The following is a 57,671-nucleotide window of genomic DNA, read 5'->3' as shown; positions in this document are numbered from 1 at the left end:
CCGGATGTTAAGTCCGGACGGACAATGCAGGACCTTCGATATCGACGCAAACGGGTATGTTCCGGGAGACGGCGTAGGGGTTCTGCTGCTGCAGCGGGGGGAGGGGGCTGTCGAGGACGGCAATGCCATCTATGGGATGATTAAAGGGAGTGCCGTGAACCATGTGGGCCGAAGTTTGTCTATCACAGCTCCCCGGATGGAAGCGCAAAGAGATGTCATTATAAGCGCCTACCGGGATGCGGGAATTCATCCCGAATCCGTAACGTATGTAGAGGCGCATGGTACGGGGACTTCCCTGGGAGATCCGATAGAGTTGGAAGCATTGACCCGTGCATTCCGGGAGTATACGCAGCGCAGACAATATTGCAGGATCGGCTCCGTCAAGACGAACATCGGCCATTTGGAAGGTGCGGCAGGGATAGCCGGTATAATCAAAATTTTAATGATGATGAAGCATAAAAAAATTCCCGCATCGCTGAACGTGAAGACGCTCAACCCCATCATTCCTTTTGAAGAAACGCCCTTTGTCGTCTCGACGGGGTGCGAGGCATGGAAGCGCGGAGAAGAGGAGCAACCCCTAAGAGCGGGGGTCAGTTCATTCGGATTCGGCGGCGTCAATGCGCACGTCTTGCTTGAAGAATATCCGCAGCTAAGCTCGGAGGAAGAGCCGGAAGAAGAACGGATCCCGGAAGAGCCCGAGCCCTTCATTCTATCCGCCAAGCATCCGGAGAGCCTGCAGAGGATGATGAGGGATTGGGAAGCCCTGCTCTGCAGCGATGCGATCCATCCTTTCCGTCTTCATGATGTATGTCTCACGCTGCTTCACGGCAGAGAGTCTTTTCCCTACCGATACGGCAGGCTGGTCAAGAACAAGGAAGAACTTATCGAGGCAGTGCGATCGGCACAAGCCCATCCTCCGGCCAAAGTGAACAAGCGGGCCTTTGGATTACATATTGGGGAACTCCCCTGGCACGGTTATACGGATATTGAGCCTCTGGTGACGGGGTGCTCCCTGTTCAAACAGAAAGTCGAACTGGCGATGAAAGCGCTTAAAGGGATACGGGTACACCGTTCGGTGTGGAGCGGCTTTTATGAGGAGGCCTGGAACGGACCCCACCGTTCCCTTTATTTATTCATATGCGGATATGCTTATGCCGCTTCTCTCTTGGAGCTTGGGTTCAAGCCGGAGCTGGTCTCGGCGGAGAAATCGGGGACCTGGGTCGCTCTGGCGATCACCGGGATGCTCAGCCTGAATGACATCCTGGCGGCAGTAAGCGGCAAATCAAGGCTGAGGGAGGAGCCCCTCGCGCGGCCTGCCGTCCCTTTCTACGACAGCATGAACCGGGAGACGTATATGCCCTTTCGGTTTCACGAAGGATATGTTCTCGAACTCCTGGACAGTTTGGGCGGCCGTACCTTGGATTATCTTCGGGAGTATGTCCTGAAGGCAAGGCTGCTGTATGAAAGCCAGCATACCTTCAAAAAGTATTTGAATGATTGGATGGACTTGATCCAAGACGCCAGCCATCTCAGCATGCGGACTTGGCTGCACGATCAACGCCTCTTGTCGGCGGGAGCGGAAGAGTTCAGAACGGAAAAAACGCTTCTGCTCGTATCGATTGTTCATTCGCTCCAGAAGCTGAACCGAAAGTGGGATCTGCAGGAGCAAAGGCACATTCCCGATCTTCGGTTCTATGAACTGATCGACCTGCTCGTGGACGAGGTCATGCCCAAAGAGGTGATTGCCGCTTGGGTCACGGGCGGCATCCCGGATCTCGTTCAGGCGGCCGCAAAGCTTCAGCACAATCAGAGTAAAATAAATGAAAACCGCCCTTATTCCCTCCTGCGAAAGCATAATGAGCACTTGCGGGAAATTGCCGATGTCCGGGAGTGGATCGAAGCAGCGGAAGGAGCCGAAGCGGCCATTCCCCATTCCGGGAACCGGACGGATGTTATTGCAGGAAAGACGGCTGCAGCACGACGCAGTGAAGAGATCCGGCTGGGGCTGGAGGGCGACATCATGACCTGTTTCAAGGAAAACTTGCTCTGCTTGTGGTCGGGCGGAGTGGAAGTCCGCTGGGAAGCCTTCTACCGCAGCGTGCCCTTTCGGAAGGTTCACTTGCCGGCTTATCGCTTCCAGCGTGAAACGTTCCGGCTATCCGGCTCCAAGGAAAGCGGTGCCGCCTCCGATTTCCCAGCAGCCGCCCCGGTGATGCAGGATGTGAGTGATGAACAGCTCAAACAGCTTCTAATCAAGCTGGCAGCGGGGGAGATGGAAGTCCGGGAAATCAAGATGAGGATGGGGGATGCCTGATGGCTTGGAAACAATGGAGCATAGATCGTGTGCTGCATAGGATCAAAGAAGGGGAGATCACTGCGGATGAGGGATTTGAGCTGATCAAAACCATCCGGCAGGAAGGTCAGCCGGCCAGGATGGATTCTCCGGATCAGCGTGCGGCGTATTACCAACCCGTATGGGAAGAGCGGAATCTCCCTGCTGCGGCACGTAAGCCGGAGCGGGTGCTGTTGTTCGATACGACTCCGGAGCTTGGTCACCGGCTGGGGTCTCTCGGTGTCCAGACGGTGCTGATTCAGCCCGGAGAGGATTACGCCCGGCTCGATTCGCAGCGGTATACCCTCCATCCAAGCCGGCAGGAAGACTACCAGCGGCTGATCGCTTCGCTGAAGCAGGAGCAAGCGCTGCCTGAATGCATTCTTCATTATTGGTCACGCGAAGCGTTCAGGGCCGAACCCCTGCAGCTCCAGCATCAGCTTGAGCATGGGGTTTATTCGCTGTTTTATTTGAGCAGGGCGCTTATGGAGCACCAAGCGAGGGAAGAGATCAAGCTGCTGTATATCTATGATGCGCAGGGCCGCAATCAACCCCAGTATAGCGGCGTGAATGGATTGACCAAATCGGTCCGCAAAGAAAACCCGCTGTGGGTCTATAAGACCGTGGAACTAGACGGCATGACGCAGGGGACAGCAGCCTCTCTGCTCCGGGAGTTCGCAGCAAAGGATGAAGAGGATGACCTTTTGTACCGGGGGAATCAACGGCTGGTCAAGACCATGCAGCCGGTCAACGGGAAGGGCATCCCATTCTCGTTAAGGAAAAAGGGGAACTATCTCATCACCGGGGGACTCGGGGGGGTAGGGTATACGTTTGCCTCTTATCTTGCGGAACGGACCCAAGGAAAACTGATCATTACCGGACGGTCGGAACCGGACTCCGAACAGAAGCACCGGCTCAGGGAGCTCGAACAATGGGGAGCCGAAGCATTATATATCCGGGCGGACGTGTCCAGTCGCCAAGAAGTGGATTCCCTGGCAGCAGAGGCGAGGCTTCAATGCGCTGAACTCCATGGCGTCATTCATGCGGCGGGCATCGTGAAGGATGCCTTTCTCTTCAATAAATCGGCAGCACAAATGGGGGAGGTGCTGGGTCCTAAGCTGTACGGAACCGTCTGGCTCGATGAGGCGACCCGTCACGAGCCCCTGGATTTCTTCGTCATGTTCTCCTCGCTCATGTCGATCCTCGGCAATGCGGGGCAATGCGACTATACGTACGCCAATGCGTTCATGGACGGGTATGCCTTCCTGCGGGACGGGCTGAGGGAGCAGGGGCAGCGGCGCGGAAAGACGGTTTCGATCAACTGGCCGCTCTGGATGGAAGGCGGGATGAAGGTCGACGAACCTACGCTCACCTTCATGGAGAATACGATGGGAATACTCCCTATATCCGACGAGCAGGGCATTCTGGCCTTCGAGGAGGCTCTCGCGCAGCAGGTCAGCCAGTTGGTGGTGTTGAAAGAGAGCGGCAAAAGGAAACTCGGGCTGTTCCACCCCGAATCCGGGCCTTCCGTCGATCCGGGCCTTCTTGCAGTTCCCCCCGTCGATGCAGAGCAACTGCTGCGGCACGTTAGCCAGGATGTTAAGAAAATCGCCTCGGAGATTCTGTATGTCGATGCCGGTAAGATCGACATGGACGCAGACAAGAGCGAATATGGTTTCGATTCCATCTCCACAACGGACTTTATGAACCGTATCAATAAACAGTTTCATTTGGAACTGACGCCACCGGTATTCTATGAATATCCGGATCTGAGATCGTTTGCCGAATTTCTTCATGCCAAATACAAGGGGACGCTCCTCACCCTGTATGCCCAGCGTATGCAGCCGGCGGAGCCGCAGAACGCGGGGAGCGCAGGCAGAAGGGGGACGCCGGCGGCCGGGCCGGAGGCGAACCCCGCTGCGGCGCAGGCCGTTTCGGCTGCCAGGGCGGTGTCACCGCAAGACCCACTCTCCCGCCCGAAGAACGAGCCGGTCGCCATTATCGGTGTATCGGCCGTCATGCCGGGAGCGGATAACCTGGAGGAACTCTGGGAGAGTCTGCTCACCGGGAAGGATGCGATCGGCGAAATCCCGGCGGACCGCTGGGATTGGAGATCGTATTACGGAGACCCGGTCAAGGAGACGAATAAAACCCAGGTGAAGTGGGGCGGATTCATGAAGGATATCGATAAGTTCGATGCGTTATTCTTCGGCATATCGCCCCGCGAAGCGGAGCTGATGGACCCCCGCCAGCGAATATACCTGGAGACCGTATGGAAGGTGCTCGAAGACGCCGGCTGTAAACCCTCCTCCCTATCGGGGACAAATACGGGGTTGTTTGTGGGTGTCGGCAGTTCGGATTACTACGATCTCTTGAATGAAAGCGGAGTGGAGCTCCAAGCCCATATACCCACTGGGGTATTTAATTCGATTCTGACCAACCGCATATCGTATTTGCTGAATCTGCATGGACCGAGCGAGCCGATCGATACCGCTTGTTCGAGCTCGCTGGTAGCGATTCACCGTGCGGTTGAAAGCCTAAGAAGCGGCGAATGCCGTCTGGCCATTGCAGGGGGCATCAATGTTCTCACGAGCCCGAATCTGTATATCTCCTTGAGTAAAGCCGGTATGCTGTCGGAAGACGGCCGATGCAAGACATTCGATAAGAAAGCGAACGGATACGTAAGGGGGGAGGGCAGCGCGGCATTGCTCCTCAAGCCCCTATCCGATGCGGAGAGAGACGGGGACCCGATCTATGCGGTCATTCGGGGCTCTTCGGTCAATCATGGCGGGCATGCGAATTCGCTGACTGCCCCGAATCCGAATGCGCAGGCGGATCTCATCGCCGATGCCTGGACCAAGGCCGGAGTGGATCCTTCGAAGGCCGGCTACATCGAGGTGCACGGATCGGGCACCCCGCTCGGAGATCCCATCGAGATCAATGGGCTGAAGAAAGCGTTCGGGCAGTTGTATGCGGAGCGGAACCAGGCTTTCACGGATGAAGAGCGCTGCGGGCTTGGTACGATCAAGACCCAGATAGGGCATCTGGAATCGGCGGCGGGGATTGCTGGATTCATCAAGGTGCTGCTCTGCATGAAGCATGGCAAGTTGGTGAAGAACCTCCATTTCGAGGAGCTGAATCCGTATATCGATTTGAAGGACAGCCCCTTCTATGTGGTGAAGGAGACGATGGATTGGAAGCGGGCGGAAGAAGGGACGGCAAGACTGGCGGGAGTCAGCTCCTTTGGTTTTGGCGGCGTGAATGCCCATGTGGTCGTGGAAGAATACTTGGGTTCGTCAGGCCGGTCCGGCAGTGCGGATGATCCGCAGCTGATTCTGCTCTCGGCCAAGAATGAGAACCGGTTGACCCAGTATGTTCGCCATCTGGCCGACTTTCTCGCGAACAATGAGGTCCGTCTGAGCGATCTGGCCTACACCTTGCAGACAGGCAGAGAAAGCATGGAGGAGCGGATCGCGATAGCGGCCCGAAGCGTCGAAGAGGTGAAGGGGACATTGGCGCTTGTTCTTCAAGGAGAAAGGGACGTGGAGGAGGTATACCGGGGGAATGCCAAAAAAAGCGGCTCTCTGATCGGTTCATTGATGGAAGGGGAAGAGGGACGGACGTTCATCCACAGCCTGCTGGAGGGAAGGAAGCTGGGCCCATTAGCCAAGCTCTGGTTGTCCGGGACCGACATCCCCTGGGAACGGCTGTACGATCAGCATGTGTATCAACCCCGCCGAATCTCCCTGCCAACCTACCCTTTCGCCAGAGAACGCTACTGGATTCCGCAAGGCGGGGACAAGAGGAAGACGCCTGCGCTGCAGTTCGAGCCGATCCATCCGCTGGTTCACCAGAATACATCGGATTTGAACGAGCTGAGGTTCAGCTCCAAGTTTACCGGCAGGGAGCGCTTCCTTGCAGATCTTCAAGGAACGGGGCGCAGGACGCTGCTTGGGGCTGCACATCTTGAGATGGCCCGGAGCGCCGTAGGCCAAGCGGCCGGCATCACGGAAGAGGAGCGGCCGAGCCTCCGGCTGAGCGACGTGTTCTGGGGCATGCCCCTGGAAGTGGACGGACGGCCTGCCGACATTCATCTTGGGGTGTACCGGGAGGAAGACGGCTGGATCGGGTACGAAATTTACGGCGGGCAGGACGGAAGCGGCGAAAGCATCGTGTACAGCCGTGGACGTGCCGCTTTTGTCCAGGGCGAACCTGGTCAGCGGAGGGATCTTTCGGCTCTGCAGGCGGAGTGCAGTGAACGCACGGTGATGTCCGCCGCCTATTATGAGGCATTGGAACGCAGGGGCCTCTTCTACGAAGAAGGCCACCGCGGGATCGAGCAAATCCATGTGGGCCAGGAGCAGGCGCTGGCCCAACTATCGCTGCCGGCAGTCTGGGCGGCCGATCAGCCGGCCTATGTCCTGCATCCCTGTATAGTGGAAGCGGCTCTGAGCGTAGCCCATCTCTGGACGATGGGGCAGGAGAAGGGAACAGCGGCAAGCCGGCCGTTCGGGCCTCATGCGCTGGAAGAGATGGAGGTCTACCGTCCCTGCACAAGCTCCATGTGGGCCCAGGTCCGCCCCAGCGGAGGGAACAGGGAAGACGGGAGACAGCGGATGGATATCGAGATGTACGATGATCAGGGAACTGTTTGCATCCGGATGAGAGGGTTCACCCTATAACGTACAGAAGGAGGTTGAGTCATGATAAGGACGATGATGCTCGAACCGAGCTGGACGGAACAAAGCATAGAACGGACGGCGCCGGAGATGCTCTATGCCGGCCATATCGTCATGCTCTGCGAACCCGGGGAGGCGCTGTACCGGAGCCTGTCCGGTGCGGGGAGCGGGGTCCGGTACGTCCGCCTGCATTCGGACGGGACCGGCGTGGCCGAACGCTACAAGGCTTATGTTCTGCAGGCGCTCGAAGAAGTGCAGTCCCTGCTGCGGAGCCGGCCGGAGGGCCGTGTGCTGGTACAGATCGTGACGGGGACCCAAGGGGAGAGGCAGCTGTACTCCGGACTGGAGGGGCTGCTGCGGACAGCGTGCCTGGAGAATCCGAAGCTGACCGGACAGCTGGTCGAAGTCGAGGCCTGGGAAGAGGCGGAGGCGCTGGAGAGGCTGCTCGCGGACAATGGACGGTACGGTGCGGCGGACGGCTGCATCCGTTATGCCGGAGGGAAGCGGTGGAATTCAGGCTGGACCGAGACCCGGGAGGCCGGGGAGGCCCAGATGCCGTGGAGAGAAGGCGGCGTCTATCTGCTGACCGGAGGGGCGGGCGGACTGGGACTGATCCTGGCGGAGGAGATCGCGGAACGCACGGCGGACGTGACCTTGATCCTGGCGGGAAGGTCGGCTGCCGGCGCAGCCCTGGAGGAGAAGCTGGCGAAGCTGCGGACGGCGGGAGCCCGGGCGGTCTACGAGCAGGCGGACATCACGCAGCGCGGTGCCGTGGAGAGCTTGATGACACGGGTCCGGGAGAAGTACGGCAGCCTGAACGGGGTGATCCATGGCGCGGGCGTCATCCGGGACAGCTTTATTCTGAAGAAGCGGCTGGAGGAAGCGGAGGAAGTGCTGGCGCCCAAAGTGGACGGGCTGATCTGCCTGGACGAGGCGACCGCGGGCATGAAGCTGGATTTCTTCATCCTGTATTCGTCGATGGCGGGGGCGACAGGCAATCCGGGACAGGCGGACTATGCGGCAGCGAACGCGTTCATGGACCGCTATGCCGCTTACCGCAACGAGCTCGTGCGTACGGGCCGCCGGCAGGGGCAGGGACACACCTTGTCCATCAACTGGACGCTCTGGAAGGAGGGCGGCATGCAGGTGGATCCGGAGACCGAGAAGCGGATGTCGGAGCATCTGGGCATCGAGGCGATGAGCAGGGAAACCGGCTTATCAGCGTTCTATGCAGCGCTGTCCTCCCGCAGGAGCCGGCTGTTCGTGCTGCATGGTGATCCAGCCAAATTGGATAAGCATGTTGTGAACGGGACCGGGTTCTTAGCAGACCGCGGGCCCCGTGCCCGGTCCGCTTCCGAAGTGAATCCGGAACTGTTAAGGAGCCGAACCTTAGCCAAGCTGAAGGCACTGTTCGGGGAAGCGGTCAAGCTTGGCGTGGATGATATCGATGCCTTGGAGCCCCTCGAGAGTTACGGGATGGATTCGATCCTCATTATGCATTTGAACCAAAAGCTCGAGCAAGTATTCGGCGCATGTTCCAAGACGATATGGTATGAATACCTGACGCTGGATGAGTTAACCGGCTACTTTGTTGCGCATTACCCTGATACGTGCATGGAATGGACTAAGCTGTACGCTGCCCCGCAGTTCTATGCGGAGCGGCAGGCCGAACCTTCGGGACCCCCGGAAACAGCCGCAGGTCCGACTCCACTAAGAAGAAGGCAGCCATCCCGCAGTATGGAAGCCCCGGCTTCGGACCGGAGAGTATCCGAGCCGATTGCCATTATCGGTATGAGCGGACGCTATCCTCAGGCGAGCAACCTTCGTGAATACTGGGCGAATCTGAAGTCGGGAAAAGACTGCATTGCGGACATTCCGGAAGAGCGGTGGCCGCTGGAAGGCTTTTACGATCCCGATCGCAAAAAGGCTTTTACGAGAGGGAAAAGCTACGGAAAATGGGGAGGCTTCGTGGAAGGGTTCGCGGAGTTCGATCCGTTATTTTTCGCAATTTCCCCCAAGGAAGCCGCCAATATGGATCCGCAGGAGCGGTTGTTCACCCAATGCTGCTGGGAAGCGCTGGAGGATGCGGGGTATACCCGGGAGCGGCTGGCAGGCCATCATAAGGGGCGGGTAGGCGTATATGCGGGCATTACCAAGACGGGGTTCGGATTATATGGTCCCGGCGTATGGGGCAGGGGCGAGGGGCTGTATCCCCATACTTCCTTCAGCTCCGTGGCGAACAGGGTGTCCTACCTGCTGAATCTGAAGGGCCCCAGTATGCCCGTGGACACGATGTGCTCCTCTTCCTTAACGGCAGTGCATATCGCCTGCGAGCACCTCCGGCACGGCGAATGTGAAGCGGCGATTGTAGGCGGAGTGAATTTATATCTTCATCCAACGAATTATGTGGAGTTAAGCGGGGCGCAGATGTTATCGGCCGACGGCAAATGCAAAAGCTTCGGGAAAGGGGCCAATGGATTCGTGCCCGGCGAAGGCGTAGGCGTATTCATCCTGAAACCGTTGTCCAAAGCTATTGCCGATCAGGATCAGATCTATGCCCAGATCCGGGGCACGCATATTAATCACGGGGGCAAAACTAACGGGTATACGGTGCCTAGCCCGGCGGCCCAAGGCGAACTGGTGCGGCAGGCGATTCGGAAGTCGGGGATTCCTGCCAGGGCGATCAGCTACATAGAAGCTCACGGAACGGGAACGGAGCTTGGCGATCCGATTGAAATTGCGGGGCTGACCCAAGCCTTCAGGGAAGATACGCAGGATACGGGCTTCTGTGCCATAGGATCGGTAAAAAGCAATATGGGCCACTTGGAAGCGGCGGCGGGGATTGCCGGGCTGACCAAGATTGTGCTTCAAATGAAGCATCAAACCTTGGTTCCGAGCCTGCATGCCCGGGAGCTGAACCCGAATATCCCGTTCCCCGAGACCCCCTTTGCGGTGCAGCAGGAACTTGCGGATTGGCGAAGGCCCCTTCTGGAATGGAATGGGGGGAAGCAAGAGTATCCGAGAATCGCCGGCATCTCTTCCTTCGGAGCCGGCGGGTCGAATGCCCATGTGGTGATAGAGGAGTACATCCCGCGTGAGCCTGCGAGGCCGGCCGCTCCGGTGACGGCGGAGCATCCTGCCGTGATCGTGCTGTCGGCCAAGACGGAGGAACGCCTGACCGAGCTGGTCCGCCAATGGGTGAGCGCGCTCGAAGAGCAGCGGTATGCGGATGAGCAGCTGGCGCAGATCGCCTGCACGCTGCAGACGGGCAGGGAAGCGATGGACGAGCGGCTGGGTCTGATCGTCACGTCAGTCGGGGAGCTGCAGGGGAAGCTGTCGGAATGGCTGCGCGATCCGGCGGGGACGGCGGATGTGTACAGAGGCCAGGCCCGGCGCAGCAAGGAGACGCTGGCGGCGTTCGTCACCGATGAGGATATGCAGGAAGCGGTAGAGAAGTGGATCGGCAAGCGGAAGTACGCCAAGCTGCTGGAGCTGTGGGTCAAGGGTGGAAGCGTCAACTGGAGCAGGCTGTACGGGGAGCATCCCCCGCACCGCATCAGCCTTCCGACGTATCCGTTCGCGAAGGAACGGTATTGGGTGCCGCAGCAGGCCAAAGCGCAGCCCGCGGGCAGCCGGGCAGCGGGTGCTGTGGAGGCGGCGCGCCTGCATCCGCTGCTGGGCGAGAATACATCGGATTTCACGCAGCAGCGGTACAGCACCGTATGGACCGGAGAGGAGTTCTTCCTGTCGGATCACCGGGTCAACGGGCGCAAGGTGCTGCCTGGGGCGGCTTACCTCGAGATGGCGAGGGCTGCGGTGGAGAAAGCGGCGGGCGCATCCGCCGTCCGGCTCAAGCATGTGGTGTGGGCGAGCCCGGTGGTCGCGGGAGACGGGCCGGTGCGCGTGCATATCGGGCTGTATCCGGAGGAGAACGGGGAGATCGGATTCGAGGTCTACCGTGAAGGGGAAGACGGAGAGACGGTGGTACACAGCCAGGGAAGAGCGGTGCCCTTCGAAGCTTCCGGCGCACCGGTCATCGACCTGCCCGCCGTCCAGGCGCAGTGCGGGGAGCGGCTGATCGCGGGCTCCGCATGCTACGAAGCGTTCGAGGCGATGGGGCTGTCCTATGGCGAGGCGCACCGGGGCATCGAGCGGATTCACGCGGGAGCGGGCCAAGTCTTGGCGAGGCTGACGCTGCCGGAAGGGATCCGGTCTACGCGGGAGCAGTACGTGATGCATCCTTCGCTGCTCGATGCGTCTTTGCAGTCCTGCATCGGTCTGGTGATGGGCACCGGGGCGGGAGACCGGCCGCTGCTGCCGTTTGCGCTGGAGGAGCTGGAGGTGTTCGGCCCGTGCACCGAAACGATGTGGGCCCGGGTTCGCGGCAGTGCCGGCCGGCAGGAGAGCAGCCGGGTCCAAAAGCTGGACATTGATGTGTGCGATGAGGAAGGCAGCGTCCGCGTTCACATGAAAGGGTTTACATACAGAGTACTCGATGGGGGGGCCGGCCTGGATGCTGCGGCTGCGCAGCAGACGCTTATCCTCGAACCGAGCTGGACGGAACAAAGCATAGAACGGACGGCGCCGGAGATGCTCTATGCCGGCCATATCGTCATGCTCTGCGAACCCGGGGAGGCGCTGTACCGGAGCCTGTCGGGTGCAGGGAGCGGGGTCCGGTACGTCCGCCTGCATTCGGACGGGACCGGCGTGGCCGAACGCTACAAGGCTTATGTTCTGCAGGCGCTCGAAGAAGTGCAGTCCCTGCTGCGGAGCCGGCCGGAGGGCCGTGTGCTGGTACAGATCGTGACGGGGACCCAAGGGGAGAGGCAGCTGTACTCCGGACTGGAGGGGCTGCTGCGGACAGCGTGCCTGGAGAATCCGAAGCTGACCGGACAGCTGGTCGAAGTCGAGGCCTGGGAAGAGGCGGAGGCGCTGGAGAGGCTGCTCGCGGACAATGGACGGCACGGTGCGGCGGACGGCTGCATCCGTTATGCCGGAGGGAAGCGGTGGAAGGCAGGCTGGACCGAGACCCGGGAGGCCGGGGAGGCCCAGATGCCGTGGAGAGAAGGCGGCGTCTATCTGCTGACCGGAGGAGCGGGCGGACTGGGACTGATTCTGGCGGAGGAGATCGCGGAACGTACGGCGGACGTGACCTTGATCCTGGCGGGAAGGTCGGCTGCCGGCGTAGCCCTGGAGGAGAAGCTGGCGAAGCTGCGGACGGCGGGAGCCCGGGCGGTCTACGAGCAGGCGGACATCACGCAGCGCGGTGCCGTGGAGAGCTTGGTGACACGGGTCCGGGAGAAGTACGGCAGCCTGAACGGGGTGATCCATGGCGCGGGCGTCATCCGGGACAGCTTTATTCTGAAGAAGCGGCTGGAGGAAGCGGAGGAAGTGCTGGCGCCCAAAGTGGACGGGCTGATCTGCCTGGACGAGGCGACCGCGGAGATGAAGCTGGATTTCTTTATCCTGTATTCGTCGATAGCGGGGGCGACAGGCAATCCGGGACAGGCGGACTATGCGGCAGCGAACGCGTTCATGGACCGCTATGCCGCTTACCGCAACGAGCTCGTGCGTACGGGCCGCCGGCAGGGACACACCTTGTCCATCAACTGGCCCCTCTGGAAGGAGGGCGGCATGCACATGGATGCAGAATCCGAGAAGATGCTGCTGCGCCAATCCGGCATGGTGCCGATGAGCACCGGTACCGGGCTGCGTCTGCTGTATGCGGCGATGGCGTCAGGCAGGCAGCAGGTGATGGTCGCGCAGGGACAAGGGGCGGCTATGAGGGATAAGCTGGTCGGGAAGAAGAAGCCGGCTGCGCCGCCGGTCCCGTCGGCAGCCGTCAGAGGGGACCAGAGTGATCTCCTTGTGGAGAAAGTACAGGGAATGCTGGTGCAGATGGTGTCCGGTATGCTGAAGGTAAAAGCCCAGGATGTGGTGATGGATATGGAGCTCAGCGAATACGGCTTCGATTCCATCACCCTGACCGAATTTGCCAATAAGCTTAATCTGGCATTCCGCTTGGAATTGACACCTACCGTCTTCTTCGAATTCTCCACCCTGCAGGATCTGGTGGCCTATCTCATCAGGGAGCACCGGGAACCGCTGGGCCAGACCCTGCACGCGGGCTCCCGGACGGAGGAACCGGTTTTGCCTGAGCCGGGACTTTCCGCAGAAGCGCTGCCCGAGGCTCCCGTCTTCCGGATTATAAGGCCCCGGTTTGCTCCCGCTCCGGCAGCGGCCGAACGGACAAGGCAGCAGATGCCGCTCAACGAGCCGATAGCGATTGTAGGCATGAGCGGGAAGTTCCCGATGGCGGAACAGGTGGAGGACCTGTGGAAGAACCTGGTGGAAGGGAAGGACTGCATCACCGAGATCCCGGGCAGCCGCTGGGACTGGAGAGATTACTATGGGGATCCTTCCCTAGGGGACAATAAAACGAATATCAAGTGGGGCGGTTTCATCGAGGGAGTCGATGAATTCGATCCGATGTTCTTCGGCATTTCGCCGCGGGAAGCCGAGCTGATGGATCCGCAGCAGCGGCTGCTGATGCTTTATGCCTGGAAGGCCATAGAGGATGCGGGGTATGCTGCGCAAAGTTTGTCCGGCACGAAGGTCGGCATGTTCATAGGGACCGGAAGCAGCGGGTACAGCGAACTCATCGCCGGGGCCCAAGTCGTCACAGAGGGCTTCTCCTCTACGGGAAAAGTCCCGTCCGTCGGACCGAACCGGATGAGTTACTTTCTGAACATTCATGGCCCGAGCGAGCCTGTCGAGACGGCATGTTCCAGTTCCCTCGTCGCCGTGCACCGGGCAGTCAACGCCATTCGAAGCGGAGAATGCGTGGCGGCTGTCGTGGGCGGGGTGAACACGATTGTAACGCCGGAGGAATATATCAGCTTCAGTAAAGCCGGCATGCTGAGCGATGACGGCAAGTGCAAGACGTTCTCTGCGAAGGCCAACGGTTATGTCAGAGGCGAAGGCGTTGGGATGATCTACTTGAAGACGCTGAGCGAAGCGGAACGGGCGGGAGACCATATCTACGGGGTCATCCTGGGAACTGACCAGAATCACGGCGGGCGGTCGAACTCGCTGACCGCTCCGAATCCCAAGGCGCAGGCCGAGCTGGTGAAATCCGCCTGGACGAAAGCCGGGGTCGATGTCCGGACCGCGAGTTATATCGAGGCCCACGGGACGGGGACGCCGCTCGGGGACCCCATCGAGATCAATGGACTGAAGATGGCCTTCAAGGAATTGACGGCATCGCCCGAAGACTTGGGAGCGGGGAGTACGCAGGCCTACTGCGGATTGGGTTCCATTAAAACCCATATCGGGCATCTCGAATTGGCTGCGGGGATCGCGGGTCTAATCAAGATCCTCCTCCAGATGAAGCACAAGACCCTGGTCAAGAATCTTCATCTGAACGAAATCAATCCCTACATTGATCTGACGGACAGTCCATTCTATCTCGTGGAAGAAACACGGGAGTGGAAGCCGCTGCAGGACCGCCTGGGCCGGGACCTGCCGCGAAGGGCAGGAGTCAGCTCCTTCGGATTCGGCGGTGCCAACGCCCATGTGGTGATAGAGGAATACATCCCGCGTGAGCCTGCGAGGCCGGCCGCTCCGGTGACGGCGGAGCATCCTGCCGTGATCGTGCTGTCGGCCAAGACGGAGGAACGCCTGACCGAGCTGGTCCGCCAATGGGTGAGCGCGCTCGAAGAGCAGCGGTATGCGGATGAGCAGCTGGCGCAGATCGCCTGCACGCTGCAGACGGGCAGGGAAGCGATGGACGAGCGGCTGGGTCTGATCATCACGTCAGTCGGGGAGCTGCAGGGGAAGCTGTCGGAATGGCTGCGCGATCCGGCGGGGACGGCGGATGTGTACAGAGGCCAGGCCCGGCGCAGCAAGGAGACGCTGGCGGCGTTCGTCACCGATGAGGATATGCAGGAAGCGGTAGAGAAGTGGATCGGCAAGCGGAAGTACGCCAAGCTGCTGGAGCTGTGGGTCAAGGGCGGAAGCGTCAACTGGAGCAGGCTGTACGGGGAGCATCCCCCGCGCCGCATCAGCCTTCCGACGTATCCGTTCGCGAAGGAACGGTATTGGGTGCCGCAGCAGGCCAAAGCGCAGCCCGCGGGCAGCCGGGCAGCGGGTGCTGTGGAGGCAGCGCGCCTGCATCCGCTGCTGGGCGAGAATACATCGGATTTCACGCAGCAGCGGTACAGCACCGTATGGACCGGAGAGGAGTTCTTCCTGTCGGATCACCGGGTCAACGGGCGCAAGGTGCTGCCTGGGGCGGCTTACCTCGAGATGGCGAGGGCTGCGGTGGAGAAAGCGGCGGGCGCATCCGCCGTCCGGCTCAAGCATGTGGTGTGGGCGAGCCCGGTGGTCGCGGGAGACGGGCCGGTGCGCGTGCATATCGGGCTGTATCCGGAGGAGAACGGGGAGATCGGATTCGAGGTCTACCGTGAAGGGGAAGACGGAGAGACGGTGGTGCACAGCCAGGGAAGAGCGGTGCCCTTCGAAGCTTCCGGCGCACCGGTCATCGACCTGCCCGCCGTCCAGGCGCAGTGCGGGGAGCGGCTGATCGCGGGCTCCGCATGCTACGAAGCGTTCGAGGCGATGGGGCTGTCCTATGGCGAGGCGCACCGGGGCATCGAGCGGATTCACGCGGGAGTGGGTCAAGTCTTGGCGAGGCTGACGCTGCCGGAAGGGATCCGGTCAACGCGGGAGCAGTATGTGATGCATCCTTCGCTGCTCGATGCGTCTTTGCAGTCCTGCATCGGTCTGGTGATGGGCACCGGGACGGGAGACCGGCCGCTGCTGCCGTTTGCGCTGGAGGAGCTGGAGGTGTTCGGCCCGTGCACCGAAACGATGTGGGCCCGGGTTCGCGGCAGCGCCGGCCGGCTGGATGACGGTGCGTACCGGGAGTTCGATCTGGAGTTGTGCGATGACCGGGGGACCGTCTGCGTGCGGATGAGTGGTTTCGCAGCCAGGGGACTGGAAGGGGAGCCGGCTTCCCGCAGTCCGCTTCCCGTCTTCCCATCCCCGGAGGGCGGGAATACGGGAGAGGCGTCCCCCGCCCAAAGTGTGCTCCTGGCCCCCGTATGGGAGCCGTTTGTATTCGAGGGCGACGCGGAGTTTCCGTTCTCCCCCCACCGGTTCGTCATGATCGGCGGCAGCGGGAAGTGCCGGGAGCAGGTGCTGGAGCGGTATCCGGAGGCGAAGATGCTCCGTATCGGAACAAGTTCAACGGTCGAGGAGATCATGCTCCAGCTTGAGGCCTGCGGACCGATAGAACATATTCTGTGGGCTGCGCCCGAAATATCGGGGAATCCCCTCTGGGATGAACCGCTTGTCGAGGGCCAGCAGCAGGGCGTTCTTCAAGTATTCCGGTTGGTGAAAAGCCTGCTTCAGTTGAACTATGGAGATCAGGCTCTGCAGTGGACGGTCGTCACGGAACAGGCACAGCCGGTCCATAAGTACGATAAGGCGGATCCCACCCATGCGAGTCTACACGGATTCATAGGGTCCATGGCCAAGGAATTCCCCCACTGGAAGATCCGTGTGATGGACGTGGACGGCGGGGAAGGGTGGCCGCTCTCCGCCATACTCGCCATGCCTGCAGACCCGCAGGGGAATCTGGCGGTCTACCGGGACGGCGAATGGTACCGGCAGGAGTTCATTCCCGTAACGGCAGCTCCGCCGGACGACTCAGCCTATAGGACCGGCGGCGTTTACGTCGTCATAGGCGGAGCAGGGGGGATCGGCGAAGCGTGGACTGAATATATGATCCGCACATACCAGGCCCGGATCCTATGGATTGGAAGACGGGCGCTCGATGCGGGTATCCAGAGCAAGTTGGACCGCTTGTCGGTGCTGGGGGCGGCACCCGAGTATATCCAGGCGGACGCTTCCGACCCTGAGGATTTAGCCCGCGCTTATCAAGAGATCAAGCGCAGGCATACGGCGATCCACGGGGTCATCCATTCTGCGATCGTGCTCTCGGACAAAAGTCTGGCCCATATGGATGAACCGCAGTTCGCGGCTGCCTTGGCGGCCAAGGTCGATGTCAGTGTCTGCCTGGCGGGAGTCTTCCGGCATGAACCGCTGGACTTTGTGGTATTCTTCTCTTCCTTCAATGCATTCACCAAGTCGCCGGGGCAGAGCAATTATGTCGCGGGATGTACGTTCAAGGATGCGTTCGCGCACCGGCTCTCCCAGGAATGGCCCTGCTCCGTGAAGATTATGAACTGGGGCTACTGGGGAAGCGTAGGGATCGTCTCCACGGATGCGTACCAGAAGCAGATGGACCGGCTCGGCATACGTTCCATCGAACCGGCCGAGGCCATGGCCTCCCTGGAACTGCTTCTCTCGGGACCTATGGATCAGATGGCCTTAATGAATACGTCGAATCCGATGGAGATCCAGGGAGTCAATTGGGCAGAGGTGATTACTTTTTAACAATAGAAGTGCCTTCCGGCTGCTGCGTCCTTGAAGAGGACATGGGCAGAAAAAAAAGTAAACGAGGAGATGCGAATGAATCCCATGGAACAATTGGGCTCAATGAGTAAGCCGATGGAATCGATGAATAGTCTACTTCTCCACTTGTTGGAAGGCCAGCTGCGGGACATGGGATGGCTGCAAGCGCTGCAAGACCCCGGTAAAGGCGGTGCGGACCTTCCCGCACGCCTTGGCATCAAGGGAATGTACGACAAGTGGCTGGCCGCAACTTCGGCCCTGCTCGCAGAGCATTCGGCCGCTGCCCCCGGGTCCACTGCTGCGGGGATGGAGGCCCTCTGGCAGGAGTGGGACCGCCAGAAGGCGGATTGGCTGGAGAACCCCAACGTGCGTACGCAGGCGGCCTTGGCGGATGCGATGATCCGGGCTCTTCCCGATATCCTTACCGGGAACAAGCTGGCCACGGACATCATGTTCCCGGACGGCGGAATGGAGAAGGTCGAGGGGATTTATAAAAATAACCTGGTTGCCGACCATTTCAATGCCGTCTTAGCGGAAGCCGCACGGCTATGGGTGAGCGAACGCATCGGGCAGGATTCCCGCGTTTCCCTGCGCATCCTCGAGATCGGGGCGGGTACCGGAGGAACCAGTGCGGCTGTGCTGCCTGTGCTGCGGCCGTATGCGCACGCCATCGGTGAATACTGTTACACCGACATCTCCAAGGCGTTTCTTCTCCATGCGGAGAAAGAGTACGGACCGCATTATCCCTTCTTAACCTACAGAGGGCTGAACATCGAAGAGCCGTTGGCCGCCCAAGGCATCCGGGAGAACGCGTACGATGCCGTCATTGCGACCAATGTGCTCCACGCGACCAGGAACATGAGGCATACGGTGCGTAACGCCAAAGCCCTTTTGAAGAAGGACGGTCTTCTCCTGATCAATGAGATTACGGAAAAATCGGTGTTCACGCACGTGACGTTCGGCTTACTGGCAGGATGGTGGGCATATGAAGACGCCTCATTGCGGATCCCGGGCTGTCCGGGATTATACCCGGATACTTGGCGGAAGGTGCTCCAATACGAAGGCTTCCGCTCGGTTTCCTTTCCGGCCGTGGAGGAGCACTCTTTGGGGCAGCAGGTTATTACGGCCGTCAGCGACGGAGTGATCCGGCAGAAGCGGTCTGTGAATGAGAGCGAATCCTCATCTAAGAGGGCGGCGGCAGCCTCGGTGACGGCGCCGAAGCCGGCGGCGGTGCGGGAACGCCAGCCCGTGAGGACGACAGCGGGGCTGGACGATGAGGAAAGGCTGCGCCGAAAAGGCGAAAGCTTCTTCAAGGAAGTGCTGGGCCGGATCCTGAAGGTACCTTCCGGCCAGATCGACGTCCACCGCCCGCTGGCGGACTACGGTCTGGATTCCATTCTGGTGATTCAAGCAACCAATGCATTGCGTAAAACCTGGAGCGATCTCGGGAGTACCTTGTTCTTCCAATATTCTACGGTCCATGCGCTGACGCAGCATTTTATGACAACCCGTAAGGAGTCGTTGGCTGAAGCAGTGGGGTTAGAGCCTGCAGCGGAGAAGCAGACGGAGGAGCACATGGAGCAGCGGGAGGGCATCCGCGGGCCTCTTCCTTCCGGCGAGGCTCCCCATCTATCCCGCTGGAGCCGCATAAGCCCGGTCATGTCCAAGGAATCGCCGGGACCCGTGCACGCCCATAGCCCGGATGTGGCGGTCATCGGTCTTGCCGGACGCTATGCCCAGGCACAGAACATCGGTGAATTCTGGCGTAATCTGAAGTCGGGGAAACATTGCATTACGGAAATTCCCGAGGACCGCTGGCGCTGGCAGGATTACGAACAACGCGCCCAAGGGGCGATTTATACCAAGTGGGGCGGATTCATTAAGGATATAGACAAGTTCGATCCCTTGTTCTTCCGGATCTCGCCGAGGGAAGCCGAGAAGATGGATCCGCAGGAGCGTCTGTTTCTTGAGACGGCTTATGCCTGTATCGAAGACGCGGGCTACACCCCGGATACCCTCGGCGGCAGCGGCAATGTCGGCGTATTCGTCGGCGTCATGAATGGCAACTACCCGACCGGGGCTGCGTATTGGTCCGTGGCGAACCGGGTCTCCTATGTGTTTAATTTTCGCGGGCCGAGCATGGCCGTCGACACGGCTTGCTCCTCTTCGCTGACTGCCCTTCATTTGGCAGTGGAAAGCCTGCACAGCGGAACAAGCGAATGCGTCATGGTAGGCGGGGTCAACTTGATTGTGGATCCGCAGCATTACCTGAGATTGGCCGAGCTCAACATGCTCTCTCCGGGGAGCCGGTGCAAGGCATTTGGAGATCAGGCGGATGGGTTTGTCGACGGGGAGGGCGTGGGGGCCGTTATTCTCAAGCCTCTGCATAAGGCGATAGCCGACCATGATCATATCTATGGTGTGATCAAAGGAACCATGCTGAACGGAGGGGGCAAAACCAACGGGTACACCGTACCCAACCCGGAGGCGCAGTTCCGGCTGGTCTCCGAAGCCATGCGGCGGGCGGGCATTCATGCGCGGAGCATCTCTTACGTGGAAGCTCACGGTACGGGGACGGCTCTCGGGGATCCCATCGAGATTGAAGGCTTGAAGATGGCCTTTGCGCGGGATACGGCGGATACGCAGTTCTGCTCGATCGGCTCGGTCAAGTCGAATATCGGGCATTGCGAGAGCGCGGCAGGCATGGCGGGGCTGTCCAAGGTGCTGCTTCAACTGAAATACCGCCAATTGGTGCCTTCTCTGCATTCGGGACAGCTGAATCCCCATATCGATTTCAGGCATACGCCGTTCCAGGTACAGCAGGATCTCGCCGAGTGGAGACGGCCGGTTGTTACGGCGGACGGCACCCGCAAGGAGTACCCGAGAAGAGCCGGCATCTCTTCCTTTGGCGCGGGCGGCGCCAACGCCCACGTGTTGATTGAGGAATATAGCGGGCAGGATGCCGCAGCGGGCATGGCAAGCCCGGAATCCTCTCCACGGAGGCCGGTGATGGTGGTATTGTCGGCCAAGAATGAGGAGCGCCTGGCCGAACGGGTGAGGCAGCTGCTTGCTGCTCTTGAGGAACAGCCGTATACAGACCGTGAGCTGGAAGATATCGCGTATACGCTACAGGTCGGAAGAGAGGCGATGGAAGAGAGGCTGGGCCTGCTTGCCGCCTCCGTGAATGAACTGGAACGGAAGTTGAGGGGGTATCTAGACAAGGGAACCGGTTCGGAAGACGTCTATAGAGGCCAGGTCAAGCGGCATAAGGAGACCTTGGTTCCGCTGGACCTGGATGAGGACATGGCCGAGGTGATCGAGAAGTGGATCGGGAAGGGCAAGTACGCTAAGCTGCTTCAATTATGGGTGAAGGGACTCCACCTGGATTGGAGCAAAGCCTATGCGCAGCACCGGCCCCGCCGGATCAGCCTGCCGGCCTATCCGTTTGCCGGCGACTCATATTGGACAGCCAAGCCTGAGGCGGCCAGGCCCTGGGAACGGCAGGGCGCTGGCGCGGCGGTTGTGCCGCTCCTCCATCCTTTGCTCCACCGTAATTCGTCCGTTCTGTGGGAGCAGCGGTTTACCTCCGTCTTTACGGGGGATGAATTTTTTCTGGCGGACCACAAGGTACTCGGCCGAAGGGTTTTGCCGGGTGTGGCCTACCTGGAGATGGCGCGCAAGGCCGCCCAGGTATCGGTCGAGCGAAGTGATGAAGAACCGGCATTGAAGCTGAAGCATGTGACCTGGACCCGTCCCGTGACGGTAGACCAAGAGCCGGTGCAAGTGCATATCAGGCTCCTTCCCGAGGAGAACGACGAAATACGTTATGAGATCTACGGTCCGGTTCCGGGCCCGGGGGAGGAGACGGTGACCTACTCCCAAGGCACGGCGAGCGTGGGTCTGCGGCCCGAGCCCTTCCATATCGATCTCTCCGCTCTACGCGGCAGCTGCGATCAGGGGATCGTAACGGCAGCCGAATGCTATGCGGCGTTCGAGGCGCTGGGACTCGGTTATGGCCCTGCGCTTCAGGGGATCGAGACGCTCTATAGAGGGCGGGACCAAGTATTGGCCCGATTGTCGCTGCCCCCTCTGCCGGCGGATAAGCGGAGCCCATATGTGCTTCATCCGAGCGTCATGGATTCGGCTCTGCAGGCCTCGATCGTCCTGATGACCGAAGCCCGGGGAGAGCCGGGCGCCGGCAGCCTTGCGCTGCCTTTTGCCGTGCAGGAGATGGAAGTGCTGGCGGCATGTGCATCCAGCATGTGGGCCTGGGTCCGCTACAGCGAGGGCGCGCGGAGGGATCAGAAAGCCATCAAGCTGGATATCGATCTTTGCGATGATCTAGGGAAGGTGTGCGTAAGCCTGAGGGGATTCTCCTCCCGGGCTGCGGACAGCTCTGTACCCTCTAAGGCGTCTTCTTCTTCAACTGAATGGAATTCCTTGCCGTCCGCTGTCCCGGAGACCGCCGCGGCCGAGGAGGAGAGGCCCGTGGAAACGGTGCTCTTGACCCCTGTGTGGGAACCGTGGCCCTTGGAGTATGAGGAACAGCTCTCCCTCCCCGGTTCCCGGCTGGTCATGATCGGCGGGACGGAAGAGCGGTGGCGCCAAGTGCGGGAGTACGATCCGGACGCCCAGGTACTGCCTATGGAAGCGGGCAGCACGGTTGAAGAGATGACACGGATGCTGGAGGATTACGGCTGGATTGATCACATCTTGTGGATCGCCCCGGGCTATGCCGAGCGGTCCGTCCTGGAGGACGCCTTGGTCGAGGAACAAGAAGCAGGAGTTCTCCATGCCTTCCGGATGGTCAAGAGCCTGCTCGCTCTCGGCTATGAAACGAGAGACTTGCGATGGACTGTTGTTACGCAGCAATCCCAACCGATTCACAAGTATGATCCTATCAATCCGACCCATGCCAGCCTGCACGGGTTCGTGGGCTCCATGGCCAAGGAATATCCGCATTGGCACGTAGCTCTCGCAGATCTGGAGGGCCATGCGGCTTGGCCCCTAACCGAGCTCCTGGGCCTCCCGGGCGAGGCGGATGGCAGCCTGAGCGTGTACCGGGACGGGCAATGGCATCGGCAGGAATTGGTTCCCGTACAAGCCAGCCCCATGGAGTCGACGCTCTACAAGGATGAGGCCGTCTATGTCGTCATCGGGGGAGCCGGAGGGATCGGGGAAGCCTGGAGCGAGTACATGATCCGTACTTATCGGGCGCGGATCATCTGGATTGGCAGGCGTGAGCCGGATGCGGCTATTGCGCAGCGGCAGGAACGGCTGTCGAAGATCGGTCCTGCGCCGGTATATATTGCCGCAGACGCCTCCGATCCGGAGGACCTGCAGCGCGCGTACCAGGAGATCAAGGGGCAGTTTGAACGGATCCATGGCGTGATCCATTCCGCCATTGTCCTGTCGGACAAGAGCCTGGCCCAGATGGAAGAGCAGCAGTTCCGGGCGGTGCTTGCCGCGAAGATCGACGTCAGTGTGGCCATGGCGAAAGTATTCCGCAAGGAGCCGCTGGACTTTGTCCTGTTCTTCTCTTCCTTTAATTCCTTTACGAAAGCGCCGGGACAAAGCAATTATGTCGCGGGCTGCACGTTCAAGGATGCCTTCGCGCACCAGCTCTCCCTGGAGTGGCCATGCGTGGTGAAGGTGATGAACTGGGGCTACTGGGGAAGCGTCGGGATTGTCGCCTCGGACGCTTACCAAAAGCAGATGGACCGGCGGGGGATTCGATCCATCGAACCTGCGGAAGCCATGGCAGCCCTGGAAGTGCTCTTGTCCGGACCGGTAAACCAGTTGGCGATGATGAAAACGGAGGCTCCTCAAGACATCCGGGGAGTGAACTGGGAGAAAGCGATCGCGTGCTATTCCGTATAACGGTACCTATCACTGCCAATTGGAGGGATGACCATGAACAATGACGAGCGGTTTCAAATCTACACCCGGCACTTGGAAGCGGTAAACCGGCTGCTGGCCAGGTTGTTATGGGGGCACCTGCATACCATGGGATTGCTGACGGGGCATCCCGCGGACCAAGGGACTCCGCAGCCCAAGGGAATAAAGGATATGTATTGCAGGTGGTTGGATGAAAGTCTGGCAGTCTTGCGGCGCCATCAGCTTCTGGGGCTTCAGCCCCCCGCATTGCATGAACTCTGGAACGAGTGGGACCGCTCCAAGACCGCATGGCTGGAGAACATGAACCTAAGGGCGCAGATTGTTCTGGTCGAAGCCACGTTAAGGGCTCTGCCGGATATTCTTACGGGAAGGGTACCGGCTACGGATGTGATGTTCCCCAAAGGCACGATGAAACTCGTGGAAGGCATCTACAAGCACAACCTGGTAGCCGATTACTTCAATGAAGTCTTGTCGGGGGCGGTGCTGGATCTGGTGCAGAACCGGCTTCGCCAAGACCCGGGCAAGCGGATGCGGATCCTGGAGATCGGGGCCGGCACCGGCGGGACGAGCTCCATGGTCCTAAGCAAGCTGCAGCCGTATGCGGATGGCATTCAGGAGTATTGTTATACGGATATTTCCAAGGCCTTCCTGAAGCACGGCGAGCTTCACTACGGAGATCAGCATCCCTATCTTACCTTCCGCGTGCTGAATATAGAGGAGCCGGTCAGCGGACAGGGCATCGATACGGGCGGCTATGATCTGGTCATTGCGGCCAACGTACTGCATGCCACCAAGAATATTCGGCAGACCCTCCGAAATGCCAAAAGCATTGTCAAAAACAACGGATCGATCCTTCTCAACGAGCTTACGGACAGCACCCTGTTTACCCACCTTACGTTCGGGCTCCTGGAGGGATGGTGGAAGTATGAGGATGCTTCCCTGCGTATTCCCGGCTGCCCGGGGTTGTATCCCCTTCAATGGAAGAAAGTGCTGGAGATGGAAGGGTATAAAGACGTCTTCTTTCCCGCCAAGGATATGGAGGCGTATGGCCAGCAGATTATTGCCGCCCGCAGTGACGGGATGGTGCAACTGAAGCAGGCCATGCACCCGAACCGGGCCGCCGCGGGAAGCATGCAGACTTTCCGACAGCGGCCGGAAGCGCTGGAGTCGGTTCCTCCATCGCGGACCGGCGGCGGGGGAACGGACGCATCGGCCGTGTCTTATGTCAAGCGGACGATCGTAGAGAAACTATCGGAAACCTTGAAAGTAAAGCCCGGTCTGATCGATCCGGGGGAGTCTTTTGCCGATTACGGCGTGGATTCGATCACAGGAGTACAGCTGGTCTTAAGTATCAACCAGACGCTGGGGATCGAATTGGAGAGTACGGATCTCTTCGATTACAGCTCCGTCCATCAATTGGCCGTTTATATTATGGACCGGCACAAGGGCGCAGCTGCCGCCCAGCTGCTGCAGCGTACTGAAGCGGGGCAACCGGCACCGGGGCTGCCGGGGCTCGGGCAGGAAGCGTCAGGACCCGCTTCGAACCGGACGCTGTACGGACGCAGGGGGGGAGCCCCGGCAGCGCCGGAGAGCCCGGGTCGCGTCGGGCAGCAAGATCAGGCTCCGGTCCCGGGAACACCCGGGCCGGATCAGGTGAAGGCAACCCTTCTGCAGAAGGTATCCGAATGCCTGAAGGTACCGCTCCGCATGATCGATCCGGATGATTCCTTCTCCGACTATGGCGTGGATTCGATCACGGGTGTGCAGCTCGTGCAGAGCATCAATAAGGCGTTGCAGATCGAATTGGAAAGCACGGATCTCTTCGACTACAGCACCGTCAACCAATTGGCCGATCATATTCAATCCTTCTACACCCCGGTAAGGATCAGGCCTGCCGCTGAATCTTCGGACAGAGCGGACCTGGGGGCTGCCCCTCCCGTACTTGCGGGGAGGGAACAGTCGCGAGCGGCTTATTCCGATCTGCCGCGAAGGGGAATCGGCTCGCCGGTGAACCCGCCGGAACGGATAACCCGAGGGGGAACGGAAGGAAAAGAAATTGCGGTCATCGGCATAAGCGGGCGGTTCGCCGGCTCGGATGATGTGCATGCGCTCTGGGAGCACCTGGCGAACGGGAGGGATCTGACGCAGGAAGTCACCCGCTGGGATCTGTCTGCCCTCTACTCGCCGGGGACCCCATACTGCAACCGGGGCGGGTTTATAGAGGGCATCGACCGGTTCGATCCGATGTTCTTCAACATCACCGGCTTGGAAGCAGCGTACATGGATCCGCAGCAGCGCATTTTCCTCGAGGAATCGTGGAAGGCACTGGAGGATGCCGGTTATGCGGGAGCGGGCATGCAGGGCAAGTCCTGTGGCGTCTATGTAGGCTGCGGCCCTTCGGATTACGCGAAGCTGCTCGGGGACCAGCCGCCGGCTCAAGCCTTCTGGGGGAATGCCAGCTCTATTATTCCGGCGAGGATCGCCTACTACCTCGATCTGCAGGGGCCCGCTATCGCAGTCGATACGGCATGCTCCAGCTCTCTGGCAGCGATTCATCTGGCCTGCCAGGGATTATGGGCAGGGGAGACCGAGATGGCGCTGGCCGGCGGTATTTTTGTACAAACGACCCCGGACTTCTATCTGTATTCCAACCGGGCGGGGATGTTGTCCCCTTCGGGACGGTGCTATGCCTTTGATCACCGGGCGGACGGGTTTGTGCCGGGAGAAGGGGCGGGCGTCGTGGTACTGAAGCGCCTCCGCGATGCCCAGGCGGACGGAGATCACATCTATGGGGTTATCCGGGGAACGGCGATGAATCAGGATGGATCCACGAATGGAATTACGGCGCCCAGCGCCCTGTCTCAAGAAAGGCTGGAGCGGGCCGTATACGATACGTTCGGACTTCATCCGGAGGAGATTCAGGTGGTGGAGGCGCATGGGACCGGCACGCAGTTGGGCGATCCGATCGAATACAAGGCGTTAACCCGGGCCTTCGGCAAATATACGGAGAAGACGAACTATTGTGCTCTGGGCACTGTCAAAAGCAGCATCGGTCATACCCAATACGCATCCGGTGTGGCGGGTCTGATCAAAGTGCTTCTTTCGCTGAAGCATAAGCAGATCGTGCCTTCCCTGCATTACGAGAAGACGAACGCCAATATTCGGACGGAGGGAAGCCCGTTCTATGTGAACCGGCAGCTGCTGCCGTGGCCGGCCGCCCCCCGCACGAAGCGGCGCGCAGCGATCAGTTCGTTTGGCTTCAGCGGGACGAACGTGCACATGGTGATCGAAGAAGCCCCGGATATCCAGCGTTTCCACGAGTCCAGGCCTGCTTATCTCATCGCTCTGTCGGCCCGGACCGAAGAGCAGCTGCGCCGGCAGGTCACACAGCTCGCCGGATTTTGTGCCCAGGAGCCGGATCTCGACTGCGGGAATATGAGCCATACTCTTCTGACGGGCCGCAAGCACCTGGCTTACCGATGGGCTTGCACGGTCCGCAGCCTGCCGGAGCTTATGGCGGTATCGACGAAGTGGCTCGAGCAGGGGAGCAGTCCCCGGGTATTCACCACGCTCGTGCCGCAGGGACCCGTGCCGCAGGAGGAACGCGAGCGGCTGGAGCAGTACGGCAACGAGTGCATCCGCCGATGCGCAGGCGAATTTCAGGCGCAAACCTACATGGACGATTTGGCCGAGGCCGCCGAATTGTTCGTGCAGGGGTGCGAGCTTGAGTTCCATGCGTTGTTCAACCAGGGGGAATACTCCCGGATCCCGCTGCCAACCTACCCGTTCGGGAAAGAGAGATACTGGGTGCCTGAGAACGGTCTCTCATCCGAACAGCGTGAGCCTTCTGCATCCGTACGGCCAAGCCGTGCTTCCCTTGCGTCCGAACAGCGCAGATTCAGCTGGATGACCAAGCATTGGGAACCCGCGCCGGTATGGGCCGAACCCCGCGGACTGAACGGAAGCGTGGCTGTCCTGACCACAGAGGAAACACGGCCGCTCGCGGAGCTTATTGCCCGCTTTCTCCCGGAGGCCAGGGCGGTATATGTGGACGGGCTGCAGGCCGAGCTGCAGCAGCCGGATCACGTGTGGGGACGGTATATCGGATGCATCGACTTGATCGGCTGCGGAAGGGAAGGCACATCCGAAGTCCATTGGATCGCGTGGCTGCAAAAGTTGATCGAGTACGGACAAAGGGAGCATTTCATGATGCTGTGCGTTACCCGCTCTCTGGAGTCCTATCGGAACGAGACCGTCAATATGGCAGGCGCCTTGCGCGTAGGATTGTACCGTATGCTGCAAAGCGAGTACAGTTATGTCCGCTCCCGGCATATGGACGGTGAGCTCGCGGCGGCCGACGCCATCCTGGCCGAACAGATTGCGCAGGAGTTCCTCGCCGCAAACGACGATACGGAAGTTTGTTACCGCAGCGGTACGAGGTACCGGGCTCTGCTGCAGGAAGCGGAGGAATACGGGATGCCGGCCGGCACCCGCCGGAGCTTCCCGGAACGCCATGTATTATGGATTACCGGAGGAACGAAGGGCCTCGGCTTGCTGTGCGCCCGGCACTTCGTGAAGCACTACGGGGTAAAACAATTGGTGCTCTCCGGCAGGGAGATGCTGCCGCCGAGGGACCAGTGGGACGCCTACGAGGGGCAGAATACGGCGGCCGCCCAAAAAATCCGCTCCATCCGGGACATTGAGAACGAGGGCGTGGAAGTCTTTGTTCTATCGGTTGATTTGGGCGATGTTCAGGCCATGCGCGCGAGTGTGGACAGTGTCAAGCGCTTTATGGGACCGATCGGGGGGGTCATCCATTGCGCGGGGCTGGCCGACCTTGAGAATCTGGCCTTTATCCGAAAATCGCCTGAAGTCATCGGTCAAGTGCTCAATCCGAAGGTTATGGGCCTGGATGTCATGTATCATAGCTTTCAGAACGAGCCTCTGCAATTCTTTGTGCTGTACTCCTCGGTCTCGGCGATTATTCCAACGCTTGGAGCCGGGATAAGCGATTATGCCATGGCCAATGCGTATATGGATTATTTTGCCGAATCCAAAGCGGCCTCCTGCCCGATCGTCAGCATCCAGTGGTCGAGCTGGAGAGAAGTGGGGATCGGGGAAGTGACCAGTCTTCCTTATAAGCAAACAGGGATGCTGAGCATGTCCAACGAAGAAGGGCTGTCCATGCTCGACCGCATTCTGGCATTGAAGCGGCATACGGTGGTGCTTCCCGCGCTCGTGAATTCGGCCGTGTGGGAACCCGGGCAGCTGCTGGCCCGCCGCAGAATCCAATCCGAAGACCAGCAGGAAGCCGTGCTGCAGACGGATAGCTCACCTGCGGGAGCTGCGGCGGACGGGAACGACGGCGGCGGTCTGGTTCAAGCGGCGCAAGCCTGGCTGGTCTCGCTGTTCTCCAAGGAGCTGAGGATGGACGCGTCGGAATTCGGGCCGGATATTGCGTTCCAACAGTACGGGATGGACTCTATTCTGTTGGCGCAGGTCATTACACGGATGGATTATGAACTGGAAGAGGTGGCGCTCGACCCGTCCATCATCTTGGAATATCCGACAATGCGGACCCTGGCGGGGTACTTAGCGGCAGCCTACCCTGACGTATTACGGAAGCGGCTGGCTCCGCAAGGGCAGCAGAACTCCTCCCCCAGCCGGCGCTTACCGGAGGAGACAGGCGCATCTGCCGCTTCGGCGGGCTATGCGGGTGACCTTCTCCAGGACACGGAAGCCTGGCTGATTGCCTTGTTTGCCAAAGAACTGCGGGTCGACGCCTCGGAGTTTCGGCCGGATATCCCGTTTCAACAGTATGGAATGGACTCCATTCTGTTGGCGCAGGTGATCACAAGAATGGATTACGAGCTGGACGAAGTGGCGCTTGATCCCTCCCTCATCCTGGAGTATCCGACGATGAGAGGCTTGGCTGCGCACTTGTCGCGAACCTATCCGGATGTGCTGAGGGCACGCTTGTCTAAGGAGGCGGCTCCGCCGGCAGGGCCGGCACGGCTTCAAGTTAGCCAAGAGCCGTACATTTCGCCTGTGCCCGGCGTGAATTCGCCGGCCGATTCCCCTAAGCGGCGTACGGATGATCAGGAGTTCAGGGGCAAGATCGCCGTGGTGGGAGTGGATTGCCAGTTCCCGGATGCCTCCGATAAGACGGAGTATTGGGAGAATCTGAAAGGGGCCAAAGACAGCATCCGGCCGGCTCCGGCTAACCGGTGGGACCGGGAGAAGGAGCATCCCGTTGCGAGGCGAATCCATAAGGTCGGGGCGTTCCTGGATCAGATCGAAGAGTTCGATCCTTCATACTTCCAGATCCCCGAGTCTCTCGCGGTGCAGCTTGATCCCCTGCAGCGCAAAATTCTCGAATGCGGGGCCGGTGCCCTGGCCGATGCAGGCTACGGGAAAGAAGAGCTGTGGAACCGGCAAGTCGGCGTTTTCATTGGGGCTAGAACAAGCACCTATTATCAGAAGCTGGGGAGAGCCGACAAGGATACGATCGTGGGCGTCGGCCAAAACTTCATCGCGGCGCACTTGTCGCATGTCTATAATTTCAAAGGCCCCAACATGATCGTCGACACGGCATGCTCGAGTTCCTTGACGGCGATTCATATGGCTGCCAAGAGCATCTTGAACGGGGAGAGCGAAATGGCGCTGGCCGGCGGGGTGGATATCATCCTGGACGAATCGATTTACGTCCTGCTCAGTACGGCCAACATCTTATCGCCGGATGGCCGCTGTCAGTCCTTCAGCGCGAACGCCAACGGGATTGGGGTTGGGGAAGGCTGCGGCGTCGTCGTCCTCAAGCCGCTCCATCAGGCGATACAGGATAACGACAAGATTTATGGCGTTATCGACGGGTCGGCTATTAATAATGACGGCAACACAATGGGCATTACTACCCCGAATCCCGAGGCACAGAAGGAGCTGATCGAGAAGGCCATTGCCGATGCGAAGATTCACCCCGGAAGCGTCAGTTACGTGGAGACGCATGGGACCGGTACCTTGATCGGAGACCCGATCGAATTGAAAGCATTGACGAGCGTCTTTTCGAAATACACGGAGAAAAGGCAATATTGCGGCGTCGGCAGCGTCAAGAGCAATATCGGACATTTGATCAGCGCGGCGGGCGTAGCGAGCTTCATTAAAGTGCTGCTTTCCTTGGTTCATGAAGAGCTTCCGCCTACGCTGCACTGCAGCATCCCGAATCCGAGGTTTCAGTTTGACGATTCCCCCTTCTATATCGTCCAGGAGCATACCAAGTGGACGAGCGATGGCCCTGTATTGCGGGCAGGGATCAGTTCCTTCGGTCTTGGAGGCAACAACGCCCACATCATCGTCAGTAATGAAGGCATACCGGTGACGCATCGGGCTTCCCTTGCCTCAAGAAAGCCGGTCATTTCCTTTAACCGCAAACGGTATTGGCCGGAATCCAAGGCGGTTCCTCCAACGAGTGGGGAGTTCGCCGCTTTTTTTGAGACGGTAGAGGTTGAATAAAGGGGCTGGATATCCATGAGCGCGCAGAAAACCTTTTTGCAAACGCTGCATCACGGCAACTATATCGTTCGGGACCATCAGGTTCACGGCGTACGGACACTCCCGGGCGTGGCATTATTGGATATGATCTACCGGTTGTCGCCTGCCCTTACGGGGACGCTGATGATCGAACTTAGGCATATCTTATTCAAGCAGCCCGTTGTGACCTCGGAAACGTTCGACCAGCAGATCTTGGTTACGTTTGTGCCGCGGCCATCCCATTGGCAGGTTACGGTCACCTCCAAGAAAGTGAAGAACGGGCAGGTCATCGACCCGGAGCCCGCGCAGAATATGGAGTGCCTGCTCTATGTCAGGGAAGAGAAAGCCGCGGTGCGGCAGACGGTGGACCTGCAGTCGTTCATTCGCTCTGCCGACGAGCAGTGGGATATGGACGAGATGTATGAGATGGCACGCCGAACGGAGATACAGCACTTCACGTTCATGAAGACGGCGGGACGGGTGTACCAAAAAAAGAATCAAGAGGTTATGCGGTTGCAGCTTAGCGAGCTGGCCTACAGTCATTTCGACTCGTTCTATGCCCATGTCGCTTTTTTGGACGGGGCCTCTATGGCAGGGTTGTCCTTTAGCAAGAACGGCACCCAGAATTGGATCAATGAAGACCGTTCCGCTTATATGCCTATCACCATCGAACGGTTCTGCATCCACCGGAAGCTGACCCCAACCATCTATACCCATACGGAAGAAAGAGCACCGTCCGGCGCTCTCCCTGTCAACCCTGACCTGGTATCCCGCGATATCACGATTTATGACGAGAAGGGCGAGGTCTTGGTCGAGTTCGGCAAATTCAGCGTAAAACGGATCCGGGAACCGCAAGCGATCCGCAAGCTGATCGGGCTTCGGTCTCCGGAGCCAGCCCCCCTTGCGGATAGGGTGCAGCCATCCCCTGGAGCTGGGGAACAGACGCCCGCAGGGACCTCAACCTCAGCCGAGGGGAGCGGGCCGTATGCGGTTGTTTCTTACCTGAAGGAAGTCATCTCCGGCGTTCTGCACGTTCATCCGGATGCCATCGGCCCGGGAGACGGGTTCTATGAACTCGGATTGGATTCGGTCCAGCTGCTGGGGCTGGTGAAAGTGCTGGAAGAGAAGGTGAGCGGCACGTTGTACCCGACGCTGCTGTTCGAATACTCCACGATCGACAGCCTGTCGGCGTATCTGCTCGAGCATCATGCGGGCGCCTTCGATGCCGGAGTCCCTTCGTATGCCGGGAGAGACCGGGAAGAAGGCGTGCGGCCTGCAGGGCTTCTTCCGTCTGCGGACAGCGGCGAGATCCGTGCGCGTATCCGTGCTTATCTGCAGGGGGTCATTGCCGAAGTGCTCCATGTTCAGCCGAACGCCATCGGCCCGGGTGACGGATTCTACGAGCTGGGACTGGACTCGGTCCAGCTGCTGGGACTGGTGAAAGTGCTGGAGGAGACGATCAGCGGCACGTTGTACCCGACCCTGCTCTTCGAATATTCCACGATCGACAGCTTGTCGGCGTATCTGCTCGAGCATCATGCGGGCGCCTTCGATGCCGGCGCCCCTCCGTTTGCCGGGAGAGGCCGGGAAGGCGGCGTACGGCCCGCCGTGCTTCTTCCGTCTGCGGACAGCGGCGAGATCCGTGCGCGTATCCGTGCTTATCTGCAAGGCGTCATTGCCGAAGTGCTCCATGTTCAGCCGAACGCCATCGGCCCGGGTGACGGATTCTACGAGCTGGGACTGGATTCGGTTCACCTGCTGGGGCTGGTGAAAGTGCTGGAGGAGAAAGTCAGCGGCGCGTTATACCCGACGCTGCTGTTCGAATACTCCACGATCGACAGCCTGTCGGGCTATCTGCTCGAGCATCATGCCAGAGCGTTCGGTGCCGGTGCCTTCCGCAATGGCGGGGAAGCCGGGGGAGAGCGGGGAACCGGTGCCGGTACGGCCCCGGACCCTGCAGGGGAGACCTTGTTCTTCGAGCGGGTCTGGAGGAAGAGGGCCATGCCAAGCTTGAAGAGGGAGGACCCGCGGTACCATGCTGTCGTTCTATACGACGACACTCCTTTGGGCGTTGGGAGCGGTACGCCGTACTTCGACGAGATCATCCGGCTGAATTCCGACAAGACCGACGGAGCCGGCCAGTTCGAGGATAAGCTCAAGCAGCTTCTTCTTTATATCAAGTCGTTCGTGAAACAAAAAGCCAAATCAGAGCTGCTGCTGCAGGTGATCTCGGCCGGGGAGAGCCCGTATGTTTTTGCATTGGAAGGCTTGTTGAAAACCGCGTATATGGAGAACCCCAAAATTAACAGTCAAATCATCTGGATGGAGCCGGAGGGGGACCGCGGCGAGAATAGAACGATGGTTGAAGTGCTTAGGGAGGAAGCACGGTCCCATGGACGCGGAACCGTAAGCGTACGCTATAAGGGCAGCCCTGCCGAACGTTTTGTCCAAGAGCACGGCGAAGTGCATCTGCAGGAACACCGGCCTGCCTACCGGCAGAATGGCGTATACGTGATTACGGGTGGCTTGGGCGGCTTGGGATTGCACGTTGCGGACCATCTCGCCTCCCGGCAAAGGGTGAAGCTGGCCTTGATCGGCCGCTCCAAGCCAGACGAAGCCAAAGCCCGGACCATCCGCCAATTGGTGGCGAAGGGGGCGGAGGTGGTGTACCTTCAAGCCGATATCAGCAGGGAAACGGATGTAGAGCAGGCGTTTGGGGAGATCCGGAACCGATGGGGAGGCATCACCGGCATCTTCCATTGTGCGGGCGCTCTCAAGGATCAGATCCTGATGAATAAAGATGCCGATGAAGTGTCGGAGGTATTGGGCCCCAAGGTTTACGGCATGCGGCATATCGATATGGCTACCCGCGGAGAGAGACTCGATTGTTTTGTGCTGTTCTCATCCGTATCGGCCGTGACGGGAAATATTGGCCAGGCGGATTATGCCAGTGCGAACGCATACATGGATATGCTGGCTCTGGAACGGCAGAAGCAGGTAGACCGGGGGGAACGGTTCGGGCGGACGGTTACCGTGAATTGGCCTTTGTGGCTGGAGGGCGGCATGCGGGTGGAAGAGAACCTTCAAGAGCTGTTCTACCGCTCCAAAGGCAATAGGGCTCTGCCTACAAGGGAAGGGCTTCAAGCTATGGATACCGTTCTTGCGCATTCCTTGACTCAGGCCATCATCTTGTACGGCGACGGAGAGGGCATCCGAGCGGATTTCCTCGGCGCGGCTGCGGCTGGGGAAGAAGACGGGACCCGTCCGGAATCCACAGGCAGGCCGGTCTGCTCCCCCGAGTCTGATGACGATATCGCGATTATCGGACTGTCGGGCCGGTATCCGATGGCGGGAACCATGGACGAGTTTTTTGGCAACCTGCGGGACGGCAAGGATTGCATCGCCCCTATACCGACAGAGCGGTGGGCGGACAACTCGCTATCGTTTGATGTGGAGCAGTATTACCGGTATGGGGGATTTCTTGACCGGATTGACGAATTCGATCCAATGTTTTTTAACATCTCTGCGGCTCAGGCCGAAATGATGGATCCCCAGGCGAGACACTTTTTGCAGACCGCTTGGGAGGCTTGTGAAGATGCGGGTTTTCCGCTGAATCGGAGCGAGCATCGTTATCCGTCGAACAGCGATAAGAGTGTGGGCGTGTTTGCAGGCGTTTTCTGGAACAGTTACGAGCTCTTCAGCGCCGAAATGACGCAGCGCGGAACCCCGTCGGCGTTTGGTGTCTCATCGGCATCGATAGCCAATATGGTCTCCTACTGTTTGAATTTCCATGGCCCTTCGATGGCTGTCGACTCCATGTGCTCATCTTCCTTGACCGCCATTCATTTGGCATGCGAGAGCATCAAGCGCGGCGAATGCCATTACGCCGTTGCAGGGGGAGTGAACCTAGTCACACATCCTCACAAGTATGTGTTCTTACAGCAGGCCCAGTTCTTATCCTCGGACGGACGGTGCCGGAGCTTCGGCAAAGACGGGGATGGTTATGTGCCCGGGGAAGGGGTGGGAGCCCTTCTTCTGGCGAAGCGCTCCCAGGCGGAGAAGGAAGGCTACCCGATCTACGGCGTGATCAAAGGCTCCGCCATTAACCATGTGGGCAAGACGTCGGGCGCCACCGTGCCTGACCCTGTAGCGCAGTCGGAAGTCATTTCGGATGCCATCACGAGATCCGGCATAGATCCGCGGACGATAAGTTATGTGGAAGCACATGGTACGGGCACCTCTCTAGGGGACCCGATCGAACTTCACGGCCTGGAGCGGGCGTTCGCCAAATGGAGCTCGGATAAACAGTACTGCGCCGTGGGCTCGGTAAAGTCGAACATCGGCCATGCGGAAGCGGCGTCGGGGGTTGCCGGATTAACCAAAATCCTCCTGCAGATGAAGCATAAGATCCTGTTTCCTTCCCTGCATGCCGAACAGCTCAATCCGTACATTTCCTTTGAGAACACCTCCTTCTACGTTCAGCGGGAGAGCGGGGAATGGAGAAGGCCGGAGCTCGAGGTCAACGGGAAGAAGACCGTGTATCCAAGGCGTGCCGGCATCAGTTCATTCGGAGCCAATGGAAGCAATGCCCATCTGATCGTAGAAGAATATACGGGCGGCCGTCCGCAAGGCAAGACGGGAGACCACCGGCTGGACACCCCCTGCCTTGTTCCCCTGTCGGCCAAACATGAGGATGCGCTCCAAAGATATGCCGGGAAGCTGCTTCAATATCTGGTGGAAGGCCACACAGGGGGAGCCGCGGAAGTGGAGCCATCCCCTCCATTCGCAGAGGCGGGCGGCGAGTTGAAGGCCATCGCCTACACGCTTCAAACGGGGCGTGAAGCCATGAACTGCAGGGTTGCTTTTGTTGTGAGATCAAGGGAGGAGCTCCTTCAAAAGCTGGAGGGCTATTGCAGCGGAGAGCGGGCGATCAGCGGCTGCTTCCAGGGGGGTGTTCATCAGGAGCCGAGATCACCAGGTGATGCTCTGTCCGCGGACCAAGCGGTGGCAGACTCGATTGCTTCGCGGAACCTGGAGGCTCTGGCCGGATTATGGGTCTCCGGGATTTCCATCGATTGGAATGGATTGTATGACCGTACAGATACCATGAGCCGAGTTCGTCTGCCGACCTATCCGTTCGCCAAAGAACGGTATTGGGTGCCCAAAGCCGAGACGAATCGTCCGGCTGGGGCGACGGTTCGAGAGGCTCTTTCTCGGTCTTCGAATCACCCCTTGCTGCAGCGCCTGGACGCGCGGAAATCGGAGGAGCAGTCCGTTTCTCTGGGTCAAGGGAAGAGTGGGTCAGGGACGGAGAATCTCTGGAATTTTGCCTTGTCGAGAGGCGGGGTTCAACCTTCATAAAGCCAAAAAAGGCGGCCACCCCGGTATATTCGGGAACGGCCGCCTTTTTTTGTGCCGCATACACCCGCTGGATGAAGGTCAGGCTGTGTTGGCAGCGGGGTTCTTCCGGCTCTGCTTGCGGTGATGCAGCAGGTAGTACAGCACCACCGTGAAGGCGGTAATGACCGCGCCGACGAGGTACATCGTGCCGTAGCTTGTCCCGGCGGCGACGATGCCGAGGATATAGGAGCCGAGGCCGTACCCGGTGTCGAAGAGGACGAAGTAAGTCCCCGTCGCAAGGCCGCTGCGGTGGGCGGGGGCCGCCTTCAGCGCGATAGCCTGGAAGCTCGGCAGCAGGGCGCCGAAGCCGAGGCCGATTACCGCGCCGGTGAAGAGGAAGAAGGCGGCGGTGTGCGCCTGACTCAGCAGGAGCATGCCGACGACGAACAGGGCGAGCCCGGGATAGACGAGCACATGCTCGCCGCGCCGATCGAAGATCCGGCCCGTGAACGGGCGGGAGATCAGGATCATCGCCGCGAACACGATGAAGAAGTAGGAGGCGACGGCTCCCTGCCCGATCTCCTTGGCGAAGACGGAGATGAAGGTCGAGATCGCCCCATACGAGAAAGCGAGCACGCTGCCCGCCAGGGATATGGGAATCGCGGCCGGCTCGATGAAGCGCGTCCAGTGCCAAGGATGGCCGGCGGCCGGCTTCGGCACATGCGGCGGGATGCGTACAGTGCTGCCGCAGACGAGCGCCAGCAGGGCCAGGACCGCACAGGCGGTGAACAGCACCGTATAGCTGAAAGAACCGGTGAACATCAGCCCGAGGTAGGGGCCGATGACCATCGCAAGGCTCATGAACAGGCTGAAGTAGCCGACGCCTTCGCCCTTTCGGGCTGCCGGCACGCGGTCGACCGCAATCGCCGAGGTAGCCGTAGCGGCGATCCCGAAGGAGACGCCGTGCAGCACGCGGAGTGCGAGCAGGGCGGTCAGGTTGTGGACGGTCAGGTACAGCGCACTGCAGATCATATAGAGTACGAGCGCGGTGAGCAGCAGCTTGCGGCGGCTGCCCTCGTCGAGCCATTTGCCGGTGAGCGGGCGGAAGACGACGGCCGCGATGACGAACACGGTCGTCACGAGCCCGATCTGGCCCTTGCTGCCGTGAAGCTCATCGAGCACATAGCCGGGCAGGGTCACGGCCAGCATGTAGAAGGTCATGAAGACGAAGAAGGAGCTGAAGCAGATCGCAAGAAAATCCCGCGTCCACAGCGGCACCGGTGTCTGCTGATCGGATAAGGTCTGGTGGGGCATGGGTCCATCTCTTCTTTCTTAAGATTATTGGATATGATCGTTGATGGAGAGCAGTGCCTCTCGCAGCACACGCTCGGACTCCGGATCTATGGAGGCGAGCACAGAGGCGATCAGCTCCGCCTCCATCGGAGCGAGAATGCGGTTGAGCTCTCGTCCGCTGTCGGTGACGTAGAGGAGATACGCGCGGCGGTCATCGGGATGAGGAGCCCGGCGGATCCATCCCTTGCGCTCGAGCTGGTCGAGGATGCGGGTCACGTTCGTCGGGTCCTTCTCCGTCCGTTGGGACAGCTCCCGCTGGTTCACCCCGTCGCCTAGCATCAGCGTGTTGAGTACGGACCACTGCTCCGAGGTGATGTCGAACGGCTGAAAGCGGAGCGTCAGGCTCTGGTTCAGCTTGCGGCCGATCGTGCTGATCATGAAGCCGATGGAATCGTCAATGCGCATGAAGAGCATTCCTCCTGATAGATGAAGCATAGTAGCATGGGTCAGCTGCGGCCGTGCTGCAGACCAGCGTCGCAAGCCATGGGGAGGAGGCCGCTGCTCCGGAATGGCCAGGGTAACCATTCCTGTTCCAAAGCATCCCCATAAAATGACTTTTATAATGTTATCACAGCAATTATATGTATAGCAACTAAATGGAGGGCCACGTCCGCTGGAAAAGAATGCATCGGTGTGATCCAGATCAATACTTTCCTTCCGGGTGTGTGATAAAGTAAAAGAAGACAAACGGAAACAATCATAAACAAAGATTCGGAAAGGGTGACCCACAATGAAATTCGGACTTCTTCCTCCTGCGGACCCGATCGTCCTCTTCATGGAGCGCATCTACGGGTACGGGATGACGACGACCTCCGGCGGCAATCTCTCCATTCGGGACGACAACGGAGACATCTGGATCACTCCGGCGGGCGTGGACAAAGGCGCGCTGACCCGCCAGGATATCGTCTGCGTGAAGCCGGACGGACAGGTCGTCGGCGCCCACAGGCCGTCCAGCGAATTCCCGTTCCACCAGCGGATCTACCGGGACCGGCCGGACCTGCGGGCCGTGGTGCATGCGCACCCGCCCGCGCTGGTGGCCTTCAGCATCGTGCGCCGCATCCCGGACACCAGGCTGCTCCCGGATGAGCACGAGATCTGCGGAGAGGTGGGCATGGCGGCTTACGCGGTTCCGGGCAGCGCCGAGCTCGGCGAACGGATCGCGGAAGTTTTCGCACGGGGGATCGACACGGTAATGCTGGAGAATCACGGAGTTGTTGCCGGCGGCGGCGATCTGTTCGAGGCGTTCCAGCGGTTCGAAACACTGGAATTCTGCGCGCGGCTGGAGATCGAGGCGAGCCGCATCGGAACGCCGGTCCGACTGGCCGCAGAAGACATCGCCAAGGCGCGGGCCTGCCGGGAGCTCCCGCTGGAGCCGTTCACCGCAGCCGGATACCCGACGCGGGAGCGGGAGGCGAGGGAGATGATGTGCCGGCTCATCCGGCGCTCCTATGACCAGCGGCTGTTCACCAGCACGCAGGGAACGTACTCGGAGCGGATCGGCGGGGATGCTTTTCTGATCACGCCCCATGGGATGGACCGCAAGTACCTCGAGCCCCAGGACCTCGTGCGGATCGAAGGCGGGAGGGCGGAGGCCGGCAAAAAGCCAAGCCGCTCGCACCTGCTCCACCGCCATATTTATGAGGCGCACCCGCATGTGAATTCCGTGCTGATCGCCCATCCGCCGAGCATTATGGCTTTTGCCGTCACGGATGCGGACTTCGATTCCCGGACGATCCCCGAGAGCTATCTGCTGCTCCGCCGGATGCCGAAGCTTCCGTTCCACGCCGTGTATGACGATCCGGAGACGGCGGCGGCCGTCTTCACCAAGAATACGCCGATCGCCATCGTGCGCAATAACTGTGTCATTGTAACGGGAGACAGCCTGCTGAGCGCGTTCGACCGGCTGGAGGTGGCGGAATACAGCGCCAGGTCGATGATCGCGGCGCAGAGCCTGGGAGCTATAGTGCATATGGACGAAGAACGGATCGGGGAGCTTGAGAAGGCTTTTGGATTGTAAGAGTGACGGAAGCCGGCGCCCGATGTGTTCGAACGGCTGGAGGTGGCTGAATTGAATACAGCGGCAAGTCGATGATCGCGGCGCAGGAGCTCGGGAGCGATCCGCATAATCGTGAAGTGCGAGCGGTCTCGGGACTGGCGGATGGATTTCGTGATGGCGGCTGGAGTACAGCAGAGACAGCATAGACAGCACAGACAGTCTTCAGATGGAGGCTGTCTTTTTTTATAACCAAGGAAGTTTTAAGTGGAGGTATCAAGTGGAGGGTTCAAGTGACATGCGCTGGGGCGATGGCCGGCCGATACCATTGTTTCCTCGGGGCTATTCTGGGAAAACAAACCCGCGCCACAGCTTCTGCAGCCGCGCCTCCTTCTCCGGGTCAATGATGAACGCTTGGCTTTGGCGGATAGCCCCGGACCGTTTCAGAAGCCCGGTCTTTCTTTTGTCCCCGATAAGGGGGATAAGTATGCCCGTTTATTTTTGATTTTATACTATACAAAAATAAATAAAGGTGATAAGATCAAAACAAGCAAAAACAAAACCATTCAAGCGTAAATTCGGAGGGAAACCAAACCATGGTACAAAGTTTGTGGGATCAGACGAAAGCATCGCAGCTGCAGGGCGGACTTGACGAGCTCGTATACCGCTCGAACATCATCGGAGCGGACCGCCGCGTATGTAACTGGGGCGGAGGCAACACGTCCGCGAAGACGACCGTGAAGGATTTCCGCGGCCGCGACATAGAAGTGATGTTCGTGAAGGGCAGCGGCTCCGACCTCGCGTCGATGAAAGCCGGCAACTTCACCGGCCTGCGCATGGAGGACATCCGTCCACTGTTCGAGAAGCCGGAGATGACCGACGAGGAGATGGTCGCTTACCTGACCCACTGCATGATCGATTCGAAGCACCCGCGCATGTCCATCGAGACACTGCTGCATGCGTTCCTGCCGTTCAAGCACGTCGACCACACGCATCCGGATGCGATCATCGCGCTCTGCTGCGCGGATAACGGCAAAGAAATCGCCAAGGAGATTTTCGGCGACCGCTTCGTCTGGGTTCCTTACGTGCGTCCCGGCTTCACGCTCTCCAAGATGATCGCCGAAGGCGTGCTCGCGAATCCGAAGGCCGAGCTCGTTCTCATGGAGAAGCACGGTCTGGTGACATGGGGCGAAACCTCCGCAGAATGCTACGCTAAAACGATACAGATTATTAATGAAGCGGAAAGCTTCATCGACGCCCGCGTGGACGAAGCGAAGCTGTTCGGCGGCGCGAAGTACGAAGTGCTTGCTCCGGAAGTACGCCGCAGCATTGCCGCTCAAGTGATGCCTGCCATTCGCGGTGCGGTCAGCGACGTGAAGAAAATGATCCTCTCCTTCGACGACGAAGCGGATGTACTGCAGTTCGCTTCCAGCGAGAACGCACCGAAGCTGTCCCAGGTCGGCGCCGCTTGTCCGGATCACCTCGTGCACACGAAGGTCGTTCCGCTGCTCATCGACTGGGAGCCGAACGCGGAGGACGTTGACGGCCTGAAGGCGAAGCTGCAGGAAGGGATCGCCCGCTACAAGGAAGAATACAAAGCGTACTTCGAGCGCAACAAGAACGAAGGCGACGTGATGTTCGAAGCGGCTCCGCGCGTCATCCTTATCCCAGGCGTGGGCATGATCAACACCGGCAAGAGCTGGGCGATGTCCCAGGTCAGCGGCGCGCTGTACCACCGTGCGATTGCCGTTATGCGCGGCGCCACGGCGCTGGGCGAATTCGTCTCCCTGAGCGAGAACGAGTCCTACAACGTCGAGTACTGGCCGCTTGAGCTCTACAAGCTGACGCTGGCTCCGGCGGAAGCCGAGTTCTCCCGCAAGGTGGCCCTGATCACGGGCGGCGCCGGCGGCATCGGCAGCGCAACGGCACGCAGACTCGTTTCCGAGGGCGCGCATGTGGTGCTCGCGGACCTCAACCTCGAAGGCGCACAGAATGTAGCGGCCGAGATCAACGAGAAGTTTGGCGAGAACCGGGCCATTGCGGTTAAAATGGATGTAACGAGCGAAGAGCAGGTGGCGGCGGCATTCGCCGAGACGGCTCTGGCCTACGGCGGTGTGGACATCCTTGTCAACAACGCGGGTCTGGCGACCTCGAGCCCGTTCGACCAAACGAGCCTCAAGGAATGGAACCTGAACATGAACGTGCTCGGCACAGGCTACTTCCTCGTGGCGCGCGAAGCGTTCAAGCAAATGAAAGAACAGGCGATCGGCGGCAACATGGTGTTCATCGGTTCGAAGAACTCCGTCTATGCCGGTAAGAACGCAACAGCTTACAGCGCGGCAAAAGCGCTCGAAGCGCATCTGGCCCGCTGCATCGCGGCCGAAGGCGGCGAGTTCGGCATCCGCGTGAACACGGTGCTGCCGGATGCGATCCTGCAGGGCTCCGCGATCTGGAACGGTTCGTGGCGCAACGAGCGTGCTGCGGCTTACGGCATTGAGCCGGATCAGCTTGAAGAGTACTACCGCAAGCGCACGACGCTGCTCGTGAACATCTATCCGAGCGACATCGCTGAAGGCATCGCGTTCTTCGCCTCCTCGAAGTCCGAGAAGACGACGGGCTGCATGCTGACGATCGACGGCGGCGTACCGGCTGCCTTTACCCGCTAAGCTGAGGAGTGGTGAACCGTATGTTTTATCAGGCCAAAGGCGAGAAGCATTGGGTGATTCCGGACACCTACATCCCGGAGAAGAGCTCGGGCGAGCTTACAAGCCACGAATCCGTGTGCGTGCTCAACACCGGCTCGGAGGAAGCGCTGCTCCGCTTTACGATCTTTTTTGAAGACCGCGATCCGCTGGCCGATATTCTGGTCGTGGTTCCGGGCCGGAGAACGAGACATATCCGCACGAGCTCGCTGCTCAAGGATAGCGTGTCGATTCCGGCGGGCGTTCCCTATGCGATCGAAGTCGTGAGCGATGTGCCGGTGATCGTGCAGTACAGCCGCCTCGATTCGACGCAGGCCGAGAATGCGCTGATGTCCACGATGGCTTTCCCGGTTCGTTAAGAAGCGGGCCGGAGCGGCAGCCGAAGCTGGGCTCCCCTGGAGAGCGAAGTAATGGGCGTGTGTACCGCACGCAGGGGCAGGTGGGTGGCAGCACCCAGGCAGGAGGCGGGAGTGGTGAGCGATCGCGGCTCCCGGTCCACTGCGGCAGGAAAGCAGAAGCTGAAGCATCCGCGCAGATGGGTACGAAAGCGCCGCAGCAGAGAACGCCAGCTGAATGCGCTGCAGCAGCCTCGGTTGTTCCGTCTCCTCACTCGTTGCTGCGGGATTCGCTGCCCGAAATGGCCTTAGGGTCGGGCTTTAGCCCCGGAACATCGTAAGTTAAGCCGCACCTGCTTCCTGAAATAAAAATAGCGGAACTATAGTTCCTTATCTGATGTTTTTATATCGCTTCCCGCGAAATAGCGGAACTCAGGTATCTTATCGCCCTGCAAACGGTCCGTTTTGCCGGAGATCGGTGAGGATAACGCATCTGAGTTCCGTTATTTTCAAGGAGGCTGTGCAAATGAGGGCCATAGCGCATCTCCGTTCCTCTATTTGCGTCCAAGTCCGCTGTAACCCAATACGAAAGATAAAGCTGCCCCTAAGGGCTATCGCATATGAGATGAAGAAAGGGTGTTGAACGTGTCCGACCGCGCCTACGCATTATTTGAAGAGCAGCAGCAAGCCAGAGGCATCAACCTGGAGGAAGTCAAAAAACGTTTGAAAGCGCTCCACATCGAGACGCCGTCCTGGGGCTACGGGGATTCGGGCACCCGCTTCAAGGTGTTCCAGAAGGAAGGCGTGCCGCGCAACCCGTTCGAGAAGTTCGAGGATGCGGCTCAGGTGCACGGGCTGACCGGCCTCTGTCCGTCCGTTGCGATCCATATCCCGTGGGATAAGGTTGAGGACTACGGCAAGCTCCGCAACCACGCCGAGAGCCTAGGGCTGAAGATCGGCGCCGTGAACCCGAACCTGTTCCAAGAGGAAGACTATATGCTCGGCAGCGTGACGAATGCTGATCCGGCCGTGCGCCGCAAGGCGACCGATCACCTCCTCGAGTGTGTGGACATTGCCAAGGAAACCGGCTCGCGCGACCTCAGCCTGTGGTTCGCCGACGGCACGAACTATCCGGGCCAGGGAGATATCCGCAAGCGCAAGGCATGGATGTTCGAAGCGCTGAACGAGATGTACAAGGCGATGACGCCGGAGATGCGCATGCTCATCGAGTACAAATGCTTTGAGCCTGCGTTCTACCACACGGACATCGCGGACTGGGGCATGGCGTATAACTATGCGCTGAAGCTCGGACCGCAGGCGGAAGTGCTCGTGGACACCGGCCACCACCTGCCGGGCGCGAACATCGAGCATATCGTCGCTTACCTGATCGACGAGAACCGTCTCGGCGGCTTCCACTTCAACTCCCGCAAGTATGCGGATGACGATCTCGTGGTCGGCTCCGTCAACCCGTACGAGCTGTTCCTGATCTTCTACCAGATCCTGAACGCCGCTAACGACGACGATGCGAAGATCCGCAGCACCGTTGACAACATCGCATACATGATCGACCAGTCGCACAACATCGAGCAGAAAATCCCGGCCATGCTCCGCTCCGTCCTCAACGTGCAGACGCAGTATGCCAAAGCGCTGCTCATCAACCACGCGGAAGTGGAAGAGGCGCAGCTGCGCGGCGATGTGCTCGGCGCGGAAGATGCGGTACGCCGCGCGTTCGAATTCGACGTGACTCCGCTGCTGTATGCGCTGCGTGAAGAGCAAGGGCTGCCGGTCGATCCGATGAAAGCGTACCTGAGCAGCTCCTACGGCAAGGACATCCTGGTGAGAGGCAAGGGCGGTGCGAGCTGGTGAGTATTCTCGCATTCGACCTTGGGGCGAGCAGCGGCAGAGCGCTGCTCGGCCGCCTCATCGGCGGGAGGATCGAGGTAGAGGAGATCCACCGATTCGGCAACGACCCGGTGGCAGTCGGCTCCCGGCTGCAGTGGGACATTCTCCGTCTGTACCATGAGATCCAGCAGGGCCTGCTGAAGGCCAAGCACAAGGGCGAGACGCCGGAGAGCATCGGGATTGACTCCTGGGCGGTAGACTTCGGTCTGCTGGACCGCAATGGCGAGCTGCTCGGCAACCCGTACCATTACCGGGATCATCACACTGACGGTGTGATGGAACGGGTAGCTGCACGGCTTGGGGAGCAGACGATCTTCGGGAAGACCGGCATCCAGTTCCTGCCGTTCAACACGCTGTACCAGCTGGCGGCCCTGAAGGAAGCGGACTCTCCGCTTCTCGCAAGCGCCGAGCGTTTCCTGATGATTCCCGACCTGCTCCGCTATTTCCTGACGGGCGAGGCGCTGAACGAGTTCTCGAACGCCACGACAACCCAGTTCTACAACCCGCTGACCGGCGGGTGGGATGCGGACCTGCTTGCAGGCATCGGGATCCCGTCTTCGTGGTTCGGCCCCATTGCCGATCCGGGAGCAAGCGCCGGACAGCTCCGCTCCTCGGTGAGCGAGACGCTGGGCCTTCCGCGCATTCCTGTCATCGCGGTGGCGGAGCACGATACGGGCTCGGCGGTTGCGGCGGTGCCGGCGACGGAGCGGTCTTTTGCCTACCTGAGCTGCGGCACCTGGTCGCTGATGGGCACCGAGGTGGACCGCCCGGTTATTAACGAGCTGTCGCAGAAGTACAACTTCACGAACGAAGGCGGCGTGGGGCGGACGTACCGGCTGCTCAAGAACATCATGGGCCTGTGGATTCTGCAGGAGACGAAGCGCGAGTGGGACCGGGCGGGCAGAGAATACTCCTTCCCCGAGCTAGTGAAGCTGGCCGGAGAGGCGCCGGCCTTCGGAGCGTTCATCGATCCGGACGACGGCTTGTTCCTCCATCCCGGCGACATGACGCCGCGCATCCGCGAGTACTGCGCCCGGACGGGGCAGCGTGCGCCGGAGGGTCCGGGTGAGGTTGTTCGTTGTATTTTGGAGAGTCTGGCGTTAAAATACCGTTATGTGCTGGAGCTGACCGAGACTTTGTCAGAACAGCAGTTCGGCGGGCTTCATATGGTGGGCGGCGGCATCCAGAATGCGCTGCTGTGCCAGTGGTCCGCGAATGCGATCAAGAGGCCTGTGTGGGCGGGCCCTGCGGAAGGCAGCGCGATCGGCAATCTGGCGGTGCAGTGGATCGCCCGCGGCGAGTTCTCGGACATCTGGGAAGCGCGCCGGGTCATCCGCGACTCGTTCCCGGTTACGGTGTACGAACCGCAGGACGGCGAAGCGTGGGAAGAAGCGTACGGCACCTTCCGGAGGATCGCCGGACTGGCGGACTAACGGACGGACGGAAGCTTTGCAATATGGACAGGAAAAGAGGGCGGCTTATGCTGGTGGCTGAGAGGTACGAGAAAATAGTGGCGTTGGTCAACGAAAGAGGAAGCATCCGGGTCTCCGAGCTCAGCGAGCTGTGCCAGGTGACGGAGGAGACGATCCGCCGCGACCTGGACCGGCTCGAAGCGGCCGGGCGGCTCAAACGCTCCCACGGGGGTGCCGTCTCCGTCAAGGAGCAGCAGGGGGAGATTCCTTACGCCGAGCGGGAAGTGATGCACGCCGAAGAGAAGCGGCGCATCGCCCAGGAGGCTGTGCTGTTGATCCAGCCCCATGACCGCGTTCTGCTCGACGCCAGCACAACCGCTTGGTATATGGCCTCTTACCTGCCCGACTTTCCGCTGACGGTCCTGACCAATTCGATCCGGGTCGCGACGGAGCTCAGCTCCAAAGAGAAGGTCGAAGTGATCTGCACCGGGGGGCAGCTGGCTAAGCGCTCGCTGTCTTATGTCGGCCCGCTGGCCGAGCGGTCCCTCGAGGCGTATCACGTCGACAAGCTCTTTCTCTCCTGCAAAGGCGTTCATCTCGAGCGGGGCATCTCCGAGTCGAACGAGCTGCAGGCCCGCGTGAAGCAGCGGATGATCGACATCGCCGACGAGGTGATCCTCCTCGCCGATGCGAGCAAGTTCGGCGTTCGCGCGTTCACACAAGTGGCCGAGCTCAGCGGCGTGCACGCGATGATCACCGACCGCCGATTAGGCGAGGATGCGGTGGCACAGCTGCGGGAGAAGGGGCTGCCTGTGACGATTGTGTAGGCAGGAATGCGGGCTGGGAAGAAGCTTTTCTTGGAGCGGACGGAAGAAAGGGCGCGAGATCGGGGCCGGCTTGGCGCGGGTGACCGGAGGCTGGATCGCTGAGGCCGGGAGGAAGCGGGACGAAGACGAGAGCTGCTGCGCCGGGCGCGGGAAGCGGGGGCGGAAGCGAGTTCCGGGTAGCGAAGGCTGGACCAGACGGAGCTGCATTTTCCGCGCTAAGGCGGAAACGGAAGCGCCGACGATGGCCCCTTGTGCGTCCAGTAAGGCAGAAAATCCGTGTTCGGGAAGCGCAGCGCATCGAAATGCCCGCGCTAAGGCGGGAAATCCGCGTTAGCAGGAGCCGAGGCGCCGATGATGGCCCGTGATGCGACCAGTAAGGCGGTAAATCCGTGTTCGGGAAGCGCAGCGCATCGAAATGACCGCGCTAAGACGGAGAATCCGCGTTAGCCGGATCCGCTCTCCTTTTTCTTCCTTCAGGAAAGGCTTCTTCCCAGAGAAGAGCCGAACTTTTTTACAATTGGCTCTGTTTTTTATCCAACTTGTCTGATAACCTGATAACTATAGGCTGTATGGCTCAGCCCCATCTTTTACACCAACCAGATTCTCCTATTCCATTCCAAAATCCTTATAGCGCGAGAGGTGCACGATGAAAGTTTCCTTGTTTATCACATGCTTGAGCGATGCCTTATTCCCTCCTGTGGGGGAGGCGATGGTCCGTCTGCTGGCCCGGTACGGCGTCAGCCTGGAGTTCCCGACCGTGCAGACCTGCTGCGGACAGCCCGCGTATAACAGCGGCTACTGGGACGAGGCTCGCGCATCCGCCAAGACGATCCTGGCGGCGTTTGAAGACAGCGATTTTGTGATTGCGCCCTCGGGTTCCTGCACGTACATGATCCACCACTATTCGCAGCTGTTCAAGGACGATCCGGTACTGCTCGAGAAGGCAGAGAAGCTGCAGCAGAAAACCTACGAGTTCACCCAATTCCTAGTGCAGGTGCTCGGCGTGAAGGATCTCGGAGCGAAGTTCCCGCGCAAGGTGACTTACCATCCGTCCTGTCACGGCAGCCGGCTGCTCGGCGTGAAGGAGGAGCCGCTGGTGCTGCTCGAGAACGTGAAGGGGCTGGAGTTTGTTCCGCTGCCTTTTGCCGAGGACTGCTGCGGGTTCGGCGGTACATTCGCGGTGAAGATGGCGGATATCTCAGGCGCGATGGTGACCGAGAAGGTCGACCACATCAAGGAGACGGAAGCGGAAGTGCTGGTGGGTCTCGACATGGCCTGCCTGATGAACATTGCCGGCAACCTGCGGTACCGGGGAGAACCCGTTCGGGTGATGCACCTGGCGGAGCTGCTGTATGAAGGGGTGAAGGGCGCATGAGTGCAGCCAAGGCGAATGGAACGGTTAAGGAGAGAGCGGAGCTTGCGCTCAACGATGAATTTCTGCGCAAGGCGGTCAAGTTCACAACGGAGCGGCTGAGACTCGGCAAAAAGAACGCCTCTGCGGACCACGGCAACTGGGACGAGTGGCGGGAACGCGGGCGGCAGATCCGTCTGCATACGATCGCGCATCTGGATTATTACCTGAACCTGTTCGCGGACAATGCGCGGGCGAACGGGGTGCATGTGCATTTTGCGGATACGGGAGAGGAAGCCGTCAAGATTGCGCTGCAGATCGCCGAGAATAAATCGGCGAAGTCGGTCGTGAAATCGAAATCGATGGTCACCGAGGAGCTGCACCTGAACCATGCGCTCGAGGGAATCGGTGTGGAAGCGGTCGAGACGGACCTCGGGGAGTACATCATCCAGCTGGCCGGCGAGACGCCGTCGCACATCATCATCCCGGCGATCCACAAGAACCGGCACCAGATCGCGGAACTGCTGTCGAAGGAAGCTGGCGAGACGCTGCCGCCGGATACGTCCATTCTGGCCGGGTTCGTGCGCAAGAAGCTGCGCGAGAAATTCCTCGAAGCCGACATCGGCATGACGGGCTGCAACTTTGCGATCGCGGAGACCGGGTCCATGGTGCTCTTCGAAAATGAGGGGAACGCACGGATGGTCTCCACCGTGCCCAAGACGCAGATCACGCTGATGGGGATGGAGCGCATCATTCCTTCGTGGACGGACCTCGAAGTCATGGCGACGCTGCTTCCGCGATCCGCGACGGGCCAAAAGCTGACCGTCTACATGTCGGGCATCACGGGCCCGCGCCGCAGCAAGGATGCGGACGGACCGGAGGAGATGCACATCATCATCGTCGACAACGGCCGCTCCCTGCAGCTCGGCGACCCCGAGTTCCAGGAGCTGCTGAACTGCATCCGCTGCGGAGCCTGCCTGAACGCCTGCCCGGTGTACCGTCATATCGGCGGCCATGCCTACGGCGGCACGTACAGCGGGCCGATCGGGGCGGTGCTCACGCCGGCGCTGAAGAAGAACGTGGCGGAGTGGGACGACATCGCCAACGCGTCGAGCCTGTGCGGAGCCTGCTACGAAGCCTGCCCGGTGAAGATCCCGCTGCATGACATGCTCGTCTCCCTGCGCCGCCGCAAGGTGGAGGCCGGCCACGACAACCGGATGGAGACGATCGGGATGAAGGGCTTCGCCGCCCTGGCCGGGGATTCGCTGCGGATGAAGACGGCGCTGAAGCTCGGCAAGCTGGGCCAGAAGCTCGTCGCTCGCGACGGCGGCATCCGTATCAAGATCGGCCCGCTCAAGGGCTGGAACACGTACCGCGTGACGCCGACGCTGCCGAAGCAGTCGTTTCGGGAGCAGTGGGGCACCCTTGAGGCGGAGATACGCAGCGGGCTGCAGGAGATGGACCCGGCCGTGAAGAGTCGGATGGAAGCGATCGTGAAGCAGCGCAGCAAGGGAGGACACGGACATGGCTGAGACGCATGCACAGTGGCTGCAGCGGATGGAAGAGGAATCGAAGGCGAAGCAGAAGCGGTTCATCGGCGGCATCGCCCAGAAGCTGGGACGCCCGCAGGTGACGCAAAAGCCGGTCCGCCCCGTGATCGGGGCGCCGGAATTCTGGCGGGAGTTCGAGTGGCCGACGGAAGAGCGGATCGAGCGGTTCACGGAGAACTTCCGGAGCGTCGGCGGACATGTCGAGCGGCTCTCGGGCATGGAGGACGTGACGCGCTTTATCGCGGACAAAGCGGCCGAGACAGGTGCCAAGTATGTCGTCCGGCAGAACCAGCCGGAGCTGGATGGGCTTGGCCTGGAAGCGGCCCTGCCGCAGGCGCAGGTATCCGTCTGGAACACGGATGCGGGGGAGAACTGGAAGGCCCGTGCCGCGGAAGCGGACTTCGGCGTAGTGATGGCGGACTATGCGGCGGCTTATACGGGCTCGGTCACGGTGCTGTCGGCGGAGCAAAAAGGCCGCTCCGTCAGCCTGCTGCCTACGGTGCTGTTCGTGATCATCCCGGTGGAGCGGCTGAAAACGAGACTGGGCGAGATTCTTGTGAATTTCGATGCGGCGGGGCGCGAAGCGCTGCCGGCGGGGATTCATTTTATCTCCGGCCCGAGCCGCTCGGCGGATATCGAGAATGACCTCACGATAGGCGTTCATGGACCGGGGATCGTCTACGCCCTGCTCGTCGGCTAGAGGAGGACTTAGCGCATGAACGGAACGCCAGTGACGCCTGTGCCGAGGCGCAGCCATTATGAAGAAGTGACCGAGCAGCTCAAGGCGCAGATTCTGCAGGGACGGCTGGAGGCCGGAGACCGGCTGCCATCCACGAAGGAGATGTCCGAGCGCTTCGGCGTCTCCCGCTCCGTGACGCGCGAAGCGCTCAGCGCCCTGAAGGCGATGGGGTTGATCGAGATCCGCCAGGGCGGCGCCTGCCGGGTGATCGGCAGGGGCGAGACGGGAGCTTCGGCGGCGAGTGCGCCGGGGCACTCCCCGGCTGCGCTGACCCTGGACCGCACCGCGCTGGCGCACATGCTCGAGGCCCGCAGCATGCTCGAGGTATCCAACGCCGCGCTTGCTGCCGCCAAGCGGACGGACGCAGACCTCGAGCGGCTGCGCGAGGCGCTGGCGGACATGGAGCGCGCTGCTGCCTGCGGCGCGGAAGCGGACGAGGCGGACCTGCGCTTCCACACGGCGCTGGCCCGTGCCGGCCAGAATCCGGTGTTGCTGCACGTGTTCGAATCGATCGCGGTGCCGCTGCACGCGGCGATAGCGGGCACGCGCCGGGAGCCGGCAGCCGGTCCATCCGTGCAGGAACGCAGCAGCAGCGAGGGCATTTCGCGGCAGCTGCTGGAGGAGCATGCCGCGATCTACGCCGCGGTCGCTGCGCACGACCAGGACCGTGCCGTCCAGGGGATGCGGCTGCACCTGGAGCATATGGAGGCTTTTTTGACGGACGGGTAGACGCGGACTCTGACGGAGCGAGCTTGGAGACCCGTATGCAGCAGTTGGACCGAAACGAAGCACCCTGCTTGTACGCTGGAGATGGCGTTGGGCAGGGTATTTTGTGTTTTTGTTATCGGGTGAGGCCGGGTGATGTGGGGAAGGGGGATAAGGTGCATTTTTATAAATGTTGGAATGGATAGGGGCCGCTGAATCTTTGCCGGAGCTTCAGGAGCTGTATATTGGGAGAAGCGGGCTTTTTGAAGTGGCTGCAGCAGGGTGGGGCTTCGGGGCAGCTTCGGTCCGTCGTATGCGTGGTAATCGGAATCCGAGTATCGGATGAAAATCATCATATAAGCAGCGGACATGTTCAGAAACCCGGGGTTTATGATATAAAACATCATAAAAAATCGTGAATTGCCCCGGTGGAGGTGTTTGGTTGTGCTATCTGATATGATTCATCAGATAACTGGCCGATTGGGGCTGCTGGGTTGATTTAGCGATGATTCTCATCAGATGGAGCAGCTGTTTGAAGCACAAGGAGGGGGAATGCCGCTCCAGGCCTACCTGCCATAAGGAAAAGGGAGTTGGAGTGAGGACATTCGTACTTATCGGCCAGAAGGTGAGGCCGGAGAGACTCCTGTAAGAACCGCATACGACACGGCGCAGGATACGAAGCCGCAAGCGCCTTATGAGTTGCAGGCCGGCGGACTGCAGCTGTATGGCTTATATGAGCCCGTATGACCTGCCCCCAGTCCATGGTGAATCGATACCCCGAAAACCAAGTCCAGCGCCTCACGCGACCTGGGTCCAGGTGGCCTCCCCTCCCCAGGTTCGTTACCCTCTGCCTTCCTTGCCTGTATGCTGATGGAAAGAAGCGGGAACTTTCCCGGTACAGAGAGGAAGGAACACCCATGCCGATACGTATGAATCAGGCGCCCCAAAACGAAGCGCCAACAAACTTGCGCGGCCGAAGGAGCGTGTCCGTCATCAGGAAGGCACTGCTCAGCATGATGGCGGTGGTCATGCTGCTGCTGGGCACGCTTCCAAGCGTGCAGGCAGAGCAGCAGCAAGCGCAGTGGACGGAGGAGGCAGTGCAGTTCACAAGTGAAGGCCTCACACTGAACGGTACGCTGCTGCTTCCGGATACGCCGGAGCCGCATCCGGCCGTTGTGCTGGTTCACGGCTCTAATGCGGTGAACAGGGAGAAGTACCGGGGGGAGGCGGAGCTCTTTGCAAGGGCGGGCATTGCTGCGTTTATCTACGATAAGCGCAAGGACGGCTTCGCCTCATCCCGCAGCGGAGGGCGGTCCTATGATCTGCTCGCTACCGATGCGGCGGCGGCCGTGGAGGCAATGCGCTCACATCCAGGCCTGAATCCGGAGCACATCGGGCTCTGGGGGATCAGCGAGGGGGCGTGGGTCGCATCCCTGGCCGCTTCGCGTTCGGACCGGGCGGATTTTCTCATCACCGTGGGGGCTTCGGGCGTTGCTCCGGTCCGGCAGCAGTCCTGGCAGCTCGTCAACCGGCTGCAGGGGCAGGGAGTGAGCAGTCCGGGCGTCGTGGAAGCCCTCTCCGACCGTGCACTCCGGCTGGCCGTCTCCGCCGGCATGTTCGCCGAAGCCGATTATAATCCCCTGCCGGCCTTCGAGGGAGTGAAGCAGCCGGTGCTCGCAATCTGGGGAAGACAGGACCGCATAGAACCGCCGCTCGAAAGCTACGGTCTTCTGAAGCAGGCGCTGCACAAGTCCGAATCCGCCTCCTACCGCTTCTTTGATCGGGCCGGCCATAATCTGCGCTCTGCGCCTGACGGAGTTACGCAGACGGAAGCGTTTCCGGCCGGTTATGCGGATACCATGACCTCCTGGGTCAAGAGTGTCACCTCCGGCCAGGCCGGCGGACCGCAGATAGCCGGCGACTTGCCGCAGCAGGAGCATCTGTCCAAGCCGGGACTGAGCAGCATGACCTGGTATCAAACGGCGTGGGTCCAGCTGGGCTCAATGCTGCTGCTCATCATCTTGTTCCTTGGATGCTGGATAGCCTTCCTGCGGCGGGCAGGTGCTCTTCGCCGGGAGGGGGCGGCTTCCGGCGATACCGGGCCCAGGTTCGGGGCCGGCGGACTGGCGGCGGGCTCCGGACTGCTGACCGTGCTGGGGTTCACCGTCTACTTCGGCTGGCTCATGGGCAGCGGAGCCAAACAAGTGGCACCGATCCTGGGCGACCGGCCGCTGGTCTGGCTGCTCCTGCAGCTGCTGGCCGTGATCACCTGCGGGGCGGCGGCGGTATATGCATTCAGCTGGCGTAAAGGGAGTCGGCGGAGCGGAGCAGGTAAGCGGATGTGGAACGGGCTGCTTTTTGTAGGCGTAGTGCTTTTCACCGCATGGGCTGGTTACTGGCAGCTGTTCAGCTTGTAGCATCCTAAAACCATGAGCAGACCTCCATATAGATTCCACTGAACCCAGCCCCAATCTTGCTGACCTTGCAGCTGCATTCCTGCTAATGTCGGAGTTTTGAACAAAGGCGTCTGATTTTTAGGTTCCGGCGGCAGGACGCCTGCGGTAAGATGGGGACACGGGCGGAATCCGGTGCAGGACGGAGCTTGCGGAATACTGCGGAGATGGCACTGGATTCCATGGAACTCAAACCCAAGGAGGACATTACAATGAAAGCACCGCTGTTTCGGGATCCGGTCTATGACGGGGCCGCCGATCCCGTATTGATATGGAACCGGGAGGCCCGCGAGTGGTGGATGATCTATACCAACCGCCGGGCCACCGCCCCTGGGCGTGGAGTCGCGTGGGTGCATGGGACGGATCTCGGCGTCGCCTCCTCTTCGGATGGGGGACAGAGCTGGGTGTACCGGGGCACACTGAGCGGGCTGGATATCGAATGGGGGCGCAATACCTTCTGGGCGCCGGAGATCGTCTGGCATGACGGGCTGTATCACATGTATGTCAGCTATATCCGCGGAATCCCGGAGGAGTGGGCGGGGCATCCGAGGTATCTGCTCCACTATACTTCGCCGGATCTGCTGCAGTGGACCTTCCGCTCGCAGCTGGAGCTCTCGAGCGACCGGGTGATCGACGCATGCATTTACCGCATGCCGGACGGGAGGTTCCGGATGTGGTACAAGGACGAAGCTCATCATTCCCACACCTATGCGGCGGACAGCCCGGATCTATTCCAGTGGCAGGTCGTGGGGCCGGTGCTGACCCACCGGGCGCATGAAGGACCGAACGTGTTTCGTTTCAAAGGCTGGTATTGGATGGTTATCGACGAATGGAGAGGTCAAGGTGTCTATCGATCGGATGATCTGGAGAACTGGGAACGCGGCGGCCTTATCCTCGGCGAGGGAGGAACGAGGGAAGACGATGGAACGATGGGCCTCCATGCCGATGTGGTCGTACAGGATGAGGAAGCGTATATCTTCTACTTCACCCACCCCGGGCGACAAGACGGCACGCCGGAGGAGGCCTACGACAGCCGAAGATCCTCCATCCAAGCGGCGAGACTCCATGTAAAAGACGGCGTGCTGACGTGTGACCGGAACGAGGAATTTGTGCTGAACCTGTCGGACGAGACGGGCCTGGAAGAGGCGGCGGCCGGCAGGGAGTAATGAGGGACACGAGCATCCCATAGGAAAAGGGGCGGTCCAAGGCGGCCGGCTACGTCTGCATGATCTGGGGCTGCCAATGCGGCTGTGCTTGCCGGAACGGTCTGTGCTGCTGCACCGCTTTCTGTCCGTGATCCAATATAACGTGTATAACGCGTACAAAAAACGAAGCCATCCGGGCGTTCCCGGATGGCTTTTTGGATAGGCTCCCATTCCATGGATGATCGGAGCTGTGGAGCCGGAGAAACTAGGACAGTCTGAGCGGACGCACCGGTTCCTTTGTACATACAGGGCATGCCCACAGCCATTAGGAATCGAAGCGGAGCTTTTTTTCGGAACGCTTTTTGGGGTATGTATGCGGCTGAGCCTCATGCAGCCCGAAACGTTACCGGAGCCGCGAAGCCGGGAATACCTGCCGGATCTGCAGGGCAATCAGTGCGGCCAGCACAGCTTTGACGGCATCGCCGGGCAGGAACGGGTAGCAGGCGGCCACCATGGCCTTCTGCATCGGAAGGTTCGCCACATGAGCGAGCCAAGGCACGCCGGTCACGTAGAGCAGCAGGGAGCCGAACACTTCGGCAGCGAGGAACAGGCGGACGAACGTCCAGACTCCGCGTCCCTGCACGCGTTCGCTCACCCAGCCGATCAGCAGCGCTGCGAAAGGATAAGCCCAGATGAAGCCGCCCGTCTTGCCGAGGAGGAGGGTCGGCCCGCCGCTGCCGTGCATCAGCGGAAGTCCGGCTGCCGTCAGCAGGACCACGAGGCCGATGCTGATGAAGCCATAGACCGGACCCAGGATGAGGCCGGCGAGCATCACGACCAGGTTCTGGAAGGAGATGGGCACCGGGGAGAAGCCGAGATGAATGTTGAAAAAGCTCGACGCGACAAACAGCGCGCCGAACAGCGTACTGAAGACGAGACCCCGGATGGAAATGGATGTTTTCATTGATCTTTCCCCTTTGTTTTGTTAACCTTGGATTATGGATTGTTGGTTAACAATATGAATGTAATGAGCATTCTATCACACGAATCTTACCCGGAAAAGAGTTTTTTCTTATGATCTCAGAGCCATTTGTACTGCTCCGGATGGAGAACCTTACATACACCTTATCTACAGCCGATGGTAGCCGGGTACTGCTTCAGGATATCAACCTGTCCGTCAGGCAGGGGGAATGGCTGGCGGTTGCCGGAACGAACGGCAGCGGGAAGAGCACCCTGGCGCGGACGATGGCGGGATTGTATAAGCCCACTTCCGGAACGGTACGGCTGCATGGTACGGACGCTGCTCCGGAGCTCGGGGGAAGCACCATTCCGCTTGTGTTTCAGAACCCGGACACGCACCTGCTCGGCGAAACCGTCTACGAAGAAGTACGCTTCGGCCTTGAATATATGGGGTTGAGCGACGAAGAGATGGAGGAGCGGGTGGAGGAAGCGCTCCGGGATACCGGACTGCTTCCGCTGGCCCATCGCCTTGTCGAATCGCTGTCCGGCGGGCAGAAGCAGCTGCTGGCGGCGGCCGGATGCCTGGCCCTCCGTCCCCCGCTGCTGCTGTTCGACGAAGCGACCTCGATGCTCGACCCCCTGTCGCGGGAGGCGCTGCTCGAGACGGCACGGCGCAAGCACCGGGAGGGGACGACCGTGGTTTGGGTCACGCAGCTGCTCGATGAGCTTTCCTTCGCGGACCGTGTAGCCGCTGTGGACGGAGGCCGGCTGGTGTTCTGCGGCACGCCGGGCGCTTTTTTCTACGAGCGGTCGGCTGAAGGCACAACGCCGTGCGAAAGGCTTGGCTTCGAGCCGCCCTATGCCGTTCGTGTCGCGAGGGAGCTGGAGCGGCTCGGCCTGCCGCTTCGGCGCAAGCCGCTGACGGTGGAAGAGCTGGCGGAGGCGGTGTGCCTATGCTGACGGTATCGCTCCAAGGAGCCGCTGTACATGCGGAGGGGGATGCCTCCCGCAGACCGCTGCTGCGCAGTACCGATGTGACGCTGCGGCCCGGGGAGATCACGCTGGTCATCGGCAGAACGGGAGCGGGGAAAAGCACGCTCCTGCTTGCGCTGGCAGGACTGTCGCCGCTGACGTCCGGGACGATCCGGTACGGGGAGACCCCGCTGTGGGAAGGGGATAAGCTGCATAAGGATGCGCTCGGGCTCATGGGCTTTTCCTTCCAGTATCCCGAGAGGCAGATGTTCGCCCAGACCCTCCGCAGGGAGTTCGTTTATTCCCTGCGGCCGCTGCGTTTGCCCAAGGAAGAGGTCCGGCAAAGAACCGAAGAGGGCATGCGGACGATGGGACTGCCCGAAGCACTGCTGGAGGAAGCGGTGCTGACGCTCTCCGAAGGCCAGAAGCGCCGGGCGGCCCTCGCGGTTACGCTGGCCGTCAAGCCGCCGTGGCTGCTGCTCGATGAGCCGACCGCAGGCATCGATCCCGGCGGCATCCCGCCGCTGCTGGACGCCGTGCTGGCCCACAAGCGGGCAGGAGGAGGTGTCGTGATCGCTTCGCACGATCTCGACACCTTCTTCCCCGTGGCCGACCGCGTGATCGTCATCCGCGACGGGGCCGTCGCGGGCGACCGCCCGCCGGAGGCGTGGTACGCCGACCCGGAGCCGCTGCTGGCGGCCGGCGTCGGCCTGCCGGCCTCGGTGCGGCTTGCGGCAGCCTTGGCATGCCGGGGCGTCAGCGCGGGTGTGCTGCCGGCGGATCCGGCGGCGGCTGCGGCGGCGATCCGGCGCAGCCTGGAGGCGGCTTCGGCCGCCCTAGTGCTCGGGCCTGGCGCTGCCGCAGCGCCGGCTGCTTGGGGGCCGGATTCGCGGGAGGCCGCCATACCAGGCCGTCTGGAAGCGGCTGCCCCCGGAGTGCCTGGGCTAAGCAGGCCGGCAGGGGCCCACGGTGAGGAACCGGACGGCCTGGAAGCGGAGGATACCGAACCGCGGAGATGGA

The 57,671-nt window shown here is 60.4% G+C and carries 23 protein-coding genes and 2 pseudogenes (2 of these 25 running past the window's edge); 22 read left to right on the top strand and 3 right to left on the bottom strand.

The features are described 5' to 3' along the window. The 8 genes and pseudogenes from ACP26L_RS27405 to ACP26L_RS27370 all read left to right on the top strand — a co-directional run. On the top strand, positions 1 to 2,314 hold the 3' portion of the coding sequence (locus ACP26L_RS27405; RefSeq protein WP_426448178.1) for a type I polyketide synthase. The gene continues 653 nt to the left of window position 1, outside the view; only the last 2,314 of its 2,967 coding nucleotides appear in the window; its start codon lies beyond the left edge, outside the window; its stop codon occupies positions 2,312 to 2,314. Then, a complete protein-coding gene (locus ACP26L_RS27400) occupies positions 2,314 to 7,014 on the top strand; it encodes an SDR family NAD(P)-dependent oxidoreductase (protein WP_426448177.1) in 4,701 nt (1,566 codons plus the stop codon). Before ACP26L_RS27405 ends, ACP26L_RS27400 begins: the two co-directional genes overlap by 1 nt. A 21-nt stretch (positions 7,015 to 7,035) precedes the next feature. Beyond that, positions 7,036 to 11,505 (top strand): annotated as a pseudogene (locus ACP26L_RS27395) (type I polyketide synthase); the annotation flags it as partial. Continuing rightward, positions 11,479 to 14,925, top strand: a pseudogene (locus ACP26L_RS27390) (SDR family NAD(P)-dependent oxidoreductase); the annotation flags it as partial. The pseudogenes ACP26L_RS27395 and ACP26L_RS27390, both read left to right, overlap by 27 nt. Positions 14,926 to 14,952: 27 nt before the next feature. Further along, entirely contained in the window at positions 14,953 to 17,472 is a 2,520-nt protein-coding gene (locus tag ACP26L_RS27385; RefSeq protein WP_426455110.1) for an SDR family oxidoreductase, read from the top strand. A 102-nt stretch (positions 17,473 to 17,574) separates the two neighbouring features. Beyond that, positions 17,575 to 23,370, top strand: a complete 5,796-nt coding sequence (locus ACP26L_RS27380; protein ID WP_426448175.1) for an SDR family NAD(P)-dependent oxidoreductase — start codon at positions 17,575 to 17,577, stop codon at positions 23,368 to 23,370. 33 nt (positions 23,371 to 23,403) lie between these two features. After that, complete coding sequence (locus ACP26L_RS27375; RefSeq protein WP_426448173.1) at positions 23,404 to 30,894, top strand: beta-ketoacyl synthase N-terminal-like domain-containing protein; 7,491 nt, start codon at positions 23,404 to 23,406, stop codon at positions 30,892 to 30,894. Between the two features lie 15 nt (positions 30,895 to 30,909). Beyond that, positions 30,910 to 36,273, top strand: a complete 5,364-nt coding sequence (locus tag ACP26L_RS27370) for an SDR family NAD(P)-dependent oxidoreductase (RefSeq protein WP_426448171.1) — start codon at positions 30,910 to 30,912, stop codon at positions 36,271 to 36,273. A 78-nt stretch (positions 36,274 to 36,351) separates the two neighbouring features. Here ACP26L_RS27370 and ACP26L_RS27365 read toward each other — a convergent pair whose 3' ends face one another. Continuing rightward, a complete protein-coding gene (locus ACP26L_RS27365) occupies positions 36,352 to 37,566 on the bottom strand; it encodes an MFS transporter (RefSeq protein WP_426448169.1) in 1,215 nt (404 codons plus the stop codon). 24 nt (positions 37,567 to 37,590) lie between these two features. Next, the gene (locus ACP26L_RS27360) at positions 37,591 to 38,010 is read right to left on the bottom strand and encodes a MarR family winged helix-turn-helix transcriptional regulator (protein ID WP_426448167.1); all 420 of its coding nucleotides are present in this window, start codon (positions 38,008 to 38,010) and stop codon (positions 37,591 to 37,593) included. A gap of 325 nt (positions 38,011 to 38,335) precedes the next feature. Between ACP26L_RS27360 and ACP26L_RS27355 the strand changes: the two genes are divergently transcribed. From ACP26L_RS27355 to ACP26L_RS27300, 12 genes are all read left to right on the top strand, one after another. After that, entirely contained in the window at positions 38,336 to 39,622 is a 1,287-nt protein-coding gene (locus tag ACP26L_RS27355) for a class II aldolase/adducin family protein (RefSeq protein ID WP_426448166.1), read from the top strand. A gap of 572 nt (positions 39,623 to 40,194) precedes the next feature. Beyond that, on the top strand, positions 40,195 to 42,264 hold the full coding sequence (locus tag ACP26L_RS27350; protein ID WP_426448165.1) for a bifunctional aldolase/short-chain dehydrogenase: 2,070 nt from the start codon (positions 40,195 to 40,197) through the stop codon (positions 42,262 to 42,264). A 20-nt stretch (positions 42,265 to 42,284) separates the two neighbouring features. Further along, a complete protein-coding gene (locus ACP26L_RS27345) occupies positions 42,285 to 42,659 on the top strand; it encodes a sensory rhodopsin transducer (RefSeq protein WP_426448164.1) in 375 nt (124 codons plus the stop codon). A 621-nt stretch (positions 42,660 to 43,280) separates the two neighbouring features. Further along, positions 43,281 to 44,501 carry an L-rhamnose isomerase gene (gene rhaI, locus ACP26L_RS27340; protein WP_426455109.1) on the top strand — a complete coding sequence of 407 codons (1,221 nt, stop codon included), beginning with the start codon at positions 43,281 to 43,283 and terminating at the stop codon, positions 44,499 to 44,501. Continuing rightward, positions 44,498 to 45,970, top strand: a complete 1,473-nt coding sequence (locus ACP26L_RS27335; protein WP_426448161.1) for a rhamnulokinase — start codon at positions 44,498 to 44,500, stop codon at positions 45,968 to 45,970. The genes rhaI and ACP26L_RS27335 overlap by 4 nt, the downstream gene beginning before the upstream one ends. A gap of 47 nt (positions 45,971 to 46,017) precedes the next feature. Beyond that, the gene (locus ACP26L_RS27330) at positions 46,018 to 46,776 is read left to right on the top strand and encodes a DeoR/GlpR family DNA-binding transcription regulator (RefSeq protein WP_426448159.1); all 759 of its coding nucleotides are present in this window, start codon (positions 46,018 to 46,020) and stop codon (positions 46,774 to 46,776) included. A gap of 646 nt (positions 46,777 to 47,422) precedes the next feature. After that, positions 47,423 to 48,151, top strand: coding sequence for a (Fe-S)-binding protein (locus ACP26L_RS27325; RefSeq protein ID WP_426448157.1), 729 nt, complete (start codon positions 47,423 to 47,425; stop codon positions 48,149 to 48,151). Next, positions 48,148 to 49,659 carry a LutB/LldF family L-lactate oxidation iron-sulfur protein gene (locus ACP26L_RS27320; RefSeq protein ID WP_426448155.1) on the top strand — a complete coding sequence of 504 codons (1,512 nt, stop codon included), beginning with the start codon at positions 48,148 to 48,150 and terminating at the stop codon, positions 49,657 to 49,659. Before ACP26L_RS27325 ends, ACP26L_RS27320 begins: the two co-directional genes overlap by 4 nt. Next, positions 49,652 to 50,377, top strand: a complete 726-nt coding sequence (locus ACP26L_RS27315; protein WP_426448153.1) for a LutC/YkgG family protein — start codon at positions 49,652 to 49,654, stop codon at positions 50,375 to 50,377. Before ACP26L_RS27320 ends, ACP26L_RS27315 begins: the two co-directional genes overlap by 8 nt. A 15-nt stretch (positions 50,378 to 50,392) precedes the next feature. Then, positions 50,393 to 51,145 carry a FadR/GntR family transcriptional regulator gene (locus tag ACP26L_RS27310; protein ID WP_426448151.1) on the top strand — a complete coding sequence of 251 codons (753 nt, stop codon included), beginning with the start codon at positions 50,393 to 50,395 and terminating at the stop codon, positions 51,143 to 51,145. A 959-nt stretch (positions 51,146 to 52,104) separates the two neighbouring features. Then, entirely contained in the window at positions 52,105 to 53,538 is a 1,434-nt protein-coding gene (locus tag ACP26L_RS27305) for an alpha/beta hydrolase (RefSeq protein WP_426448149.1), read from the top strand. Positions 53,539 to 53,786: 248 nt separating this feature from the next. Beyond that, on the top strand, positions 53,787 to 54,740 hold the full coding sequence (locus tag ACP26L_RS27300; RefSeq protein WP_426448147.1) for a family 43 glycosylhydrolase: 954 nt from the start codon (positions 53,787 to 53,789) through the stop codon (positions 54,738 to 54,740). A 382-nt stretch (positions 54,741 to 55,122) separates the two neighbouring features. Here ACP26L_RS27300 and ACP26L_RS27295 read toward each other — a convergent pair whose 3' ends face one another. Beyond that, positions 55,123 to 55,683 (bottom strand): biotin transporter BioY, encoded by a 561-nt coding sequence (locus ACP26L_RS27295; RefSeq protein WP_426448145.1) that lies wholly within the window; start codon positions 55,681 to 55,683, stop codon positions 55,123 to 55,125. A gap of 110 nt (positions 55,684 to 55,793) precedes the next feature. On the opposite strand from ACP26L_RS27295, the gene ACP26L_RS27290 reads away from it, so the two are divergent. Then, complete coding sequence (locus ACP26L_RS27290) at positions 55,794 to 56,639, top strand: ATP-binding cassette domain-containing protein (RefSeq protein WP_426448143.1); 846 nt, start codon at positions 55,794 to 55,796, stop codon at positions 56,637 to 56,639. Then, a protein-coding gene (locus ACP26L_RS27285) for an ATP-binding cassette domain-containing protein (protein WP_426448141.1) crosses the window boundary here: on the top strand, positions 56,633 to 57,671 show its 5' end (the start). The gene runs 1,190 nt beyond the window's last position; 1,039 of the gene's 2,229 nt are visible here — the first part of the coding sequence; its start codon is at positions 56,633 to 56,635; its stop codon lies off the right edge, out of view. Before ACP26L_RS27290 ends, ACP26L_RS27285 begins: the two co-directional genes overlap by 7 nt.

The sequence above is a fragment of the Paenibacillus sp. S-38 genome (assembly GCF_049942825.1).
Taxonomy (GTDB): Bacteria; Bacillota; Bacilli; order Paenibacillales; family NBRC-103111; genus Paenibacillus_G.
Note: the sequence above shows the minus strand (reverse complement) of the source record. Positions and strands in the feature narration are given on the sequence as shown.

Excerpts from the sequence above, each read along its gene's own strand:
- ACP26L_RS27350 (WP_426448165.1), top strand. The coding sequence starts at position 40,195 with ATGGTACAAAGTTTGTGGGATCAGACGAAAGCATCGCAGCTGCAGGGC.
- ACP26L_RS27300 (WP_426448147.1), top strand. The coding sequence starts at position 53,787 with ATGAAAGCACCGCTGTTTCGGGATCCGGTCTATGACGGGGCCGCCGAT.
- ACP26L_RS27295 (WP_426448145.1), bottom strand. The coding sequence starts at position 55,683 with ATGAAAACATCCATTTCCATCCGGGGTCTCGTCTTCAGTACGCTGTTC.
- ACP26L_RS27290 (WP_426448143.1), top strand. The coding sequence starts at position 55,794 with ATGATCTCAGAGCCATTTGTACTGCTCCGGATGGAGAACCTTACATAC.
- ACP26L_RS27380 (WP_426448175.1), top strand. The coding sequence starts at position 17,575 with ATGAGTAAGCCGATGGAATCGATGAATAGTCTACTTCTCCACTTGTTG.
- ACP26L_RS27325 (WP_426448157.1), top strand. The coding sequence starts at position 47,423 with ATGAAAGTTTCCTTGTTTATCACATGCTTGAGCGATGCCTTATTCCCT.
- ACP26L_RS27330 (WP_426448159.1), top strand. The coding sequence starts at position 46,018 with ATGCTGGTGGCTGAGAGGTACGAGAAAATAGTGGCGTTGGTCAACGAA.
- ACP26L_RS27375 (WP_426448173.1), top strand. The coding sequence starts at position 23,404 with ATGAACAATGACGAGCGGTTTCAAATCTACACCCGGCACTTGGAAGCG.
- ACP26L_RS27320 (WP_426448155.1), top strand. The coding sequence starts at position 48,148 with ATGAGTGCAGCCAAGGCGAATGGAACGGTTAAGGAGAGAGCGGAGCTT.
- ACP26L_RS27345 (WP_426448164.1), top strand. The coding sequence starts at position 42,285 with ATGTTTTATCAGGCCAAAGGCGAGAAGCATTGGGTGATTCCGGACACC.
- ACP26L_RS27355 (WP_426448166.1), top strand. The coding sequence starts at position 38,336 with ATGAAATTCGGACTTCTTCCTCCTGCGGACCCGATCGTCCTCTTCATG.
- ACP26L_RS27365 (WP_426448169.1), bottom strand. The coding sequence starts at position 37,566 with ATGCCCCACCAGACCTTATCCGATCAGCAGACACCGGTGCCGCTGTGG.
- ACP26L_RS27370 (WP_426448171.1), top strand. The coding sequence starts at position 30,910 with ATGAGCGCGCAGAAAACCTTTTTGCAAACGCTGCATCACGGCAACTAT.
- ACP26L_RS27315 (WP_426448153.1), top strand. The coding sequence starts at position 49,652 with ATGGCTGAGACGCATGCACAGTGGCTGCAGCGGATGGAAGAGGAATCG.
- ACP26L_RS27360 (WP_426448167.1), bottom strand. The coding sequence starts at position 38,010 with ATGCGCATTGACGATTCCATCGGCTTCATGATCAGCACGATCGGCCGC.
- ACP26L_RS27400 (WP_426448177.1), top strand. The coding sequence starts at position 2,314 with ATGGCTTGGAAACAATGGAGCATAGATCGTGTGCTGCATAGGATCAAA.
- ACP26L_RS27385 (WP_426455110.1), top strand. The coding sequence starts at position 14,953 with ATGCAGGAAGCGGTAGAGAAGTGGATCGGCAAGCGGAAGTACGCCAAG.
- ACP26L_RS27310 (WP_426448151.1), top strand. The coding sequence starts at position 50,393 with ATGAACGGAACGCCAGTGACGCCTGTGCCGAGGCGCAGCCATTATGAA.